The sequence below is a fragment of the Bacillus sp. NH11B genome (assembly GCF_001884205.1).
Classification (GTDB): Bacteria; Bacillota; Bacilli; order Bacillales; family Bacillaceae_G; genus Bacillus_A; species Bacillus_A proteolyticus.
The window spans coordinates 1-56531 of record NZ_MAOG01000142.1 but is presented as its reverse complement, the minus strand read 5'-3'; the positions used below and the strand labels follow the sequence as shown (position 1 = coordinate 56531).

The window sequence follows — 56531 nt, the reverse complement described above, 5'->3', positions numbered from 1 at the left end:
ATATACGAAGAAGCAATCGCTAAAGTTGCTGTATCTTATATACAAGAAGGAGATTCCGTTTTTATTGGTGGGGCTTCAATTCATTGTGCTATGTTAAAATTTTTACCCGAAACATCATTTACAGTTATAACGAATTCTATAGAGATAGCTAGTTCGTTACGAGAATATAAGAACATAGAAGTGTATTTAATTGGTGGTAAGGTAAAACCTTCAGGAAATATGACAGATACACTTGCCTCTGAATTGATAAGTAGATTATCTATTGATCTTTATTTCTCTACAGGTGGAGGCATTTCATTACATGGTATAAGTACTGCAACACCGGAAGTTGCTTATTTTGGAAAAACAGTAAGTAAAATCGCTAGAAGGAATATTTGTTTAGCTCCTCATAATAAACTCGGAATAGACTGCTTTATAAAAGGAGAGTCACTGAAAGAAATTGCCCTTATAATAACAGATGAAGAGGCTAGTAAAGAGGCAATTCAAGAATTTGAGAAACAAGGTAAAGTAATTGTAATAGCGCCAATAGACTGCATTTAAAAGGAGTTTGAAATGATTATAAAAGGACAAGAGTTTCATATAAATGGATTAACTTATACAATTCGATCTGCGGCTGAAACAGACGCTGAGCAGTTATCAAAAATTAGAATTCAGATCGATGGAGAAACTGAAAATATGGATAGAGAAGCTGGAGAGGGACTTATAGATAAGATAGGGTTTCAAAAAATAATAAAAACAGATAGTGAAGAGATTAAGAATCTCTTTTTAGTTGTAGAAGTGCACAATCGAATCGTTGGATTTTCAAGATGTGAAGGATCAAATCTGAAGAGATTATCTCATAAAGTAGAGTTTGGTGTTTGTATTTTAAGAGAGTTTTGGGGATATGGGCTGGGTAAGATTCTATTGCAACAATCTATTCATTGGGCTGATGAAAATGAAGTGAAAAAGATATCATTACAAGTGTTAGAGACAAACGAAAAAGCCATTCATCTTTATAAAAAATTAGGTTTTGAAGTAGAAGGTATACTAAAAAATGATAAAAGGCTATCGGATGGGAAGTATTATAATACGGTAGTAATGGGAAGGTTTATTAATACATTTCATAAAAGAGGTGTAGTGGAATGTTTTACAGAAGAAAGTACTATATAGTAAAAAATGAATTTATTGAAGTATTTAATGCTCATTTTAATAATACTAATTTACCTAATCAGTTAAAGCATGGCTCTAGGCTAATAGGACGCTGGATGAAAGATAATAATGATGGTACAACTGAAGTATTTGCAATATGGGAATATGATAGTTATGAAGATTATGAAGAAATTGAAATGAAAATTAGAAGTGATAAGATGCATGTTAAAAGAATACATGATTGGTATGAAAAACATGGCGGGAAAGAATATGTTTTACGAGAGTACATAATAGAGATGAAAAATGAAGAGTTACTATATACTGTAAAATGATAGGGAGTAAAGCATAATGGGGATTAGAACGAAATTATATACTAGTTTAGCAGCCACTATTTTATTCGCAATAGCGATGGTAGATTTCTTTGTAAATAACAATCCGCAAAAGTGGTTTTGGTTATGTATTTTCTTTGGATCCATTATACAAAATATAGTACTACTAAAAAAGAATAAAGAAGCACATTAAGGCATTCAAATTTTCAACATATTTGTATCGTTTTCTAATTATGTTGAAAACACTATTTCTCCTGTTCGATTCAGCCTTCACATCCATATATGCTTGGTATGTTAACTTCAATTGTCCATACGATTGAACGTAAATGTAGTATTTAAATACATCGAAACCAATTTTTCACAGAATAAATGATCAGGAAATATAAGAGAGTTATTAAAAGTACTAGAGCAGCATATTTACATTTTGTCGCAAGGACGGGAAATATGTGAAAAACAAATATCATTATGATTACAAATAATGATGGGAAATCAACAGCAACTTGAATTACAAGCTGAAAATAGTATGGAACATACATTAAATTTCTTTGAAAAAACACAGTAAAATAGTATGATTGAAGCGCTAGAAAAGACGAACGGAAATGTTTCATTAGCTGCAAAACTATTAGATGTGCCACGCAGTACATTTTATAAACGTATGCAAAAATTTAGGCTATAAAAGTAGATTTTTGTAATCTACTTTTTCTTTGTGGGCTCACGTTCTGTCGGAATGTGCGCTTGCCAGGGAAATAATAGAATTATTAGAAAGAAGATTTCCTGAAGGGGGTTAGCGTGTGAAGTATATTGAAATTGGTATCGGAAATAGGTGGTTCGTTCGAACGGAAACTGAAAATAAAGATGGAACTGAATTTGAGGAACGAGGAATTATAAAACCAATTTATTTTGAGTCTTTATACGTACACATTTGGCTTCGGAAAACGTGTTTTATTTTTGATACGAAAGAGGGCTTTAAGAAAGTAAGAAAAAGTAGAGCTGAGTATAAGTTTATTGTTGGAATGGTGAGTAGGTTAAAACAATAGAATCAAATAGGGGGTGTTTTTATGGTTAGAATTATCACATTCATACTCGCTATTATTATAATGGGCTATTCTATTTACAGTTGGAATGATGACTCGAAGCAAAGTATGCTTATTTTGCAATTATTGTTAGGATTTATGCTTGCTGGTATGGGGATACAAAACGTTAAGAAGGAGGAAAAAGAGAATAAGAATATGGGGTTGTTGTTTTTACTTACATCGCTATTTTGTATCATTGTATCGTTAATAAAATATTTAAAATAAACTGTCACTTAACATGTTGAGTAACAGTTTATTTTTTTGAAGTTGTTTCATTAAAAATATTAGTTGCTGCTTGGTACATTTCTTTATCAATACAAAATCTTTCTGTTATCCAATAAGCAAGTTCAGAAGAGGTAAGGCTATGTTCTCTTTTCTTACCTTGGAAATATCGTTTTAAAACATTATCATTAATAGAAGTTGGAACGCCATCGATATAACCGAAAATCTGAATTTTCTTTAATACAGAAGAATGCCAGTCATTAGACTTTTTAATGAGTTCTTTCATACTTGTTAAATGTATTGGCTCTGTATTTAAGATTTTTGCTGGACCTGGATCTCTAGTAATTTCAATCCTATTATTTGAAACTTCATAAGTAAAAGTCTCTCGTACATTACTTACTTGAAATGATTCATATAGTGGATATGCTTGAAATAAAGGTGCACAGTAACCAACATCAACATAATACGGTTGCTCTAAATTAACACGTAAGCATAAATGTCCGGGATTCATATACAAATAATGAACGTCAAAACCAAGGTTTGATAATAACCAATGGAATCCAATCGAGCACGTCCAACAAGTACCCCCCAGATCTTTTGTTGTAATACGGTTTATGTATGGCTCAATGGAAGGAAAATAATTACTTGTTTCATTACCTTTTTCCCAGTCAATTATTTTAGTAAGAGTTTCCCACTTTACTTTCTCTTGATGAGCTTTAACAAGTTCATTTAAAAAATTTAAACTTACAGGCTTTTTTGTAACGGATAAAAACGATAGAAACTGATTTGTTAGTTTTTCTTGTGACATTTGATCTTCCTTTCTTTATAGAAGCTGATATTAATAATATTATATAATAATCGTCAGAAAATACAGTTACTTATTGTGGAGGGAGAAAATCAAATGCCGATGTCATTATATTATAAAAGACTTCGTGAAAAATTAGGATCTGAACTTATTTTTATGCCGAGTATAGCTGCTGTTATTAAAAACGAGCAGGGGGAAATCTTATTTCAATATCCTGGAGGAGAACACTGGAGTTTGCCAGCAGGGGCAATTGAACCAGGAGAAACACCAGAAGAAGCGGTTGTTAGAGAAGTGTGGGAAGAAACAGGATTAAAAGTAAAAGTGAAAAAAGAAAAAGGGGTATTTGGAGGGAAAGAATTTTGTCATACATATTCGAATGGAGATCAAGTAGAGTATATTGTTGTTGTATTTGAGTGTGGAATTATCGGAGGCGGGTTAAAAGCAGTTGATGGAGAATCTGTAAAACTAAAATATTTCCCTTTATCTGAAAAGCCACCTTTAGCATTACCGTATCCCGATAAAATATTTTTATAGATGAAAAATAGCACACCTTATGAATAAAGGGTGTGCTATTTATATAGACCTGCCGTATACATCACTGTCAATGTATGTACAACTTCTTCTAAATCTAGCTTTTTATCATTTTGCACAATTTCCCAAAGAAACATTTCATTCATCGCGAACCAACCACGTGCTACAATCTCTTTATTTAATTCAGGCTGCGCCAATCCACTTTCTTGAGAGTAAGTAATATCCTGCATAATACTTTTTATAAAGCGTTCACGAATCTCATCCCATTTTTGACTTATCTCTCTTGAAAATCCTATTGCTTCTTCGACAACTTGCAAAATATCTTGTTCTTCTTCCGCTAATTGCAAAAAGGCTCTAACTTGACTTTGGATCATATCACATGCGTCTAACTTTGTTTGAGGTGAAAAAGAGCGATCAGCAATATTATAAAAGCGATTCATAACATCTTCCATCAAAACGACGAGGAGAGCATCTTTGTTTTTAAAATATACATATGCTGTTCCATAACCAGTTTCTGCATGTTTAATAATTTGCGTGATTGTAGTTTTCTGAAATCCGTTTCTTATAAAAATAGTATAACCGGAATGTAATAGTTTCCTTTTTGTTTCTAAGGAGCGGTGTTTTCTTGCTGAAAGAGTAGAATTTTTCAAGGAATCACCTCTTTATACTGAAATATCTGAAAATATAATTGTATTGTAAAAGAAGTTCGTATATAAAGTCAACTGACATAATATCATTGACGTTATATCAATTTAAGTGATATATTTCAATTAGTTAGAATAAAAAGAAAATTAAAAGAAGGTGACACCATGTATAAAGAACCATTTCAACCAACTTATGAGTATGCGCTTGAATGTGATAAACATGATGAACTGAAAGATTTTCAATCTGAATTTTATAAAAAAGAAGGAACAATATATTTAGATGGTAACTCATTAGGGTTACTTTCAAAAAGAGCAGAAAAATCGTTACTTACCTTGCTAGATTCATGGAAAGAGTTTGGAATTGATGGATGGACTGAAGGTGAGCATCCGTGGTTTTTCCTTTCGGAGAAATTGGGTGAATTGACAGCACCTCTTATTGGATCTTTACCGGAAGAAACAATTGTAACCGGCTCCACGACTGCGAATATACATCAAGTTATTGCGACGTTTTATGAGCCAAAAGGAATACGAACAAAAATTCTTGCGGATGAATTAACTTTTCCGTCAGATATTTATGCACTTCAGAGTCAAATTCGTTTAAAAGGCTTAGATCCAGATGAACATTTAGTACGAGTGAAAAGCCGAGATGGAAGAACACTTTCTGAAGATGATATTATTCATGCGATGAACGATGATATCGCTTTAATATTATTGCCTTCTGTACTATATAGGAGTGGACAAATTCTTGATATGAAGCGATTAACAGCTGAAGCTCATAAACGTGGTATTCATATCGGTTTTGACTTATGTCATTCAATCGGCTCCATTCCGCATCATTTTAAAGAGTGGGATGTAGATTTCGCTGTATGGTGTAATTATAAATATTTAAATGCAGGTCCTGGTGGTGTTGCAGGCCTTTATGTGAATAATAAACACTTTAATAGACTCCCAGGATTATCTGGTTGGTTTAGTTCTAGAAAAGATAAGCAATTTGATATGGAGCATTCATTAACTGCGGCTGACCATGCTGGAGCTTATCAAATAGGGACACCTCACGTATTAAGTACTGCACCATTAATCGGTTCTCTTGAAATTTTTAAAGAAGCTGGCATTGAAAAGTTACGTGAAAAATCATTACATATTACGAGATATATGCTTGATTTAATTGAACATGAATTAAAAGGCTTTGAATTTACAATTGGAAATCCAATAGAGGATGAAAAACGAGGCGGGCATATTTATTTAGAACATGCTGAGGCGGCACGTATTTGTAAAGCGTTAAAAGCAAATGGGGTTATTCCGGACTTTAGAGCTCCAAATGGAGTTAGACTTGCGCCTGTTGCTTTATACAATACGTATGAGGAAGTATGGAACTCTGTACAAATTTTAAAGAACATTATGAAAGACGAAGAATATAAAAAGTTTGAAAATAAGAGAGAGGTTGTGGCGTAAGCATGAAAACATCGCAGTGGATTGATATTTCGCAACCGTTAAATAATGATATCGCGACGTGGCCAGGGGATACACCTTTTTCATATGAAGTTTCATGGTCAAAAGAAAACAGTGGTTCAGTAAATGTCGGAAAGTTAACGATGAGCATTCATACAGGTACTCATATTGATGCACCTTTTCATTTTGATAATGACGGTAAGAAGGTATTAGATTTAGATATAGATGTATTTATAGGTACAGCACGAGTTATCGATGTTTCAGGGCTGGAGAGTATCGGTAAAAGAGAATTAGAAAGTTTTAACTTAGAAGGTGTAGAGCGACTATTGTTACGTACATCTTCACATGGAAAAGCGCAAGAGTTTCCAGAAGAAATCCCGTATTTACGTGCTGATATTGCACCATTTCTTTCAAGTAAGGGTATTCGTTTAATTGGAGTAGATGTACCTTCTGTTGACCCTTTAGATGATAAAGAACTAGCAGCACATCATCAATTATTTAAACATGGAATACACATTTTAGAAAATGTCGTACTAGATCATGTAGTAGACGGCGATTACGAACTTATTGCATTACCACTTGCATTAACAGATGCAGATGGGAGTCCAGTTCGCGCTGTTATTAGGCCAATATAAGTAGAAATATATAAAAGGGGCGTTTGACTAATATGAAAGAAAACGAAAAGGTAATTATGGAAAAAGGGATTCATACGGATTTTAAGGAGAATATGACGTACGGAGAGTATTTACAGCTAGATAGCTTATTATCTAGTCAACAAAGATTATCAGACCATCATGATGAAATGTTATTTATCGTCATCCATCAAGCGAGTGAGCTTTGGATGAAATTAATTTTACATGAACTGAATGCGGCAATTGAATCTATTAAACAAGATAAATTACCACCAGCTTTTAAAATGTTAGCACGCGTATCAAAAATTCAGTCACAAATCATTCAATCTTGGGATATTCTTGCGACATTAACGCCATCAGAATATATTGAGTTTCGTGATTCACTTGGTCAAGCTTCAGGCTTCCAATCGTATCAATATAGAATGATTGAGTATGCACTTGGTTATAAAACACCACATGCATTAAAGATTTATGAAAAGGACCCAGAATTACATGCTCGTCTTCATAAAGCACTTCATGCACCAAGTTTGTATGATGTGGCGATACAAGCCCTTGTTAAAGAAGGATTCCCAATTCATAAAGATGTGTTAAATCGTGATGTTACGCAGCCTTACGAAGAGGATGCAACTGTAGAAGCGGCTTGGATAGAAGTATATGCGGACGTGCAAAAATATTGGGATTTATATCAGCTTGCAGAGAAATTAATCGATATTGAAGACTGGCTACAACAATGGCGTTTCCGTCATATGAAAACAGTAGAACGAATTATCGGTCATAAAATGGGAACAGGTGGCTCTTCTGGTGTATCGTATTTAAAACGAGTACTTGATCAACGCTTTTTCCCAGAGCTTTGGAATGTTCGAACGAAATTATAAGAATAAACTTGTCAGCTAATAAAGGCTGGCAAGTTTATTTTTTTGTTTTAAAAACAAATATGATTTAATAGAAAGAACGAGATGAACAACAAATATTACATAATCATTTAGATGGAGGAAAATTTCTTGAATTTCGAGCAATTACAAAATAAATTTGAAAAGAAAAAAGTTAATACATTTCTTGTTTACCAAAAGGGAGAATTAACGACTGAATATTTTAAAACGAGTGACTGTAAAAATGACTTATATAAAATTAATTCGATTACAAAAAGTATCGTATCCATATTAATCGGCATCGCAATTGATAAAGGATGTATAAATGATATACATACACCAATCACAACATGGATTCCCAATGTACCGGAGAAAAAAAGGGAATTAACGCTGTATCATTTATTAACGATGACAACAGGAGAAGATTGGCAAGAATTCGGCAATGGGGTTGTTTTCCCAAATGACTTTGTGGAATCAGACAATTGGGCACAATTCATTTTTGAAAAGCCGTTCATTGAAGAAATGGGTATGAAAATGAATTATAACTCAGGTTCTTCCCACTTACTTAGTTACGTCATTCAAGAAGCAACTGGAATGTCGACGGAGCAGTTCGCGAAAAAGTATTTATTTGATCCATTAAACATTACGGAATATGAATGGCAACAAGATCCGCAAGGTGTATATGTCGGCGGATTCGGTATGAAAATGAAATCTATAGATTTATTAAAGCTAGGAAAATTATGTTTGCAGAATGGATATTGGAAGGGAAATGAAATTATATCATCGAAATGGTTAGAGCAATCAAGTACAGCTCTATTTGAAACGTATGAACATGTCGGGGCATATGGATATCACTGGTGGGTATTAAATAACGAAAGATTTCACATACCGTATTGTATGTATTTTGCTATGGGATACGGAGGGCAATACATTATTATCATTCCGCAGTTAGAGCTCGTAGCTGTAATTAGTAGTCACATGCCTAAACGTGGCCTCGTACCATTAAAGTTATTTATAGAGCATATAAAAGAGAATGCCAATCATAAATAAGAAGAGGGAGGAGGTGTGTTATGAGAAGTGCAAAAATGATAGCAATTTATAGACTATTTTTAAGTCTTCTAGCGTTTAGTGCACTTATTACACAATTTGTTACAAGGGCACAAGTGAAACCGTTCAATCCAGTTAATTTTTTTAGTTACTTCACAATTGAAAGCAACATTTTAGTGGCGGTAATTCTTCTATTAAGTAGTTTGGGGACAGCCCTATTTGGACGTTCCGAGCAGTTTGGAGTTCTTCGCGGCGCAGCTACAGTATACATACTGACAACGGGACTTATTTATTTTTTGTTATTAAGGGGATTAGAAGAGTCACTTCAAACGCCGATACCGTGGGTAAATACTGTGCTCCATTACATCATGCCATTAGCAATGATTTTAGATTGGGTTATAAATCCACCTATGAAGACAATCACGTGGAAACAAGCAACTAGTTGGCTGATTTTCCCGATTTTATATGTTATTTATAGCTTAATACGTGGTCCATTCGTTAATTGGTACCCATATCCGTTTCTCGATCCGAGAATAGGTGGATATGGGAAAGTACTTTTATATAGTATCGGAATAGCGGTTGTAATTGGAGTTATTTGTGGATTGGTGAAAATGCTAGGGAATCGATCTTTAAGTTTAAAACAATAACTTTCATTATTAAATGTGTATGAATAAACCCCTCTGTTTTACTTAAAACAGAGGGGTTTATTTGTTCTATCGACTTGTTTTCTGGAATGACATCTTTAAAAACTTCTCTGTTTTCGTATCAAATTCTACATCAACAAAAACACCATATTCTTTTCCATCCTCACGAAGCCACAATTTAAATTTTTCAACTGTTATTTGAACAGTTTTTGGTTTTCTACCTATATGAAGGTAATCAATAATCTCTGCTTTCGGATATTGTTCTTTCGTTTTTTCAACGGCCAGTTTACCCCATTTTGCATAGGGTGGCTGTGCGTGAACTATAGATGGCCCCGTATATATATTTGAACATGTTGTTATTAAAAAAATTATAAATGCTGTACGTGTAATGAATTGCTTCATAATAAGCTCCTTTTATTCTTTTTGTATATTGTTTACATATTTCTTTAAGCATATAAGTTTGGATTTTTTTGACTTCTTTACATAAAAGCGAGGGTTTTACAAAACATAACCATGAAATCATTTCCGTAATTAAGGAGGGAAATACATGCATCAAAAGACTGTCTTTAAGATAGCGATTTTACTCGTCTTTATCGGGCTATCTTTAATGGTAAGTAGTATACAAATGAAAAATGTAGAAGCCTTTTCGAATCAAGTTATTCAAAGAGGAGCATCTGGTGAAGATGTTATTGAACTGCAATCTCGTTTGAAATATAACGGATTTTATACGGGAAAAGTAGATGGTGTTTTCGGATGGGGTACATACTGGGCACTTCGGAATTTTCAGGAGAAATTTGGACTACCTGTTGATGGTTTAGCGGGTGCTACAACGAAGCAGAAACTTGTTAAGGCAACGAAGTATGATAAGTCGACTGCTAATAAAGGTACTACAACGAATAAAGGGAATAGCGGCGGTACTGCACAAGAAAATAAACCACCACAAAGTAAAGGGACAAATGTTCCAAACGGTTATTCTCAAAATGATATTCAGCTAATGGCAAACGCTGTTTACGGAGAGTCACGTGGTGAGCCATATTTAGGACAAGTAGCAGTGGCTGCGGTTATTTTAAATCGTGTTACAAGCGCATCGTTTCCAAATACTGTTTCAGGTGTAATCTTTGAACCGAGAGCCTTTACAGCAGTAGCGGATGGACAAATCTATTTAACGCCAAATGAAACAGCGAAAAAGGCTGTATTAGATGCGATTAATGGATGGGATCCAACAGGGAATGCACTTTATTATTTCAATCCAGATACTGCGACAAGTAAATGGATTTGGAGTCGTCCACAAATTAAAAAAATCGGTAAACATATTTTCTGTAAATAGAGCGGAGGTGGAAACATGTTACGAGGTATTATCATTGTACTATTAACAGTAGGTGTAGTTGGAACAGGATATTGGGGCTATAAAGAGCATCAAGAGAAGAATGCGGTATTAATTAGAGCGGAAAATAGTTATCAGCGCGCGTTTCATGATTTAGCGTATGAGGTTGACCTATTACACGATAAAATCGGAACAACGCTTGCGATGAATTCACGTTCATCTTTATCACCAGCATTAGCAGATGTTTGGCGTTTAACATCCGAAGCCCGTTCAGATGTAGGGCAACTACCATTAACATTAATGCCGTTTAATAAAACGGAAGAATTTTTAGCGAATATCGGTGATTTTAGTTATCGTGCAGCGGTTCGTGATTTAGAAAAAGAACCGTTAAATGATCAAGAATATAAAACGTTACAAGGTTTATATTCAAATGCAGGAAATATACAAGATGAACTGAGAAAAGTGCAGCATCTGGTGTTGAAAAACAATTTACGCTGGATGGACGTAGAGATGGCACTTGCTTCAAATCGAGATCCAGCAGATAACACAATTATTGATGGATTAAAAACAGTTGAGAAGAATGTAACGTCATACTCTTCTACAAACTTCGGACCGACTTTTACAAGTGCACAAAAGAATAAAAAAGGTGGATTTGAAGCAGAAGGAAAGGCTATTTCAAAAGAGGAAGCGGAAAAAATCGCGAAATCATTTTTAAACTTAAAAGGGAATGAAAAAGTAGAAGTCGAGAAAAGTGGAAAAGGTGCGAAAGAATCATTCTACAGTGTGAAAATTCAAGATCCAGCAACGAACAATGAGTATTATATGGATATTACCGGAAAAGGTGGATATCCAATTTGGGTAATGAATAACCGAGAAATTAAAGAGCAAAAAATTAGTTTAAATGATGCAGGAAGTAAAGGGTTGGCATTTTTAAAGGATCATAAGTTTACAAATATGGAGCTGTTTGATAGCTCTCAATATGATAATATCGGTGTGTTTACGTACGTTGTAAATGAAAATGGAATGCGTATTTATCCAGAAGCAATCCAAATGAAAATTGCTTTAGATGATGGATCGATTGTTGGTTTTTCCGCAAAGGAATATTTAGCATCGCATCAAAAACGAACAATTCCGAGTGCGAAACTAACTGCTGCTGAGGCGAGAAAGAAAATTAACCCCGATGTAAAAGTTATGGAAGAACGTAAAGCTGTAGTAGTAAATGACTTGCATAATGAAGTACTTTGTTATGAATTTATTGGTACTTTAGGGAAAGATACGTACCAAATTTTCATTAACGCAAATAATGGAGCAGAAGAAAAAGTGAAGAAGATGCAAGCTGTTGAAAAAATTTATGATTAAACATCAATGATAAAGTGGTGAAAATAATGAAAATCATTATATATATGTTAATGCTTTGTTTCGTTATTACTGGATGTAGTATTGGGAAAAAAGACAATCCTAATGAAAAGCCAGAACAAAAAAATGTCTCGATGAAAAATGTTACGTATACGAATAAATCAAATAAGCCAAACGAAAAAGCTGCTGATCATTTAGCATCTTTAGCTGCAAGTATACCTGGTGTAAACGATGCGACAGCAGTAGTAGTTGGGAAATATGCTGTTGTAGGTATTGATGTAAAAGCGAAACTTGATCGAACTCGCGTGGAGTCAATTAAGTATTCTGTTGCAGAAAGTTTGAAGAATGATCCCAATGGTGCTAATGCAGTCGTTGTAGCAGATGTTGATACGTATGAAAGATTAAAACAAATAGGAAAGCAAATTAAAAATGGTAAAACTGGTGAAGGTATACTTGATGAATTAGCAGCAATTGTTGGCCGAGTAATGCCACAAGTTCCAAATGATATGATTGAAAATAGAGAAACGAATCCAATTAAAGATAATGATAAACAATTACCAAAAGATGAAGAACAAGAACTACGAAAAGAACAAGAAGATCAGTCAAATAACCATTTGAAAAAATAGTGAAAATCCCGTACTAAATTGTACGGGATTTTCCTTTAAGATTAAATATTCAGTTTATTTTTAAGGGAATATATGGTTTAATAATGAGGGGAGGGACAACCGTTATGATGAAAAAAAGCGTACTCATATTAGGTAGTTTATGCATATGTTTCAGTATGACAGCGTGTGATCAAAAGAAAGAAGTGAAGAAGAAAACGGCTACGTCTTCTACAATAACGGAAAATAAAAAGCAAGAGTCTATTAATATAAATCATTTCTCAAATATTAATGAAGGAATGACTTATTTAGAAGTGAAAGAATTAATCGGTTTTGAAGGGGATTTACTCATAGAAGAAGGGGTAGAACATTCTACACAAATTAAACAAATTTTTGCTTGGAAAGGAAGCGATCCAAAATCATTTGCTGAAATAACATTTTTGGATGGAAAAGTGCAGTCTAAAGCGCAGCAAGGTTTAAGTTAATAAGTTAAAAATGGGAGAGTTAAGCATGAACATACATACAGGGGAAATACAATTAGTTCCGTATAAGGAGCAGTATAAAGAGAGAATAGAATCATTTAGTTTACCAAGTGAACAAGTGCGATTCACAGCGAATCCAGGTGAATTACTGGAGAAAGCGAAAAATGATCGAACTAAAAATGTAGTTGTTATTTTGGACTTTAGCGGAGTACCTGTCGGTGTTTTTGCATTACAAACGGGTGACAGAGTACAGGAGTTTACAGAAAATAAAGATGCCATACTTTTAACCTCTTTTTCTATTAATCACAATAAACAAAGGAAAGGATATGCTAAAAAATCATTGACTTTATTACCAGAATTTGTAAAATATTATTACCCAATAAAAAATGAAGTGATTCTTGCTGTAAATGAAAAAAATATTCCGGCACAAAAGTTATATGAGAAAGTTGGATTTCAAGATAAAGGGTTTAGACGAATGGGACCAATCGGACAACAATTCATATTACATTTACCTATAACCAAATAATGAGATAACAAAGCTTACTCTTGAAGAAAATCATGTAGTAAGTTTTTTTATTACATGATATGTTAGAAAAATCAATGTAAATATCCGAGGAATATGAAGATGTAAATATATCTGATTTTTAGGACTGTTAAAATATGAGGTGCGTTGTTATGACAATTTATATTGCACTACTACGAGGAATTAATGTAGGTGGACATAAAGTAATCAAAATGTTGGATTTGAAAAAAGTCTTTGAATCAATAGGGTTAAAAAAAGTGAAAACATATATTCAAAGTGGAAATGTAGTGTTTGAGTCAAAAGAAGGGATAAGTTTTTTAAAGGAACGAATTGAATGTGAAATTAAGAATGTTTTTGATTTCGATGTTCCAGTCATGTTAAGAACAAAAGATGAATTTATAAATATTATAAAAACGTGTCCTTATGAAGCCGGTTTATTGTTAGAAGGAGAAAGCATACATGTTGCCTTTTTAGCCAATGTACTTTCTGAAGAAGACAGTAATCAGTTGTTTACGATTAAAAGTGAAATAGAAGATTGCCATATTGAAGGGAAAGTAGTGTATTTGTTTTTCAAAAAAAGTATCCGGAATTCTAAATTAATGAACCAGTTTCAAAAATTACATACACCAGCTACAGTAAGGAATTGGCGGACTGTAAATAAGTTAAAAGCAATAGCGGAAGATATGTATTAAAAAAGTGGTTTTCTATTTACAGAAAACCACTTTTTTTATTTATATTGTTTTGCGACAATGAGTTCAATGATAGGATAAATAATGAAGGAAGAACAAAGTGCTATAAATAGAGGAAGGTTCTTTATTTCATCGAGTAATAGGGATGAAAATCCTTCTGAAAATATTAAAATAAGAAACATCATACACATAAGTACAAAATAAGAAATTTTAAAGCTTTTATATGTAATTTGTTGTCCCATCTCATCTTGACTTTCTTCCGATACTCCGTTTGGATCTCCCCATGTAATATGATTAATTAAATTACCAAGTATTAAAGAACCAGCGAAAATCGTCCCGCCCAAAATTGAACCTTCAGTTATGTATTTGTATGTGCCATGTACAAGTATAGCGATTAAAGAAAAAATTATGATTACAAAAATAGTTTTTTTAGTATTCAATATATAATTGCACCTCCACTTTTGTAAAAAACTCTTTACATCCATAGTATAAAATTGGAAAGGTTTCGTGTCCAATACTTTTTACACAAAAGGTGAAGGTATATAGTATTTTGTTTTAAAGATAAATAAAAAATTACATTACATTTGAATGTAAAAGAATAGGCTCGCATATATTTGGAAGGGATGTCAGATTAATTTAGGGGGTAGTTATGTCTATACTTTTAAAAGCTGGTGCAGATGCAGGAAATAATGGTTTGAAGTTAATGGTGAAAGGGCAGGACCCTATTTTTATCCCGAGTATTTATTCTTTATATATAGGAGAGCCTACAGGACTGTTAGATGAGGGAGATGTATCATTATCAGAATTAGAGAATCACATTGATGTGACCATTAGTTCTCCATCGCTAATGTTAAATAATGTACGATACATCGTTGGAGAAAAAGTGATTCAAGATCAATTAAAAGGTACTGAGGTGGAGAAGAAATCAAATAAGTCTACTGATGAATTAATGGTTATTACAATCCTTTCTGGTTTAGCGATAAGTGCTATGCGTCAAAGTCCAACTTCAAGTCATATTAATATTCGTTATGATTTATCGGTCGCTCTTCCTATGCAGCTTATTACACAGGAAATCGCTGCTGAAAATGCAAAACGTTATATGGGAAATCATAAGGTTGTTTTCCATTATCCGAACGGACGGGATGTTACGATTAATGTTTCTATTGAGTTTTGTAAATGCCTACCTGAAGGCGCTTCTGGGACGTGGGGCATTGTATATGATGAAGAAGGAAATGTTGTGAAACATAAAATAGAATGTGAACAAAATCAAGTTTCAGAAATTGATTTTGTTGATAAAACATTATTATCTTTTGATATTGGCGCGGGGACAACCGAAGAAGTTGTTTCGTTAGGGGTAAATTTCCGTCCGCAATTAAGTAAAGGGTTATCGTACGGTGTAAAAGAAACGTTACTACAAATTATTACAAGATGGAATCGGAAATATCCTACGAAAACAATTGATAGCATTACAGAATTTAACCAAATTTATTTAAATGAAAAACACCCGAGAAATGCATTGTTAGTTGAGGAATCGCAACCAGCGTTTTTAGGTTTAGCTGCACGTGTCGCAACAGATATTATTAACAAAATTGATGATATGAAAGACGATCCATATGTATTTATTTATGGTGGGGGCGCAGTTATTATTAAAAATAGCTTGAAAATGATTTTAAAACAAAAAGGACGCTTGAAAAATGTGATTTTTGTAGATAACCCGTTATTTACAAATGCTCGTGGGTTATTAGTATACACATGCTCGCCAAAATACAGAGAGCATAAACAAAAAGAGTTAGGGTTTACAAACTTAACGATAAGTTAGTTGGTGGAAGTATGCGATCTAGGCGATATAAACGTGGTGATCGAGTGAAAATTAATATTAATAAATCAGTATCGCCTGAAATGATTGCTTGGCTTAATAAACAATCTAATCCAACTAATTTCTTTTTCTTTGCAGCCCAGCAATTATTTAAACAAGTAGGAGATATTGATGTATCAAAAACCTTGCCAAGTAGCCATGTTTTTTCTTTATATGTAGAACCTTCATCTCTATTAAAAGTTGAAATGAATCCATTTAAAAACGTACCATTAGAAACTAGTAAATCCACCGAAAATGTAAAAAAAAAATCGTGGGAATCTGTTGATCAATTAGATTGTCCATTTTTTTAAACATAGAAAAAATAGGTAGAGCCCATCACTATACATAGGAATGCAGTGATGGGTTTTTGTTATTGTATCGTAATATCTATAAAGTGAAACTATAATCAGTGGGGGGGTGTTCATCCCCACTGATTATTAGCCCTCACGAATTGGGTGTTTATGGGCAGCGGGGCTTCCACCTAACTTCTTTGTTTCAGCCGAATTTTGAGGTGGGAGTTTTACTGCCCACAAATAGCGGGATAAATAGAAGGGGACAAAACAATTTGTGCCCCTTCTAAAAGTTATCCTTATCTTATATAGGATATATGTTCTGAAACTGCTTCAATAATTTTATCCCAGTCATCGGGATGATTCTCATGTCCTGTACCTTCAAGGGTTAATAGCTTTGAGTTCGGAATTTCTTCAATAAGTGCGAGTCCATGTTCAAGTGGAAGAGCTCTATCGTCCGTACCATGAATTACTAAAGTTGGTACCAGAATTGATTTAAGTATACCCTCATAAGAATCATCGCCTGTTAGGAGGGCGTGATTAAACATACTTAATAGATTGTTAGCACGTTCTATTTCTTGTTTTACTTGTTTCAAAGTTCTTGCTTCATTAAATATACGCTTTGATCCACAGAGTAGACGTGATCCTGTAACTAAATATTTCGCTATAACATCTTTATTTGTCCAATCTAAATTCACACCATTAGCATGATGTGTCAAAATTCTTTCATCCATTGGAGGCAAATCACGAGTATTGTTATCAGATCCAATAACGCTTGTTGCTAGTAATGTTAAGGTTAATATTCTTCCTGGGTGTTTTATTGCAGCAATTTGAGCAATCATACCTCCTAATGACATGCCTAGAAGGTGTGCCTTGTCAATATGATACGCATCGAGCACCCCGATTGCATCTTCAGCCATGTCTGCTACAGTGTAATTGGAAGTCCCAGGCTCATATGTAATAGAGCGCCCAACATCACGGTTATCATAGCGAATGACAAATCTCCCTGTGCTAGCTAACCTTTCACAAAATTCTTCATCCCAATAAACCATTGAACACGTAGCTCCCATAATTAATAATATTGCTGGGTTATTAGGGTTGCCAAAGCTTTCTGTACATAAATCAATACCGTTTACTTTGAAAACTTGTTCATTCATAGTACACTCTCCGTTTCATTAAAAATTAAAGAAAATATAACTTTTGTTGTTTCTTATCCGGAAACTAAATTGTATTAAAGTTAGGTACATGCTTTTTGCACTCATAATACTTAATTAGTAGAGATAAATATCACCTCCAAACATATTTATTATCATTTGAGACGAAAAATTTTGAAAAATAATTGTTAGTTATTAAAATTAACAGAAAGGAGGAGAGGAAATGAAAGCAATTATTATTGATCAATATGGTAGTGTTGAAAAATTACAAGAAAGACAAGTTCCAAAGCCGGTTATTAAGTGTAATGAAGTATTAATACGCATACACGCAACATCTGTCAATCCTGTTGATTGGAAAATAAGAAAGGGAGAATTACAAGAGAAACTGCTATTTTCATTTCCAATAATATTAGGTTTAGATGTTGCTGGAGTAATTGAAGAAGTTGGAGAAGATGTGGACCATTTCAAAATAGGAGATAAAGTGTTTACGAAACCAGAAAATATAGGGAAAGGCTCCTATGCTGAATACATTACAGTAAAATCAGATTTAGTAGCTTACATGCCAAATAATATTAGTTTTGAAGAAGCTGCGTCTATACCTCTTGCAGGACTAACAGCTTGGCAAAGTCTTGTTGATTACGCACTAATAAAAGAAAATGATCGAGTATTAATTCATGCTGGAGCTGGTGGAGTAGGTAGTTTTGCAATTCAAATCGCGAAATCATTTGGGGCTTTTGTCGCTACAACTGCAAGTAGTAAAAATGAAGAGTTTTTAAAGTCTTTAGGTGCTGACCTCATCATTGATTATAAAAAAGATAAATTTGAAGAGCTACTATCGGATTATGATATTGTGTTAGATACAATCGGCGGAGAAGTACAAGAGAAAAGTTTTCAAATTATTAAGCCTAGTGGTGTTCTAGTTTCTATCGTTCATGAACCGGTACATGAAGTACAAGGAATAAAATCAGGATTTTTATGGTTAAAACCAAGCGGAAAGCAATTATACGAATTATCAGGTTTGATTCAAGCTGAAAAAATTAAACCAATCATTAGTAAGGTTGTTCCGTTTAATGAAAAAGGAATTAGAGAAGCTCATATTTTGAGTGAAAGTCAGCATACTAGAGGGAAAATTGTAATTACAATGGAATGATGTTTACATAAATATACGAGTGGTGACTTAAAAAGAAAATTGTCACCACTCATATAAACTACAATTTTTGCATGACAAAAGTAATCGCATTCGTATTTAATTGAATGTGTGTACCGTTTCGTAGAATATCATACGCTAAACTTTTTATTTCAACTTTTACTTTTTGCCATTCGGTATAAGCGCCTTTTAGTGTACGTATCATTTCTTCCGTAGGAAGGTTAATTTCAATTAAAGCATCTAATTCTTGATTCGTTTCCAAGTCAATTTCTTGAATGCTAGAGTTAACTATTAAACAATTGATACCACCACTCTTTGTCCCATTTTTCATAGAGTGAAGCACTTTTTTAAAATCGTCTATTGATCTGACATGTTCTAAACTTGATACTGCAACGATGTAGTCATAAGTATTAGGAACAATATAGTAGTTTTCAATTGCTGCTTGTTTCGTTTTTATGTATTCAAATACACCATATTCTTTGCTATAAACTTGTAACTTCGTTAAAGCCGAATCGAGTAGATCAACACAAGTAACAGTGCCGCCACTATTCGTGATTTTTTGTGCAATCGGAATACTGTTTCTACCGACACCAGAGCCAAGGTCAAGTATTTGTAGGTCTTTCTGTCCTTCAAAATAGTTCAGCATGTCCAAAACTGTTTTAACGGGTTTATAAAGCCAAGATCCAGCTTCGAATAATTTATATTGATCATAGCAAAGATCGTGATAGTTTTTCTCTTCTTGTCTTATGTAATCGATTCTGTTCATAGTGTTTCAGCTCCAATAGTTTCATGGCGAAATGAATAGGTTGGACAACCTTTGACATTCATTTGAATTCGAAATATACCACCAGCATGTGGGTACTGTTTTAATTCCGCATCCGTCATTCTTGTTCGGGCTGTTGTGATATATAAATCGGTCAAATTAGGTCCTCCAAAAGTACACGACGTAACATATAAAGCAGGAATCGGAATACTTAAAATCTGTTTTCCAGTAAAGGGATTCCATCTAGTAATCTTCGAGCCTCCCCAATGTGCAATCCATAAACAACCTTCTACATCAATTGTCATGCCATCGGGTATACCTTCATTTTCAGGGAAGATGATAACATCTGTTGGATTGCTAATTACACCAGTATGTATATCATAATGAAAACGGACTACTTTTTTTGTAGGTGTATCAATGAAATAAAGAAATGTATGATCAGGGGACCAAGCTATACCATTTGACGTATTTACATGTGCAACTTTTTTATCTACGTTGAAATTATTGTTTAAACAATACAAGGAACCAGCAGCATTAATACCGTATAAGTCTGTAGTGCCCGCCCAAAAGCGGCCAGCTGGATCGCATTTTCCATCGTTAAAGCGATTTTCTAATAAATCTGGTTCAGGGTCATAAATATGTGTAAGTATTTTTGTGTCAAGATTAAGAGAATAAAAGCCTTGTTCCATTGCTACTAAAACTTCATCGTTCGTATATGGAACAACACAACCGATTTGTTGGTCGAGAGTGATTGCTCGGTTTGTTTTTTTAACAGGATTATAAAGACATAATTTTTTCTCGATAATATCAACCCAGTATAATAATTGTTTCTTCTCATCCCAGCAAGGACCTTCCCCTAAATTCGCCTTAGCATCAACGACTAATTCTATATTTCTGAGCAATATGTTTCACCTCTATTCATTAAAGCTATATATAAAGTTCGATAAGACGAGAGGTAAACCTTTCACTGAAATGAAATTAAGATTTCCAGTGTAAGAAAAGAGGGCCTTATCACGTAATTCGAAAATAGCGTATAGCCATGGGGAGGGAAATGCATATGATGTTTTATGAAATTGTCTGTTTTTCATGTAAAAATGTATTTCGCGTATACGAAGGAAGCGGAAAATATAGGGAATTCAAGAGAAATCCGGAGGGGAAATATTGTTGTAATGAATGTAGTCATAAAATTCAACTGGAAGCGATAAAACATTTTTTTAGATAGTTATATGCTATTTGTTTTCGTTCAGAAAAATTTGACAATGTATTCGTTATAAATTATCATATGTAAAAACTAATATTCAAAATGGCATTGAAGAGAAGAGTAGTTAAGAATGAATACATACAGAGAGCTCTGGTAGCTGAGAAAGAGCGGTTAAACATCTTAACGAAAAAAGACTTGGAGCTGCGCAAGGAACTAATTTGTTTAGGAATGGTGCGACGGGTTCTCCCGTTATAGAGATAGGGTATAAGCATATTTTGCCGTACCTGAAAAGGTTAATATGGTGACGTATTAACAAACTGAGGTGGTACCGCGAAGCTAATAACTCTCGTCCTCAAGATTAATAATCTTGGGGGTGGGAGTTTTTTTATTGTATAAAACTGAAAATGTGAAAACAAAAATACAATTGAGGTGAGTATATGCATTGGGCGTATGAAGTGGCACATAAATTAATTAGAAAACATCCCAACAAAGAAACTTTTGTTTGCGCATCTGGAATTAGTCCATCTGGTTCGGTTCATATTGGTAACTTTCGTGAAATAGTAACGACTTATTTTGTTGTAAGGTCGCTTCAAGATTTAGGGAAAAAGACTCGTTTTATATTTTCATGGGATGATTATGACAGGTTTAGAAAAGTTCCCAAAAATATTGATCCTTCTTTTGCAAAATATATTGGTATGCCATACTGTGATATTCCTGATCCGTATGGGTGTCATAATTCGTACGCAGAGCATTTTGAAAAAGAGTTTGAGGAATCGCTTCAAGCATTTGGAATTGAAGTAGAATTTATTTATCAACATGCTGAATATAGAAGCGGAAGGTATAACGAAAACATAATAGAGTCTTTGTATAAAAGAAAAGAAATATATGATATTTTAATGGGTTTTAAAACAGGAATACACCGAGAAGAGGATAGAGAAAACTTTTATCCCGTTACGTTATATTGTGAGAGCTGCGGGAAAGATGCAACAACTATTACACATTTTGATGAAGTACTAAAAACAGTTCGATATGACTGTGAATGTGGAAATCAAAATAAATTATCCGTATTAAATACAAATCAAATGAAACTGAATTGGAAAATCGATTGGCCGATGAGATGGATGATAGAGGATGTAATTTTCGAACCGGGTGGGAGAGATCATTCATCGGAAACAGGTAGTTATAATGTATCAAAAGAAATTGCAAGGAAAATATTCAGTTGTGAAGCCCCTCAATACGTTGCTTATGATTTCATTGGAATTAAAGGGCATCATGAAAAAATGTCCAGTTCTTCAGGGAATAGTATTACACCTAGCGACTTATTAAAAGTGTATGTACCAGAAGTAATTCTGTTTATGTTTGCAAAATATAAGCCTGATGCAGCTTTTCATATTGGACTTGATGAAGATGTGATTCGCAATTATACAGAGTATGAGAGATTGAGGGACAGTTATGAAAATAAAACAATCAAAAATGAAGATTTATTTGATGCAATTAAACTTTCTAGACTTGATAGCCGATTTAAAGAGTATCCAAAGTTTAATCAAGTAGCAGGAACTTTACCGTTATTAAATTTTGATTCGTCTATTTTACAAGATATATTAGAGAAAATAGATAGGTGCTATGGATTACCTGAAATGATAGCGATAAGTAATCGTGCAGAGTATTGGATAAGAAACTTTCAATCTAAAAAAATAATTGCGGTAAATAAAGAGAAAAATACGGAGTTTTATAACACATTAGATGAAAGGCAGAAAAAATGGCTAGTAGAAGTTTGTAAAATACTTCGTTATAATAACGATCATTCTAAACTAATGGAGCAATTGTATACGATTTGTCATCATGAAAATAAAAAAATAATGAAAGAAAATCAAAAACAATTATTTACCGTTATATATAGGCTCATTATGAATCAATCAAGTGGTCCACGTATACCGTTATTAATACATGTAGTAGGCGCCAGAAAATTCGTCACATTATTAGATTTCTAAAAGATAGTTAAAAGCAACGCAAGTACTCAATAGAATAAGTACTTGCGTTGCTTAATTTTTACTATCTTGAATACATTTTTGGACATTCATCACCACTTGGTTCGTAAAAGCAATGACTTTTAAATTGTCCTGCAAACGGCTGATTATACCACTCGGATGGACAAGCTCCAACTGGACGAAAATACCAAAGAGCCCATCGTGCTGGCCAGCGCCATTCACCTTGTAAAACTTTTCTTGCGATTTCTTTTTCTGATTCACGGGCACGTTGATAAAAGTATCCGTATTGAACCGCTTCGAATCCGCCAGGGCTTTGATATACTGCATCACGCACAGATCGAAGCTCTTTAAAATCTAAACAATCACAAAACACACGATTTACGACAACACATCCAACAAGTTGTTCACCTTGTCGTCCTTCGCCCTCAGCTTCAGCACGAATTAATCGAGCGAGTAAATCAACGTCGCTTTCGTTGTATGGAATAAGGGGCATTGTAATACCACCTTTCTTTACCTGTTATAGTAAAGAGTGTATGTTTCAAAATGAGCTAAGTGCATTTTTCTTTAAAATAACTACTAATTTTAAAAAGGAGCTTATACAGATAAAAGCTAATTATTATATAGAAGATAAAAACGAAAAAGGAGAGGTACTATGCATCGTATTCATAAAGAACATATCATTTACGCAATGTCACCAGAAAATAAGCCCTGTATGGAAGTGGAAATTGGGAGCCGTCTTGTATTTGAAACATATGATTGCTTTGAAAATCAAATTGATTCTGAAGATGTTGTGTTTCAAGAATTAGATTGGAACCGAATTAATCCAGCGACTGGACCTGTATATATTAAAGGTGCAGAATCTGGTGATATATTAGCCGTAACGATTGAAAAGATTAAAATTGCAGAGCAGGGTGTTTTAACTACAGGTGCGAACCTCGGTGTAATGGGGGATGAGCTAAATGAAAATACAGTGAAAATTGTCCCAATACATAATGAACATGTTATATTTTCCAATGAAATACATATTGCAATTAACCCCATGATTGGTGTAATTGGTACGGCCCCGAAAGAGGAGAGTATTTCCTGTGGAACACCGCATGACCACGGCGGAAATATGGATTGTAAAGAGATAAAAGAAGGCACTACATTATTATTACCTGTAAATGTTCCTGGCGCTCTTTTGGCATTAGGAGATTTACACGCTGCAATGGGTGATGGTGAAATTGGTGTTAGTGGGGTGGAAGTTGCTGGAGAGGTAACTGTAACTGTTCAAATTATAAAAGAAAAAAAATGGCCATTACCAATGGCTATCCAAAAAGAAAAAATAATGACGATTGCTTCAGAGAAATTGTTAGACGATGCAGCGAATCGTGCTGTACGTAATATGGTGACATTTTTACATGAAGAATTAGAAATGTCTAAAGCAGATGCAACTCTTTTATTATCAGCAGCGGGTAATTTGAAAATTTGTCAAGTTGTGGATCCACTAAAAACGACGCGGATGGAACTAGGAATGGAATATGTGGAGAAGCTGGGTTTTAATTGTAGTAAATTTAATATTAAATAAGAATAATAGAAGAAGGATGCTGTTTTTTTTAGTATCCTTTTATAATTTACGGATTAAATAAAAAGAGGTAGTATTTATTTTGTATAAGTATATTTGAGATTGTGAATTAAAAGGAGTTTAAGAATGGTCAAAATTATGATTGTTGAAGATGATATGAAAATTGCGGAGCTATTATCAACTTATGTTGCGAAATACGGTTACCAAGGGATTGTTATATCGGATTTTCAAAATGTGTTAGACATATTTTTAGAAGAACAGCCAGAGTTAGTTTTATTAGATATTAATTTACCAAGCTTTGACGGTTACTATTGGTGTCGTCAAATTCGCGGAGTTTCCACATGTCCAATTTTATTTATCTCGGCCCGTGAAGGTACGATGGATCAAGTTATGGCGTTAGAAAATGGTGGCGATGATTTTATTCCGAAGCCTTTTCATTATGAAGTTGTAATGGCGAAAATTCGTAGTCATTTAAGACGTGCTTATGGAGACTATGCACCGAAAATAGAAGAACGAATGGTTGAGCAACAAGGTCTTTGTTTATATCCTGAAAGACTTGTTTTGAAGTTGCGGAACCAAGAGATTGATATAACGAGAAATGAAGCCATTTTATTAGAAATGTTAATGAAAAACTATCCGCGTGTTGTGAGTAGGGAAGTATTATTAAATAAATTATGGGATAGTGAATCTTATGTTGATGATAATACATTAAGTGTAAATACAACACGTGTGCGTAAAAAGTTAAAAACGTTACAAATTGAAGGAGCAATTGAAACAATTCGTAGTGTTGGGTATAGATTACATATTACTTGGGATAATGGTATGGAAAAATGATAAGGTTGTTTATACGTGATCATATACCACTTATTTGTTTTACTGCGATCCAACTACTAGCCATATTCTTAGTTTATTGGTTTGATGGACATAATCATATTACAACAGCATTATATGCAATGTTTTTAGGTGCTTTTTTTATGGTAAGCTACTTAGTATTTCGTTATTTTACACATCGTTCTTTTTATGAGCGCTTAGCAAATCCATTGCAATCTTTGGATGAATCCGTTCAAAAATCTGATTTTGCAGTTTTATCTACCGCTCTCCAAGATTTGCTTGATGCACAATATCGTCATTATCAAAATCAGCTGCAATTACAAGAGAGAAAAAATAATGATCATTTAACCTTTATGAATCAGTGGATTCATCAAATGAAAACACCTCTTTCTGTAATAGAATTAATTACACAGGATGAAGTGGATTCGCGTTTTGAAAGTATTAACGAGGAAACAGATCGATTGAAAAAGGGATTAGAGATGGCATTATATGTCGCACGTTTAGAAGCATTCACACAAGATTTTTATGTAGAAAGAGTACAACTACATAAAATAGTGAATGATTCTGTGCATGAACATAAACGCTTCTTTATCCGAAATTTTGTATATCCAGAGCTTGAAATTGATAAAGGTATTACGGTAGAAAGTGATGCGAAATGGTTGCAATTTTTAATTGGACAAGTTATATCGAATGCGATTAAATATTCATCAGGTAGTAGAGAAAAGATTAAAGTGAAAGCATATAAGGAAGGTAATACAGTTGTACTTGAAATTATCGATAGTGGCGTAGGGATACCGAAGCAAGATTTACCAAGAGTATTTAAACCTTTCTTTACCGGAGAAAATGGTAGAGATTTTAAAGAATCAACGGGAATGGGGCTATATCTTGTATATGAAATTACGAAACAATTGGGACATAATGTAGAGATCCATTCAGAGGTTGGTAAAGGTACCGTTGTACGAATAATATTTTTTAATGTGTAACAAGTGATCAAGGCTAAAGAACTTTGAAGATAAGTTTTTTAGCCTTGTTTTGTACCACTTGGGAATAAAGAATTATTTACCTAAGAGAATTAAAAGCGAATTGTTTATTATTCGTTTATGGTAGGGGGATTGTAATGGATATTCGGAAAATGAGATATTTCATAACAGTGGCAGAAGAATTAAACTTTAGTCGTGCAGCAGAGCGTCTTATGATGGCACAACCTCCTTTAAGTCAAGAAATTCGTAAATTAGAAGAAGAGTTAGGAGTTCAACTTTTTCATCGAACAAAAAGAATGGTTGAACTTACGGATGCTGGAAAAATATTTTTAGAAGGTGCGCGGCAAACATTACTTCAAGTAGATAGAACCATTAAAGAAACACAGCTTGCGGATGAAGGGAAGATAGGCCATTTAATAATCGGTTTTGTCGATTCTACAGAAACTGTAATAGAGATATTAAAAAAATTTCGAGAACGTTTTCCTAGAATACAGCTTATATTACGCGAGATGACAACAGACCAGCAAATAAAAGCGCTATATGAAAAACAAATTCATATTGGATTTATTCGTTCCAAGCAGAATAATGAAATATTAGCTTCCGAAGTTTGTTCTGAAGAATGTTTAAAATTAGTTTTGTATGAAGAGCACCCTTTCGTTTCGTTACCTAACATTTCAATCAAATCATTAGTAGATGAACCATTTATTTTATTTCCACGTCATTTTGGTACAAACTTTTATGATTTAATTATTAGTTACTTTTGGGAACATGGAGTAAGTTTAAATATTGTTCAAGAAGCAATTCAGATGCAAACGATTGTGAATTTAGTTGCAGCAGGAATGGGGATTTCTGTCGTTCCATCATCAGTGGAAAGTTATAAAAAATCAGGAGTCATATATAAAGAAATTCAAGAAAATACACCGAAAATAAATTTATATGCTGGATGGAGACTAGATGAAAAATCTGTTGTGTTAGAGAACTTTTTAACAGTTGTTAGAGAGGTTTATACGATCTCACAATGTGAATGTAAAAGATAAAAACCCATCTTTATAGGATGGGCAGTGTGGATTTGGAAAGGAAAGCTTCTTTATAGGGAGAATTCACTGATGTTTTAACCTGTTTTGCTCGGATCGTACTCAATGAAACCTTTTAGCACACCATCAATTTGATCCATAATTTCAGGTTGCAATTTAACACTAGAGGCAATTACGTTTTCTCTTATTTGCTCCGGATTTGATGCGCCAATAATTGCAGAGGAAACAGCTGGATTTTGTAATACCCAAGCAACTGCGAGTTGAGGTAGGGTAAGGCTAGTTTCTTGCGCGATGGGATTGAGTTTCTGAATTGCAGTAAGTACATCATCACTCATCCAACGTTGCACGAGTTTTTGGAAAAATGGTTTACCAGCATCTGAATTAGCACGTGATTGAGTGGGTATTGATTTACCAGGTTGATATTTTCCAGTGAGAATACCTTGTGCAAGGGGGGACCATACGATTTGGCCAAGTCCCTCACGTTGACATGTTCGTATCACATCGGTTTCAATAACTCGCCACAACATCGAATATTGAGGTTGGCTAGCGATAAGTGGGATGTTCAATTCTCGAGCAAGTGCTGCACCGCGGGTGATTTGTTCTGATGTCCACTCGCTTACGCCTAAATAAAGGACTTTACCTTGTCGTACAAGATTAGCAAAAGCTAACATCGTTTCCTCAAGGGGAGTGGTTGTATCATATCTATGTGCATAATAGACATCGATGTAGTCTGTCTGCAATCGACGTAAAGATGCATTACAATTTTCTAAAATATGCTTTCGTGATAAGCCACGATCATTTTTTCCGGGGCCAGTCGGATGGCAAACTTTTGTACAGAGTTCTATACTTTCTCGGCGTATACCGTTTAAAGATCGGCCAAGTACTTCTTCGGCTATAGTGTCTGAATAAACATCAGCAGTATCGAACGTTGTAATTCCGACATCTAGTGCTGCTTTCACACAATCATTTGCAGTATCCTCATCTACTTTTCCACCATGGTTTATCCAGTTCCCATATGCAATCTTGCTAACTGTTAATCCACTGTTTCCTAGTCTGCTAAATTCCATTATAGTGTCCCCCTTTAAAATGATACCTTTATTATAAGAACTGAAATTTAATATGTATAATATATAATTGATCATAAATTTATATAAAAATTATATAAGGAGGAGTATATAGAAGTTTATAGATAGGGAAATCTAAAGTAAGAAGAACATGAAAATGTAGTTTGTGTTTTATTGATATGAAGTGCAAAGAGGGAAAATAAACTTTTTTACGTACAAACAATGATATTTACGCATACAATACCACTATGGTACAATATGGTTACTAACGACGGAAAGGAATGATGGGTGGACGATGATTAACTAATCTTATTTTTAAACGTTGAAATTCAATAAATTTCAATTTATAAAAAATAGGATTAGTCTGCCCAATTCCATTCAACGGTATTGCTATTTAATTTGCGTAATAGCTTATTTGGGTATAAATGATGTAATGACTAATCCTGCCAAAATTACTTTGGGAGGATTTTTTGTTCTCCCTTTATGAAAGGGATCGGTAATATGAAAGAGCTTTTAAAATTAAATGATGTGTATGTTGAAATAAAGGAAAATACTTTGTTAGAAAAAATGAATGTAGTAGTAAAACAAGGAGATGTTATCGGATTAATTGGTAAAAATGGTGCTGGTAAATCAACGTTGCTTCAATTAATAAATGGGAAGATTGAACCATCAAAAGGTACTGTTGAATGGCAGCAAATAAATATGACAACCGCATATGTTGAACAAGAAATAGAATCTTTTATTAGTAATGATGTGATTGCAAAAGAAGCAGAGCTTCTTGCAAAATGGGGCGTGCCAACGAACGATTTTCATACTTTAAGTGGTGGTGAAAAGCTGAAAGTTCGGTTAGCGAAAGGATTTGCTGGAAATCCTAATGTCTTAATATTAGACGAACCGACAAATCATTTAGATGAGATGAGTACGGAATTTCTCATTAAACAAATAAAAAATATGAAAGGTACAGTTATCGTTGTATCACATGATCGATATTTTTTAGATGTTGTCGCAACAAAAATATGGTCAATTGAGGATAAAAAATTAATTGAGCATAGCGGTAATTATACGAGTTATATGAAAGCGCGTGAGCAAAGAAGATTGACGCAGCAACGTGAATATGAAAAGCAGCAAAAAAAGATAGAACAAGTAGAAACACATATAAAAGAATTAAGTTCATGGTCACAAAAGGCACACGCACAGTCTACAAAACAAGAAGGAGTTAAAGAGTTTTATCGTGTAAAAGCGAAGCGAATGGATGCGCAAGTGAAGTCAAAACGAAAACGTCTCGAAAAAGAGCTGGAGAAAACGAAAGTAGAACGTGTGAAAGAAGAGTATTCAGTCGAGTTTTCTATTCAAGCGAATAAAAAAGTAGGAAAACGCTTCTTAGAAGTGAAACAATTGAGGAAAGAATTTAATAGACAAATATTATTTGAAAACGTTAATTTTACAATTCAGCACGGTGAGAAGGTTGCAATTGTTGGACCAAACGGTAGCGGGAAAACAACACTACTGAAGATGATTATGGGAACGGAAACTGTACAAGGAGAAGTATGGATTTCACCATCTGCAAACATCGGTTATTTAACACAAGAAGTATTTGATTTACCACTGGATAAAACACCAGAAGATTTATTTTTTAAAGAGACATTTGAAGAAAGAGGAAAAGTCCAAAATTTAATGAAACATTTAGGATTCCAAGCTTCTCAATGGAAAGAGCCGATTGAACATATGAGCATGGGAGAACGAGTGAAATGTAAGTTAATGGCTTATATTTTAGATGAAAAAGATGTACTTATTCTAGATGAACCGACGAATCACCTTGACCTCCCTTCACGTGAACAGCTGGAAAATACATTAGCGGAGTATAATAGAACACTAGTTATCGTTTCTCACGATCGATATTTTATAGAGAAAACAACTAATACGAAACTTGTGTTTTCAAATAATACGATACAAAAGCAGCTAGAAGAACCTACTAAAACAAGAGATGATATTGAAGAGCTACGTTTAACGTTAGAAACAGAGAGACAAGAAGTATTAGGTAAATTAAGCTTTTTAACTTCTAACGATAAAGAATATAAAGAACTTGATGAACGATTTATAGAACTTACGAAGCAAATTAAGGCGCTTTAATGTAATTAAGGGGGATTAACATGGGAGAAGAGAGTTCGACTAATTTATTTAGAATAGACTGTGGAGATATATACTTGCAAGAGTTTACTATGAAAGATGCGGAGAGCATTTATAAAATATCAAATCAACCGGAAATAGAAAAGTTTTTACCGGACTGGAAATCAACGAAAGAACAGAGGGTTAATTGGGTTACAAATTATGAGGTACCAGAAAATAAAGCATTTTTTGATGCCGTGAAACTTACATCAAACGTTGAAGAGTATTCTTTAAAGTTAGGGGTATTTATTACAAGTACAAATGAGTTTATTGGTTGGTGTTGTACGGGTATTAAAGAAGAACTCCCTTCACCAAATAGAGAAATTATGTATGCTATTTCAAGTGAGTATCAACATAAAGGTTATGCAACTCAAGCGACAAAAGGCTTGATCGGCTATTTGTTTGAAAATACAAATGTTGATGCCCTTAACGCAATTGCATTAATTAACAACGTACCATCAAATAAAGTAATTGAAAAATGCGGGTTTACTTATATGAGACAACAGACGATAGAAAATCAACTATATAATCATTATCAATTGAGTAAATCCGAATGGATAAAAAATATTGCCCTGTAAAAGGAATTAAAACGAAATCGTTAAAAAACTTAGAGCTAAAACTCTAAGTTTTTTTACATTCACTTTATATCTGTTAACATGTGAAAGGTGCAATTCGGATGACTTCTTGATGGAATTGCTTTTCACCAAAGCAGGAGCATCAAGCTGTACATGTGATAACCATTTTAAAAAATCATTTACGAAAAGGGATTTGGAAGATTTTGTCGAATGTATGTATCTATGAAAACGCAAGTTTCTTACTCAAATCAACCTACAAATGAATTACTTTAAGCTCAAGTAGAAGAATGCACGGGAAAAGTGGGATAAGAGTTTGGTCTTAGTCAACAAAAAGTGTTGGTAAGTCTAGTGAGGGGGTACATATAAAACTTACGGTTGAGTGCTAGTGGATTAAATGTTTAAGTTATGAAATAGTTTAAATAAGGGAGGGGAACACATATCATAATTTGGTTTCGTCACTTGCCACAAATAAGTATGGATTTTTCAGAATGGACTCCTTTTATACAGAATAATTGGTATCGAAAACATTATATGGAGTTTGTATATCTACTTCAGATAATCATTTTTCTAATACCCTATTTCTTTGAAATAGGTTTCACTCATATTAATATATTTTATCTTATCCTAATTGGTATTTTTGTCTTTATTATTCACGAATGTCTACACATTTTGGTCTTAAATAAAAAAGGTGATATTAGCTTAACATGTAGTGGAATATTTTTTTGGCTAAATACAAATGCAATACTATCCAAAGCGAGATTTTGGGTCTTTATGAGCTTGCCTATTATTGTATTATCAATAGTTCCTGCTGTTATGTCGTTTTATGTATCAGGAAATATGAAATCAATCATGTTATTTATATGTTGGATAAACACATTTATCTCTGCCTCAGATATCTACAATTCATTTTTTATTGCAATTAAACCGAAAAACTCAGTTTTTTGCAGGGGGTATTATCAAGTGAAATAGTATTAATAGGTTACTCAAATATATTTTAACTAAAAGCATTAGTTAAAATATGATACTTGAAAGTAAAAGACCGATAAAGCAATCGGTCTTTTTTCTTATATTAATAAAAATTAGAAATAAACAGCATTGTATTTCATACCACAATGCAAATATTATAAGATGGATATACATTAATTATAGATTGAAAATAGGTTTGTTATCAGTTTTTTTAGAAATCTTACAAGCGTGTAAGATAAATGAAAGATGAATCAATATGTGCTATAAGACAATTCATTTACACTTTATAGTGAGCAGTGGAAATGAAGGGAGAATATAAATGGAAATTTTACATGCAAAAAGTATTAGTAAAGTATATAAAGGGAAAATACCTTTTAAAGCATTGGTAGATATTGATTTATCAATTCAAGAAGGTGAATTTGTAGGAATTATGGGACCATCAGGTAGCGGGAAAACAACATTATTAAATATGGTATCTACTATCGATTCTCCATCATCAGGAGAAATATTAATAAATGGTACAAATCCTTTCCAGTTATCATCAGACAGTTTAGCTTTATTTCGTAGGAAACAATTAGGATTTGTTTTTCAATCATTTAATTTACTTAGCACACTTACAGTAAAGGAAAATATCGTATTGCCGATGACATTAGATGGTGTATCTGTACAAGAAATGAACAAACGAGTGGAAGAAATTGCAGAGAAATTAAATATTGCAGATATATTGAGTAAAAGAACGTTTGAAATATCAGGGGGGCAAGCTCAAAGAACTGCAATCGCTCGTGCAATCGTTCATAAACCACAATTATTACTTGCCGATGAACCAACTGGGAATTTAGACTCTAAATCTTCAAATGATGTAATGGAGATGCTAGATACTCTTAATAAAGAAGAAAAAGCCACGATGATGTTAGTTACACATGATCCTTATGCAGCGAGTTTTTGCAGCAGAGTTATATTTATTAAAGATGGTCAATTATATAACGAAATTTATTGTGGTGAAAGTAGGCAAGCCTTTTATCAAAAGATTATGGATGTCCTTTCTTTGTTAGGAGGAAAAAGGCATGACTTTTCGTCAGTTCGCATTTAATAATATTTTTCGTAATAAGCGTACATACGCTGCCCATTTTTTAAGTTGTGCATTTTCTATTATGATTTTCTTTACGTATGCCCTATTATTATTTCATCCTGATTTACAAGGGGAGTTAAAATCGACAAGTGCAACAATAAGTGCATTTGGTACGTTAGGATTTACCGTTTCGCAAGGATTAATTTTTGTATTTTCATTTTTCTTCATTCTATATTCAGTCAGTTCATTTTTAAAAACGCGTAAGAAAGAATTTGGCATATTAATGATGCAAGGTATGTCAATGCGACAGCTTAAGAAATTATTATTAATTGAAAATATGTTAATTGGATTTGGTTCAATTTGTATAGGGATTCTCATTGGACTCGTATTCTCTAAGCTAGTGTTATTGATAAGCGCAAGTGTATTAATGATTAACAATGGCCTACCTTTTTATATACCAGTGCAGGCGGTATTATTAACAGTCATCACGTTTCTTTTCTTATTTTTAATTGTTTCGCTTATTACTTTTAAAATGGTAAAAGTAACAGAACTTGTAGAACTCATTCAAGCAGAAGAAAAACCAAAACCTGAACCGAAATCTTCAATTTTATTATCGCTACTTTCTTTAATTAGTATAGGATGTGGGTATTTATCAGTATTTCATTTTATTTCAAATCATAGTTTTATTACGCTCGGAACGGGTGTACTTTTAGTAATTATAGGAACGTACTTTTTATATACGCAATGTAGCGTTTATATATTGTATCTGGCAAAAAGAAGTGAATCTTTCTTTTTAAAGAGAACGAATATATTAACATTCTCAGAATTGATTTATCGTATGAAAGATAATGCAACCATGTTTTTTATAGTATCTATTATTTCAGCAGTTGCATTTACAGCAATTGGTACGACAGCTGCTCTCGGTAATAGGGATTTAGTAAGAATGACAAATCCGTATACATTTCTGTATGTAAGTTTTGAAACAGACAAAGAGGTAGATAAAAATCTCTCTACTATAAAAAAACATCTTGATGATGCTAATATTCCTTATCGAATGGCTTCGTCTTCAAATAAATATACAGAAAGTAACGTATATGTAATAAAGTTAAGTGAATATAACGAACTTGCGAGAGCACTCGGGTATCAACAAGAAACGATTGAAAAAGAAGATGAAATTTTACTAATCCCTGGAATGGTATCCCAAAAACAAGAATTTAGAAATGGTGACTATAAAAAGAATATTGAAGTCATTCAAGGAGATTGGACAAAGACATTTCGTGTGAAAAAAGCTGTAGAAAATTTAGTTTTACCGCATGATACTAGAAGTATTTATATTGCTGTTCAAGATCATGTGTATGATGGAATTCCTGTTTCTCCTGACCAAGATGATATAGGTGATCAAAATCGTACTTACGGATTTGTTGTAGATGATTGGATGAAAACGAAAGAGATTTCAAACCAATTAAATAGTATATTTGAAAAAGATGTTAGCAAAGATAATTTCTACTTTCAAGCTTTAACATTAGATTTGTTAAGTGCAAAGCAAACGAATGGATTATTACTTATGGCAAGTGTTTTAGTCGGAATCGTCTTCTTCACATTCGCTGCTAGTTTTATCTATTTTCGATTATATACTGATTTGGATCGCGATCAACAGCAATATAAAATGATTTCGAAAATGGGATTAAGTAAACGAGAGTTAAAAAAAGTTGTAACGAGACAGTTAGTATTAATGTTCTTCTTACCGATTGTCGTTGCAGTAATTCATACTGTAGTCGCTTATACGGCATTACAACAATTAGTCGATTTTTCTATTTTAAATAGCTCTATCGTTATTTTAATTTCATTTATATGTATACAAGTTTTATATTTCTTTATAACTCGTTGGCGGTACCTACAAAAGCTGTATAAAACTATGGAACAATAGAGGATATCAACTATTAAGATTACAGGAAATCATGTGAAAAACAAATTGAATTATGAAAGGAACCGTGATGAAAAGAACACTAACTATCTTCATGTTAACTATAATAATTTTAATAAGCTTAAGCGCATGTTCTAAAAATGAAGACTTATTCCCAGCTAACGGTGTACTAATAATTGGAGATGAGAATAATGCTTCACCAATTATTAATCGTTATAAGGAAAATACGAAAGAAAATGAAGTTTATTCAGTGAAAACAGGTGAATTTGGAAAAGGGAAGGTACTAATATTAAATGAATCTACTGCGCAAGCGATGATTAAAGAAAAGATTTTTTGTAAACGGGATAATGTATCCAGTTCGATGCCTATAGACACATTACCGAATTTTCCAAAAGAAGGCTCATTATTATTTACACATGAAGACGAAAAGACTATACAAAGTATTGAAATAGAAGGAAGAGAGATTCCTGTTAAATATGATAGTAATGCTTGGATTGGTAACACTCGTAATTATGGGTTTCAATGGTATGTGATTGTAGCGAAAAATAGTGTATATAAAGAAATAAAAGCAAATGAAACGAAAATGCAACTTCTTCATCTGAAAAAATCTTTAGGTGACGAAAAACCTAAAATGTCGACAGATAATACATTGATTAATGAAAATGTAAAAGTAAGAAAGCTAATTAAAGGTTTAGAAGGAGAAGTATCTTTTCAGTTTGTAACGATTGGAGAAAAATCTTAAAAAAGAGTTCGAGGTTGATAGAAACTTTATCGATCTTGAACTCTTTTTATGTATAGATCATTTAGAGAACATAAACTACATTACTTCATTTAATCGAGTCTCGTTCGTTTCTTCAATCGAATTTGGATTTTGAGCCGAACTATTTTGAGCTTCTTTTTCTTTACGGACTTTTTGTAGCATTTCAAGGATGATCCATAATGGAACACCTTTATCTTTCAACATCTTCCATAAATCTAATTCGTTAAATTTATGCTTAGGCTGTTTCATTTCTTTTTCAGATGAACAAATATCGAACTTGATAGGATCATTCGCTTTCTTACCTTCAAGTTTAGTAGAAGAGATAGTATTATGCTCAAGATTAGATGGAGTTATTTTAGTAGGTTGAGATAATGTATGAATGTTTGATCCGATTTGCATGCTTTTTCCTTCTTTTCAAGCAGCGAAATTAGTTTTCTTATGATCTTTTAATCCGTTGAACATGAGGAAACTATAGCTAATATTGTAAAAAATAAATATTAACTTGAATTAATATTTATCAACATTTATATATGTTTTCTATATATACAACGTATATAAAATACTTTACATTATGTTTAAGTTAAAAACTGATTGTGTCAATCTTTTTCACAGAAAAATGAAAGCGTTTAATTAGGGGGAGAAAGTATGGGGAAGTTATTTTTAAAAGTATGTTTTTTCACATTAGTAACTGTTTGTTCATTCGCAGCGAAAACAACTTACGCTGAAGAGAGACAACAAAATAATTATCCTATCATTTTAGTGAATGGATTTGCTGGATGGGGTAGGGAAGAAATGTTAGAGGTAAAATATTGGGGTGGTGTTCATGATATACAGGAAGATTTAAAAAGAAATGGTTACACAGTACATACTGCTGCTGTTGGCCCTGTTTCTAGTAATTGGGACCGTGCATGTGAATTATACGCGCAAATTAACGGTGGAACAGTAGATTATGGTGCGGCACACGCTGAGAAACATGGACATAATCGTTTTGGTAGAACATATAGTGGTTTTGCAACGAATTGGAGTGAAACAAATAAAGTTCATTTAGTTGGGCATAGTATGGGAGGACAAACGACGAGAACATTAGTACAGCTATTAAAAGAAGGAAGTTATGAAGAAAAAAATTATGTGAAAAATCATCCGAACACAAAGATATCACCACTATTTGAAGGTGGTAAATCGTATGTTCATAGTGTTACAACTTTAGCAACTCCTCACAACGGGACAACACTTGCGGATGGTAGTCTATTGCTTCCGTTTGTTAAAGATTTACTCATTACAGCTGCGAGTTTAGGAGGAAACAATAATTTATCGTTATATGATTTTAAATTGGATCAATGGGGTATAAAAAAGAATGCAGGAGAGTCCTTTTTCCAATATACTGATCGTATTTTAAATAGTTCAATTTGGAGAAATACAAAAGATATTAGTCAATGGGATTTAAGTACTGATGGAGCAAAGGAGTTAAATAGTTGGGTAAAGACACAATCGGATGTATATTACTTATCGTATAGTGGACATGCATCACAAGCAGCACCTATAACAGGTTTACAACTACCTCATATTACGATGAACAAAGTGTTAATGGGGAATGCATTTTTCTTAGGTTCCTATGCAAGATTTGAAGAAAATCGCCCATTAATTGATACATCTTGGTGGCAAAATGACGGTGTAGTAAATACAAATTCTATGATTGCGCCTTCGTCTAATATTGCTGTAAATAATAATGAGTTTTTACAGGCTGGAAAATGGAATCATATTGAAACGAAAGTAAATTGGGATCATCTCGATATGGTAGGATTAAGTGTTTCAGACACGTTAGGTTTTTCTAATATTCAAGAGTTTTATAGAACAATTGCAGAAAAGTTATCACGGCTACCGCAATAGTTAATAATAAAGCGCTCTCGATGGAATTCGGGGGCGCTTTATATTATATTGAAAGAGGGATATGGAAGAAAAATATGGGGGGATATTATGAAAATACAAGTTGTTTTATCAGGATACGGGACAGTAGGAAGAGAGTTTATAAAATTAGTAAACGAAAAATATTTATATATATACGAAACATATGGAATCCATTTAGTTGTAAGTGGCGTATTAGGTAGAAATATTGCAATACATAATGAGGAAGGTTTGTCTATTCATCATTTATTAATGTATGGTGGCGGTACTGCTGCGATTGAAAAATATATAGAACATCATCCAGGGGAACGTGCAACAAGTGGGATAAGTGGTACTGTATTGGTAGAATCAACTGTTACAAATCTTAAAGATGGAAATCCAGGAAAACAATATATAAAACAAGCGATGGAGAAACATATGGATATTGTAGCAATTTCGAAAGGTGCACTTGTTACTCACTGGAGAGAAATGAAGGAAGCAGCAAAAGAAGCGAATGTACGAATTCGATATAGTGGCGCAACTGCCGCAGCACTACCGACATTAGATATTGGACAATTTAGTTTAGCTGGCTGCAATATTGAAAAAATAGAAGGAATATTAAACGGGACAACTAATTATATACTTACAAAAATGTATGAAGAAGATGTTACTTTTGAAGAAGCACTGAAAGAAGCGCAAAATAAAGGAATTGCTGAGACGAACCCAATACTAGATGTAAGTGGTTCAGATAGTGCGTGTAAATTGTTACTTTTGGCAAACAGCTTGATGGGTGTTGAGAATACGCTTACAGATATACATATAAAAGGAATCGAAAATGTTACAAAACAACAAATTCGAAATGCTAAGGAGCAAAACAAATATATTAAATTAATAGCTTCAGCATATAAGGATAAGGATGGTAAAGTGAATCTTAATGTAGAACCGCTTGAAATAGAAAAAGACCATTCACTAGCAAAAGTAAATGGAACTGAAAAAGGAATAACATTCTTTACAGATACAATGGGACAAGTTACTACAATTGGTGGAGCTTCTAATCCACGCGGGGCCGCAGCAGCTGCTTTAAAAGATGTAATTAACTTATATCGTAGAGATTTATAGCAGTAAAACTTATACCTTCAAAATTCGAATGGAGCAAAAAAGTTAGGTGGGATCCTTATTGCCCATATATATCCGATTGATGCGGGCTAATAATCGGTGGGGGATGAACAAAATCCCCACTGATTAAAGTTTCACTTTATAAGACCGTACCGCTATTAATAAAAAATACATATGTAGTGGACCTTTTGAAAATGAAATAAATATGCAAAAATGATTGCAGGGGGTAAGGATTTGTTTAAAGATTTTAAAGTTGTGAAAGATCGTCCTGTTTATATTCAACTGAAAGATTATTTAAAAAAGATGATTATGAAAGGACATTTGTTAGGGAACCAAAAGATCCCATCAACAAGGGAACTGAGTGAATTACTATCTGTGAGCAGAAATACAGTACTCGCTGCTTATGCGGATTTAGAGCAAGAAGGACTCATTTATGCAGTTAAAGGAAAAGGAAATTTTGTTGCGAAGGTTGATATTTCTAACACTTCGTCTGTTGAAATAGATTGGAAAAATAAACTCAATACAGTTACCGCATTAGCGGATGAATTAGATTTAATGAAACATGGTGTTCGCTGGGAAAAAGGAATGATTGTTTTTAATAGTATAGCACCGGATGAAAAGCTATTTGATGTTGAAAATTTCAAAAGAGCTTTTCTTACTCGCATGTCCATTGAAGGGGATATCGTACTGAACTACGGATATGCAAAAGGTTATAGACCGTTAATGAATTATTTACTCTATTACATGGAAATGAAAGGTGTAGATATTTCGAACAAAGATATTTTAATTACAAATGGATTTACAGAAGGATTAGATATTGTATTATCTTCTTTATCAAAAAAATCAGGGCGTGTTATTTGTGAAAACCCAACTCACCATGCTGCATTGAAACTTTTTCGTTTACATGGACTTGAAGTTCATGGGATTAATATGAATGATGATGGTATTGATACGAATGAAGTAGAAAAAAGTTTGCGTGAAAAGGATTTTGATTTCGCGTATTTAATCCCTTCTTATCATAATCCAACTGGTATTGTTACGAGTTCGGAGAAAAGAACGGAATTGATGAGATTATTTTCAAAATATAAGATTCCTATTATAGAGGATGGATTTAATGAGGAATTACGTTATTCAGGTTCACATTTAGCGCCATTATTAACTTTTGCTGGGGCTGGTAATAATGTGATTTATATTAGTAGCTTTTCAAAGGTACTTTTCCCTGGTTTACGTGTAGGTTGGATCATCGCAGATAAAGAACTCATTCATTATTTAGAAAGTGTAAAAAGAGCAAGAACCATTCACACATCAACGTTAGATCAAGCTGTTTTGTTTCAATATTTACATGAAGGATATTTTGAAAAATATTTAAAAAAAGCAAGATCTGTTTATAAGAAAAAATATGAGTTAACTGTTGGGGCGTGTAATCAGTACATTCCGTTTAAAAGAATGACTGGAGATGGTGGACTTCATTTATTTATAGAGTTGGAAGAAAAAATTCAAGCCCGCGCACTTTTACAAAAGTGTTATGAGAAAGGAGTTACGTTTTCTCCTGGAGATGTTTTTTACTCTGATGGAGGAGGAGAGAACACATTCCGCTTAGGCTTTTCACGATTGAAGGAAAAAGAAATAGTTAGTGGGATTCAAATAATTGGTGAAACTTTAAAAAATGAAACTTGGAGTTGAGAAAATGAGAATTGGCGTTATTATGGGAGGAGTATCCTCTGAAAAACAAGTATCAATTATGACTGGGAATGAAATGATTGCACATTTAGATAAAAATAAGTATGAAATCGTTCCAATTACGTTAAATGAAAAAATGGATTTAATTGAAAAAGCGAAAGACATTGATTTTGCATTGCTAGCATTACACGGAAAATACGGAGAAGATGGTACAGTTCAAGGAACACTTGAGAGTTTAGGTATTCCATATAGCGGTAGCAATATGTTATCTAGCGGTATATGTATGGACAAAAATATTTCGAAAAAGATTTTGCGTTATGAAGGAGTAGAAACACCAGATTGGATTGAACTTACAAAAATGGAGGATCTAAAGCTTGATGATTTAGATAAGTTAGGATTTCCGTTAGTGGTAAAACCAAACTCTGGCGGCTCGAGTGTTGGCGTAAAGATCGTCAATGATAAAAATGAATTAATCTCAATGCTGGAAACTGTATTCGAATGGGATTCTGAAGTAGTAATTGAGAAGTATATAAAAGGTGACGAGATTACATGTTCAATTTTTGATGGTAAACAGTTACCTATCGTTTCAATTCGACATGCAGCTGAGTTTTTTGACTACAATGCAAAATACGATGATGTTAGTACAATTGAAGAAGTTATAGAACTTCCAGCTGAAGTACAGGAACGTGTAAATAAAGCGTCATTGGCATGTTATAAAGCATTAAAATGTAGTGTTTATGCAAGGGTTGATATGATGGTGAAGGATGGAATTCCATATGTAATGGAGGTTAATACATTACCAGGGATGACACAATCAAGTTTACTACCAAAAAGTGCAGATGCGGCTGGAATTAATTATAGTAAACTATTAGATATGATAATTGAAACTTCATTAAAAGTAAGGAAAGAAGAAGGTTTTTAAGATATTTGTACAATTAAAACTTTTGATAGTTCTACGAAGTATGCTATGATAATTGCAATACGACAACCAAATATTTATCCACTAGGGGGGCCTTTATAGGCTGAGATCAAATGGGAATTTGAGACTCTTAGTACCTGATCTGGTTAATACCAGCGTAGGGAAGTGGGAAGACAATCATAATTAACGAATAAATAAACATTGTCTATTTCACTTTCTTTACGCCTGTAAAGAAAGTTTTTTTATTTTACAGCTATAATAATTGTGGGTAAACACGTATGGTTTATAAATTATTGGAGGGATATAAATGACTTTTTCACAATCATTACGTAAAGAAGTAGATTCAATTTGGGAAGCTAGTTTTAATCATCCTTTTGTAAAAAAACTTGGCGAAGGAACGTTAGATTTAGCTAGTTTTCGCTATTATGTGCTTCAAGATTCATATTATTTAAGTCATTTTGCTAGAGTACAAACTTTAGGAGCGGCAAAGGCACTGGAATTAGAAACGACAGCTCGTATGGCACACCATGCTCAAAATACATACGAGGCAGAATTATCATTACATGAGAATTTTGCTAAGAAATTAGGGATTACAAAAGAAGAAAAAGATAATTTTATCCCTGCGCCAACTGCATATGCATATACATCTCATATGTATCGTGCAGCTTATGAAGGGCATTTAGGAGATATTATTGCAGCTATTTTACCTTGCTACTGGTTATATTATGAAATTGGTGAGCGTTTAAAAGAGTGTCAGCCAGAAGAACCAATTTATAACGAATGGATTTCTGCTTATGGATCTGATTGGTTCCGTACATTAGTTGAAGAGCAAATTACACGGTTAGATACTATCGCTGAACAAGTGACAGAGTCTGACCGCAAGCGTATGAAACAGCATTTCATTATTAGTAGTCAATATGAATATTCATTTTGGGAAATGGCTTATACTTTAGAAAAGTGGCCAGTGGATACAGATGTAAAAGATGTAATAAGATAAAGAAAAGAGGTATTGCTAATACGTATGTATGGACAATACTTTTTTTAGGTTTTTGTAAATCATAAATACAACACAAGCGCTTGGTATGGCGCTCAAGGCAGGCTTGTAGGTGGATGGTATGAAACTGACAAAAGAAGAACGCAAAGAGCTCACATACCAAATTGGCGATATTATCGAACAGAAATGTAGACGTTGTTATTATAACCGTACATCTAACGAATGTTTCAGTATCAATGAATGTAAGGAGTGCCCGACTGGTGAAGAATTACGCCAGTTGGGTAGATACCTTGATACACAGCCGAGAAATCGTGGTGGAAAACGAAAAGATATACCCATTGGGCTTACTCCGGAGCGTGTACGCGAATTGAATTAACAAGGCATCCCAGATAAAGATATTAGCATTATGTATAATCGTAGCCCCTCTTATGTAGAGAAAATGAAACAACAATGGAAGCAAGCTGGTGTTTGGAAAGGACTAACTATTTATAGTTTAAACAAGCATTAATTAATTATACAAACAAAAAAAGAGCACTTTGTATAGGTGACATGATAGGGTGTGCGTAATGATCGAGATAATTACTTCCCGCATATTTATATGTTTTAAATAAAGGCCCTTTTCGTATAGATTGTTGTTTTTTTTGCGATGAAAATAAGACCTTAGATTAAATCCAGGTCTTAAGTATTTATGAAAGCTTTCTTCGTATGGCGATATTAATCTTCAACACGATTTCCAAGTCCAAACAATCACCTAAATAAATGCACAAGGTAGAATCCGAAAATCAGCTTTATAAATATTTACTAAAATTCTATTTTTTGTGCACATTACCATTTAGAATATTCTTGCATTTTCTAATATTTCGTTTGATTTGCTGATTTTCAAAAAAATAAACCTCTGTACCTGCCCAAATAAAAACCCAACACACAATGCTTAATACTCCTGCAACATAGGCATGAGTGCTTGAAAGTTTCAAGAATATTAACCCAACAATAATACCAAGCACAAACAAAACAATAGCCTTTTTGACATTTCTCGAATATGTATATTCCTCTTCGTTCAAGAGGTTAGAAAAAGTGTTAAATGTGGCAGTCTTCAATGACTTTTCGTCAAAATCATTCTGACTTAAAAAAAATATTTCTACTTCTTTTCTTTTGCCACTGTGCAGTTTTGACAAAATAAAATCTTCAAGGTCAGAGCTTAGGTGAACATCATCTGAGCTATAATATCTTGAAAACGGAGTATCAGTTTCATCTAAATAGATATTTATACTTAATTCATCTTTCATGTTAACCCTCCTTTAAATCCAATTTACTAGTTGAAAGTCAACCTTTTATCAGTATGGTCAAGATAGCAACAATTCTTACGAAAACAGCGTAAATAAAAAAATAGAACAGAATCCTTATTTAAACATAAAAGAGCGCTTTCCAATGCGTTCTCTGACCAAAATTTATATTGAAAAAGAATACCACATGTTATCGTATGTATGCTTCTTAGGGGTTTGTGGATTTAATACAAAATCTTTATTTGAGAAGGAAGAGAACTAAATGGAAAAATTGATCTATGATTTTGAGTTAATGATACAAGATGGTGATTCTGGTGTTCCCAGTGGGTCCGACGGATAGAAGGGATATATCATCAATAAATACATCTGAACTTCCAAATTCGGGGAACTTAGCGATAACTATTGATGCTGTATTAGCTGTAGCCGGCACTGGAGAAGCAGTCTCATAAACTTCTAACCAATCTTTTTCGTTGTTATCGGGGATACGATTGAAAAGTATAAAAGTAACTCAGCCGTCTTCCAAAAAAGTATTTTCATTATAATATTGAACATTGATAGCTATCAAAGGGCTAGGAAATGGTCCGGTTTTAGTAAGGGACACAAAAAGTTCGAACGTTTCATTTTGGGATACTGGAACTGCTTGAGCAATAATAGCGTTAGTTAAACCTCCAGATAATTTAGCGCTGTAAACACTAGAATGGCTATTCAATAAAATCCACTCTAGTAAATAAAAACGCTATTTTAGTAGAAAGGAGGGTGAAGATGGAAGATAACATAAAGCTTTTGGCTGATGAAGGAATGTTAGGGATGGAGTACAAGGAAAGAAAAATTCGTGTATATAACACGGAAGGTAATGTGATGGAATTACTTTCAACAAAAGAACAGGTTCAAGAGGCTATCGATTATTTAAAAGAATGCCAAAAAGAAATGAAGTAATGTCCTAAAGAGTAATCAGATCGAACGGAGGGGAACCGTACCGTATGAATCAACCTTCTAGGCATGTAATAGAGGTAATGTTAAAAAGGGGAATTGTAATACATGGGTTTATATTGTATAATTTGAATGTAACGTATTAATGGTGTGAGAGGTGTGATGTATGTGCTACGTTTAATAAAATATAGATAATAAGTAAATATTACTTTCATTAGTGTTTCATTTTAATTGTATTATTCAAATTGATAAATGTAATTTGAGGAATTTGTTTAAATTGATTAGATTAAGTAATTGTTTTTCTAGTTTTTGATGATCAAGATAAATGAAGAAAGGAAGTACTCATTTCATGGAAAAATTACGGTTATTAACATTTGAAAATATAGTGGAACCCCTTTTAAACGAAAGTGTATCATTCATATATTTTCCTATTGAATGGCTGGATATTGTAGAGATACATTATAAGACGTTTTTATTAACAAGTAAGTTGAAACGCTTGAATGAAAGATTGTATGATATGTTTTCTGATATATTGTTTATTCAGCATAATCCGTATGTATTAAATGAAAATACACCATGGATTATATCAAAAGAACCGATTAGGCAAGAACAGCTTGATTATATTTTCCAAAGTGGGTATAAGGTTATTCATGATTGGAAACCAAATCAATTACTAGAACCACCCAAATATGAATGGCATAACGAATTAATTTCTAATTTGCCAGTATTACATGATAATGAAACGTATTCTAAGTGGATCCCCGCTTTAATTTCGCATGTTTTTTGTGAACAACCTGTAAAAATGAACGATAAAATTGAAGAAGAAATCTATTTTTCCCCACTACGTTCACAAAATATTTGTGAGTCCATGTCAGAACCAATTAAAGATGAAAAAACACAAGATTTTTTCGCTTATGTATATCGGTTTGAATGCATAACTCGCGCAGGAGGGAATATCCCATTATTAAATGTTTCAGTAGGAATTCGAAGGTTCTATCAAGAATATAAGATGATAGGTTAAACAAACCTTGATATAACAACGTTTGTTTGACCTATTTTTATGAATTGCAAACATTTTGCAAACATAAGTTATCCAAAGATGCTTTTACCAAAGTTTTTAACGGCTTCTTCTTGCATGTTCGGTAAAACATGAGAATAAACACTCAATGTCATTGAAATGTCTGTATGACCTAATCTTTCACTGATAATTTTAGGATTAACTCCTTGTTTCAATAGTATGGTTGCGTGTGTATGTCTTAAATCGTGGAATTTAATTTCTTTTATGCCTGCGTTGTGTGTCGCTCTAATGAAATTTTTTCTGAAATTTGCTTTTTTTATAATCATTCCAAACTCATTACAATTAATTAAATCAAAATCTTGATAAGCAGAACCAAGCCTTAATTTCTCTTGATTAATTAAAACCTTATGCTTTTTTAAGGATTCTATAGTTTCTTTAGGTACAGGAATAGTGCGCTTTGACGAATGTGTTTTTGCTGTTTTTTTGATTTTATTGTCATGGCCAGATGTTTGGTTTATTGTAACGGTATGTTTTTCAAAATCAACGTCCTCCCATCGTAAGCCCAGAACTTCTCCCATACGCATACCAGTAGTTATTGCAAGTAGATACCCAATGTGATATCGTGATTCTTGTGAATGCAAAAGAAATTTTTTTACGTCTTCCTCTGTCCAAGTCTGGATAGAGGTTCTTTCTTTTTTTGGTATCTCAGCAAAAGCAGCCGGATTTCGAGAGATAATATTTTGTTTTACAGCTAGATTTAAAGCGCTCTTTAAAATTCTATGCAAAAGCAGAATAGAATTGTTTGCAATACCTTTATCTATCGCAGTTTTATAGCATTTTTGAATGTGCATAACATTTAATTTATGGAGTGCAACCATTCCTATACTAGGTATAACATGTTGGTTGATAAATGCCCTATAGCCGACAAAGGTACTTCTTTCTATACTCATACTTTTAATTTCTAGCCAATGATTTAGGTAGTCCTTTAAGGTAACTTTAGACGGCTCTATAAAAGTCCCTTCATTTAACTCTGTAATCTTCTTTGCAACATCAGCCTGTGCTTCTTTTTTTGTCTTATATCCAGAAAACCATTTTTGTCTTCTTTTTCCTGTCTCTGGATCAGGTCCGATATCAATAACAATACAATACTTATTTCCTCTTTTTCGAATATGTCCTTTCACTTAAAACACTCCTTCATTTGTTTTGAATCATGTTGTATAAGTCTAGTTGTAATTTTGCTGCTATGAAAATTACATGTTTGGACATATCAGCGATGGATATATTTTACCATATAAAAATAAATTCAGTTATAGGGCAGAGGTTTCATTTGTTGTTAAACAGTAATGAAATATCTATATCGGTTATCACATGCAATATTGCATAATTTATTCGGGTGTCTAAGAAACTAGGTATAGCTTAATATCTTCAACTTTCTCAAGTATTTTCAGAATATGAGAGAATGGATGTTTGGATTATTTGTGATAGAATATTCTTAATAAAATAATTTGACGGAACGAAAAAGACCCATAGCGTGTGTAATTGTGCTGGGAACACTTTTACACCGTTTACCCTAATTGCGCTAGGGAAACATTTACCATGAGTCTTACATAGTATAACACACCTTTTAGAGATAGTTCATGACAATGACGCGTTTGCTGATGAATTTTAAAGTAGGGAATGTGTCTTTTGTTCCAGAAGGGGGACAAAAGTGGAAAAGGTTTTAAGTCAACTTATTGATGAGATTGATTTTAAAAGATTAAAACAAGGTGAATTAGCAAAAGTTTTAGGCATTAGTGGTGGGAGTTTTTCAAAAAATTTATCAGGGAAGCGTCAATTTGATTTTTGGAATGTAGTAAAGTTATTAAATATTTTATGTGAAGACGATATTATGAAAAAAAAAGATTTAATTCATAGGTTTAGTTTAGCAACAACGAGTAAAAAAAATTCTCGAATTGCTATGGAGTATGCAAATGCAATAGGTGATTTAGAATTACTAGAATTAATGATAGAAAAAGAAAAGAAATCTTCTCTAGCAATTAATAGAGAATGGGCTTATGTATATGAACTAGTTTGGAAACGAGGGAAAGGAATCTTAACTGGAACATCTTTCTTAGAAGAATTAGAATATCGAAAAAATAGTCGGAAAATTAAAACTAAGGAGATGCAAATTTTATTAGGTATACTAACTTTCTATACAATGTATGATCTTGAACGATTTAATTCCTTATTTGATTATGCAGAAGTATTACAGCCGGAAGTTAATAACATAGAAGATGACTTCATTAGAATTGCATATACAATGCGTATTAAAGAGGGCTTAGCATATGCATATTTAACAGCAGAAAAGATTGAAGAATGCCGGTCATTGTGTCATGAAATTATTAATACAAATGATGAAAATAGTTGTTTATCTATTCTACAAGCATCTGCATTTGTATATTTAGGGGAATCTTATATGTTGGAAGATTACTCACAATCCGAATGGCATATAAAGAAGGCGTTAAGTGTACTGGGAGATTGTTCGTTTGAAAGAATGGCTAAAAGAAGGGAAAATGTCTTGAATACGTATGCTTTTCTAAAATTAATATATGGAAAGCAAGTAGATTTTATAGACGAGTGTGGTGAGGCTGAAAAGGCCTTTGATGAAATAGTAAATGGTAATAAAGAAGTGGCAAAAAAGATATTGAATGATTTAAAAATAAAAAATGTTGAATTATCCGCGATGCAAACTTGTATATTAGGAATAGCGAATGGTGATAATGAGTTAGTTAATAAGGCGATTAAAATGTATGAATGTGCTGGAAATGTATTTTACAGTAAATTCGCAAAAATATTATTGGTAGATATTAATAGATATGGTACAATTTATAAAGGTGATGTTAAATGAAAAAAATAATGACGCTTGTAACAAGTTTGGCTTTAATTGGAGTACTATTCTTAACTCCATCGAAGGAACAGAAAGAGCAACCTAAACACGAAGCTCCAGTAATATTACACATGGTTGATCCTGGAGGCGGAATGGGTTAATACCGTTTTATTACAAATTAAAATTACATAATAGTTTAAATGCGATTGTCTAAAACTAGGCAATCGCATTCGTCATTTTTAGGAACATTTCCTAAATATTAAATTTGATATATAGGAAATGTTTGTGATAATTTCACAAACTGAATGTTACACAACGGGAGAGATGAATATGGGGAATACGCTTGCAATTACACTATGGAAAATGTTAAAAGTAGAAGTTTTAACAAACGATGAAAAGAAAAAAGGAGAGATTAAAAACATTAAAAATATAGTGAAAACAGAAAAAAATGATTGTTAGCTCGTATGCTGACAATCATTTTTTATTATGGCCTACAGCAGCCTTCATCATATCTAATAACATGTCTTGTTTTTCTTTTGGCATCTTTTCTAACGCATCAATTAATTCATTAAATTCTTTTCTTAATTTTGTATATTGAACTGCGTTTAGTTCTGGATCGTCAGATCGACCAAGTAAATAATCAACAGATACCTTTAATGTATCTGAAATTACTACTAACATTTCGTTTGAAGGAGAGCTATACCCAGTTTCATAATTAGAAATAGTAGTTTTTGTTACTTTAGTTTCTGTATCCATATTTTCTTTGATTTTTAATGCTAAGTCTCCTTGGGTAAGACCACGTTTCTTTCTAGAGTCTTTAATTCTCTGGCCTAAAATAGTCACAAAATCACCCCGTTAATATATTCACCAAATTACAAATAATGATTTGCAAAATAAAAGTACAATTAAATTGTACTTTGTTTGTAGGGGTTTTGCATTAGTTTTTTAGTTTTTTTGTTAAAAGTCCAAAAAACTCATCTTTTTTAATTGACAGTCCAAAATAATTGTATGTATAATGAATACAAGAAGTCCAAAAAAATTGGATTTTAGGAGGTGCCATCGTGAGAAAGAAACGTCATAATTTAATTAGCGCTCGAAAACGAAAAAATTATACTCAAGAACAATTAGGAGCGTTGATAAATAAGGGGAAAACTGTAATAAGTAATTGGGAAACTGGTTATTCAACACCTGCATTGGATGACGCATTACAAGTAGCACAAATATTAGAAGAAGATGTTTATAACCTTTTTTCAGATGTTTAAGTCCAAGTTATTCATACTTAGTAGGTTTTAGTTCAAATCATTAAATTTCACATTATTTTTGAAAGGAGCAAAACAAAATGGGAATAGATCAAATTATTAAAGAGTCAATTCGTGAAATTGTAAGAGAGGAAATCAGATCAGCATTAGTTGATTTACAACAACAATCTCAACCGAACAAAGTAATGCGAGTGAAAGAAGCGGCAGCTTACCTTAACATTGCTGTTTGTAGAATGTATGAATTAGCAAATCATCCCAAGTTTCCGGTAATTAGAGAAGGACGCAAGTTGCTATTCTTACAAAAAGATTTGGAGGCGTGGTTGGAAGCACAAAGAGAGGTGATTTAGTGGAAGATACAACATCGTTAGTTATATTCGCAATGGTAATTGCTTGCGGATCATGGCTGTTTTACAGAACTTACAAACCAATAAAAACATGGGCTTGGAGTGATGTAATAGAAAATAAAAAGACCCATGGCAGTGGGTCCCTTTGAAAAAACACTTCTTATTAGTATATCACGGAAAGTAGGGAAATAGTACATGGATTTAATTGAATACCAAGTGCTATTACCTAAGGAATTCTGGGACTTAGCAAAAAGAAAAGATGAATTGAAACAAATGATTGAACAGTATTTCAAAGTTGGTTATCCGCATTATGAAATTCAACGAATTATCAAAAGTGGACAAGCATATGTGGCAGTTTGTATGAGGAGGTAAATGAACATGTTGAACGTTGTATATGAAATTGGAGGAATAAATTTAAAAGGTAATGTTGTAGATCATGAATGGTTTAATTACGTCACTTTTAGTAATGGTAAACCACATATTGTAGCAATTATGGTTTTGAGTGAAATTGTTTACTGGTATCGACCAACAGTTTTCCGAGATGAAATAGATGGGAAAGTAATTTACAAGAAAAAATTTAAAGCGGACAAATTACAAAAAAATTATCAACAGTTAGCTGATACTTTTGGATTTACAAAATTACAAGTGAAAAGGGCATGTGATTTATTAACGGATATGCTACTTATAAAAATTGAGTTCAGGACTATTAATGTCGACGGGAAGGTTTTAAATAACGTAATGTTTGTGGAACCTGTTTCAACAGAAATTAAGAAAATCTCTAGCATGTATCAACAAATAAAAGAAGACCCTGGTTATTTAGAAGTAAATAGGGTGGAAACTTCTAAGTTAACACCCTCCTCACTTACAAGTAAGGAGTCACCTAACTTTAAAGTAAAGACAAATACAGAGATTACTACAAAGAATACTACAGAGAATGTAAGTAGTAGTAGTAGCATCTTCTCTTTCTACGAAAATAATTTTGGGATTTTAAATTCTTTCATAGCTGAAAGTATTTCACAATGGGTAAACGATACAAACGAAGAACTTGTACAAGCAGCTATGGAACGTGCTTTGAAACAGCAAAAGAAATGGAATTATGCTGAGGGCATTTTAAAACAGTGGGTTAATAAAAATATCCGTACATTAGCTGATGTTAATGCAGCTGAAATAGAGTTTAAAAACAAAGGTAAAAAAGGAGAGAAACATAATGCAAGCGTTAGGAAAAACAGTAGCTTCATCGAAAAATACGATTTTGAGTAAATTCGCTCAAAGTTATGTGTTGTCTCCTAATAGATGTACAAATATTTTCTTAGTTGGGAAAGACAAAATTAAAGATGTTTGTAACAAACGCTTACTTATAGATACCAAAACAAATGATGAGTTTTGCCCGCAATGTAGATCGGTAGAGCAAGAGGACCAGCAACTTGCAAAAGAAACACTGGCTATCAAGAAGAAAAACGAAATTATTCATTTATACGATTCGTTTTCAGATAAAAGCCTTATTAATCCTAAGTTAAAAAAAGCAACATTTGATAGTTACGTACCACCTACACAAGAATTAGCAAATGCTAAAGAAGTAATGATGGATTTTGCTAGAAAATTTGATCCTAATAATTCAGAAAGCATTGTAATTACAGGTGACTACAGAGTCGGAAAGAGTCATTTATGTGTAGCGGCTACAAAAGAAATTATGAGAAAAGGCTACAGTGCAATGTTTATAGAAATGAACACACTCTTTACAAAAATAACATCTACGTGGAATAAAAATAGCGAGTTAACAGAGGACAAGCTAATGTCTATTCTAGCAAATGTGGATGTACTTGTATTAGATGACTTTGGAGCCGAGTTCACGGAAAAAGATGCTGAGGGCGTTACTTGGAAGAAAACGAAAACAAAGGATATTCTCGAGCGCAGGCTAGGAAGAACAAACTTATTCACAACAAACTTTGACGTTATGGAGTTAGCTGGAATGTATGGAGAGCGTGAGTTTAGTCGGATTATGGAAGATACTCAAGTCTTGAAGATGTACGGTGAAAATTACAGTTTACGGAACTTCAAAAAGGAGGAATAAGCATGTGTGTATTATGCCGTAATACAGGAATTATTCGTAAAGAAACGTATCCAGGTGTAATTCTAACGGAAAGTTGTAATTGTGAAGTAGCAAAGCAACGGCAAGAAGAAAATGATAAGCGCTGGGAAGCATGGTTAATAAAATTCGAGTCAATGAAGCAAGATTTACAACGAAATCAACAGCAAAAAGTTAGCTAACAAGGAGGAGTAAAGATGAAAAACACAGGTGTTGCAAGAAAAGTGGACGAGTTAGGGCGTGTAGTAATTCCAGTTGATTTGCGCAGAACTTTAGGGATTGCTGAAGGAACAGCACTAGATTTTCATGTTGATGGAGAAAACATCTTTTTAAGAAAACATGAAAAGTCATGCTTTGTAACGAGTGAAGTTGCCGAATCAAACATGGAATTACTTGGTGGTCGAATGTTTTTGAGCAAGGAAGGGGCAAATGAGTTACTGGACCTTATTCAGAAGAGTGGGATGGCACATGCCTAAGCAATTAAACATTTTCGATGTAGAGCCAGCAATTTGTGAGTTTGATGTAATGAAAGCTAATGTTAAGAAAGGAACTGGACGCGTTACATATGCTGATGTACGTGTCCAAGTTCCAAGAAATGCAAAGGGAACGGATGAATTACCACGTACAACTAAACAAGATGATCGCTATGACATCTTTGAACAATATACAATGGCAATTTGGAGATTTCAAAGAGCTGTAGATAAGCTTTTTAATTGGGATACAGCTGAAGAATTATGTAAGGCGGCAAGGGATAAAAAAGAAGCAATTCCAGTACGGGTTTATTTAGGAAGTGGCTTTAAACCTGATGTTGTCGAGTACATGCGGTAGTAAAAAGGAGATGGACATATGAAAAAAATAGAAATTGATGTTAGTAGTAACAAGCTTTATGTAGTTAAGGATGGGAATATTATAGCATTCAATCCACCGGAAAGTGGGTTCGGTGAGCAGGTTGCAGTTTGGATTAATGGGAAAGTTGATCGTGTGGATACTAAGTTTACTGAAAAGATAAAATAATTATTTTTAGAAAGTAGGTTCGCTTATGAGTGTAGCAAAAAATCATGAAGCGATGAAGGAATCAAGATTAAAAGTATACATCGCTTTAGAGGAAGCTAACTTCATTTGGGATGAAAGGGATGTAATTCGTTTTCGTGAAATGTGGCGTCAAGGTATGAGTTTGCCGAAGATGGCAAAAGCGTTAAGGAGACACCAAGCAGAGGTAGCACTCCTTGTAATAGATCAAGCTGATAAGTATTTAATTGAAAATCGTCCGATAGGATTAGGAATTTGCTAAATAGGAAGGGGAGAACAAAATGAAAACAATGGAAAACGGTGTATTGGAAGTAACTAAATTAATTAGTAAAACAAGAAATGAGGATCAGGTTTTAGAAGAAGCCACAGTGTTACAGGTTGCAAGTATCTTATCGATTGATGAATTAAATGATTATCAAGAAGCGACTTTACGTACTTGGAATAACAAAACTGATTTTGGAGGACGTGTTTCAAATGCGGCTTTAGGACTTACAGGAGAAGCTGGTGAAGTTGCTGATATTGTTAAAAAAGCAATTTATCACGGTCAGGGTTTTCAACCATCGCATTGCCCGGGAGAAGAGGACGGAAATACTTATAAATTAGCCTTAGAACTAGGGGACATTATGTATTATGTATCGATTATGGCGCATGAACTGGGATATACGTTACAAGATATTGCAGAAATGAATATCGCGAAACTAGCTAAAAGATATCCGGATGGATTTAGTCGAGAAGCAAGTCAAGCACGTGTCGATGTAAAGTAAGACCAAATTTGAATTTTATTAAAAAATTGGACCAAAAGCATTAATAATGAGATGGGAAAAAGAGCATCATCACTGAAATAAAAAAGCCCTGCACACAGGGCGTATAAAAAGATACCTTAGCAATAACGACGATTAGGGGGACGTATTAGCTAAGGTATCTGTATAGGTGATTGCATACTAAGTATGCAATCAGGAGCATTGTTGAATGTATTGGGTTATTCAACAAGTTCAGAATAACACGAAATTTCTGCTAACTCACCCGGTAAATTTATCCTAAAAATGTTCGGTAGGATTTTCAGGTTTAAAATATGTTCATAAATTATAACAAAAACGTTATTTTGTCGAAAAGTAATGCGGAGATAAATAAGACCGCTCCTTTTATCGGAACGGCCGTACAAATAACCTGTGCTGGAGGTCGCATTAAATGGCTTAAGATGTTTTCTCTAAACAGTTTGGACAAGGATTTTTACGGTTATACGTAAAAACGGCAGGTAATTGACTAAGTTACCTGCCATGCTCTAAAACAATACGGAGGAGTGAGCTCCGATTTGAAAGAGTGACGCCGTGGGAAGTCGGCTTGCAGGTAGTATGTGCAATACAAAAAAGATTATTCGTAATCAGAAAACTAAACAAAATAGTTATTGTATGATAAATAAAAGAATCCGTTAGTAATAAACGGATTCTTCCCATAAGGTGTGCAAGAAATTCAAGGAAACTGGACCAGAGCAACCTGTGGAATTCCTTGTGATAATAATGTATGCGAAGGAATCAAAAAGATACATGAGAATAATACAAAATCCTTATTTTGTAGTCGGAAATATAGGAGTGCTTGACCAAAGCACTCCATGACGATAATAACAACGCCTATAAGAGTGTATGCTTCTTTTTTGCTAGACATGTTTTTGTATTGGAAATTAATACAAAACAGTTGATTGAAACGAACATGCACAAAAAAGAGTGCTGTATAAGTACCCTTTATTTGGGAGATTTTGAGAGTATTGAATGAATTAAATAATAGTATATTTCTGTTTTATTTTGGAGTAAAGAAACTTAGCAAAGTTTTATTTAATAGAGAGTGTTTACAAAAAAGGCCACTGTTCAACAGTGTCAATTGGAACTAAGAATTGGATGGGAGTACCCTAAGCACTTGGAACCCTAGAGCTCTAAATAATTTATGTGATTAATATTAAGAAAATGCTATTCCACATGAAAAGAGCACCTTCGAAAGTGCTCTTAAGAGGAGTGAACAGCATATAGAGTTTTAGTGAGCTTTAATGAATAAATTTTGAAATTTTTCAACGGGTTATGAATAAGTAGGATCTCAAATTAAATCTATGTGCTAATTAATAAAAAGTGTATGTACATAGAAAAGCAGCTAGCAAAAGCTAACTGCTTTGTTGTCCAACAAGAACATCACCACAATGTTTTGTAACTTAGAAGTTACAGTTATAGTATGAATAAAATTGAAAATGTTATGCGGGGAAAGCTTAATATATATTTTATTTTGTAGAAAAAAGAAACTAGAAAAGAGCACCATGCACAAGTGCTCTTTAAGAAAGGAGGTAACCCAGTGGACGAAAGGTTTGGATTAGAATTATATGTTGAAAAAAAGAAAAAAGAACAATGTTTTATTATCGTGTCAATACAAAAGAGCAGCTAGCAAAAGCTAACTGCCCCGTTTTAAAGGAGAAATCAATTGTTACAAATTGGCGTATTTAAAGTATGGGCATAATTTGAAGATTTATTCAGAAAAAATTAAAAAGAGCACCTTTAAGCAGTGCTCTTAGTAGGTAAGGTCCCTCAGAGAGTAGTGTGGCACAACAAAGCAGCTAGCTCAATAAACTAACTACTTGTTGTACAAAGGAAATTAGGCCCTACAAGTAATGATGTGTAACCTTAAGTTACAGTTGTAGTGTAAACAAGATTGGAAAAGTTATACGGAAGTGAATTTAATAAAGAGTTCATTTTGTAGAAAAAAGTAAAAAGAGCACTATCAATTAGTGTCCTTTGTAAAAATAGCGTAAGCGGCCAGCTCACGTTATAAAGAAAGGTAGAATTTAATATAATCAAACCCTGCTTAAATGATGAAAATAAAAGAGCAGCTAGCAAAAGCTAACCGCCCCATTGCAACTTGTTAACAAAAGAAAAAGGTCGCTTTATTAGGTCTAAGGCTGAAATAAGGGTTTTAGATGTTAAGACCTAAGACCTAAATATAGTATGAATCTCACTTCAGAAATTATGCATATACTTGTATTCCTAAAAAATGGTTAAAAAGCAAAGCAGCTAGCTCAATTAGCTAACTGCTCGGTATCTCCAAGGGAGAACAAGGAGAAAATCTAATGTCATATACAGTATTGACGGGATGTTTATTAAATAATCATTCACTTACGGTTGGTCCCAAAAAAGTGACATAACAACAAAATATAAAATTATTAAAAGGACAATTGCTATGAGGATAACCAGAGAAAAAGTTTTCCATGATTTTTTCATCACTAGACCTCCTTTATGAAGAACTTTAACATCTATCTAAAATTCGAACAAAATCGTTATTTGAAAGGAGAAATAACGATAAAAAAGATGTTTGTGAATTAATTTTCAACATTTTATACAATGTATCATCTAATAAATATTAGAGGGAAGGAGGTATTGATGTGGACCGATTTAGAAGAATATTTGATACTC

At 33.3% G+C, this 56531-nt stretch carries 69 protein-coding genes, 2 pseudogenes, 1 riboswitch and 1 other annotated feature (1 of these 73 running past the window's edge); of the genes and pseudogenes, 57 read left to right on the top strand and 14 right to left on the bottom strand.

Annotated features, from left to right (window positions below; translation table 11 throughout):
• The 7 genes and pseudogenes from BAU27_RS28130 to BAU27_RS28105 form a co-directional block, all read left to right on the top strand.
• Nucleotides 1–540, top strand: partial view of a DeoR/GlpR family DNA-binding transcription regulator gene (locus BAU27_RS28130; RefSeq protein WP_071746141.1) — the 3' portion only. Its footprint begins 231 nt before the window's first position; the window shows 540 of its 771 coding nt (coding positions 232–771); its start codon lies off the left edge, out of view; the stop codon is at nt 538–540.
• Between the two features lie 12 nt (nt 541–552).
• Nucleotides 553–1149 carry a GNAT family N-acetyltransferase gene (locus BAU27_RS28125; RefSeq protein WP_071746140.1) on the top strand — a complete coding sequence of 199 codons (597 nt, stop codon included), beginning with the start codon at nt 553–555 and terminating at the stop codon, nt 1147–1149.
• A complete protein-coding gene (locus tag BAU27_RS28120; protein WP_071772726.1) occupies nt 1122–1460 on the top strand; it encodes an NIPSNAP family protein in 339 nt (112 codons plus the stop codon). The genes BAU27_RS28125 and BAU27_RS28120 overlap by 28 nt, the downstream gene beginning before the upstream one ends.
• A 16-nt stretch (nt 1461–1476) precedes the next feature.
• Complete coding sequence (locus BAU27_RS32565) at nt 1477–1650, top strand: hypothetical protein (protein ID WP_175546575.1); 174 nt, start codon at nt 1477–1479, stop codon at nt 1648–1650.
• Nucleotides 1651–1770: 120 nt separating this feature from the next.
• Nucleotides 1771–2133, top strand: a pseudogene (locus tag BAU27_RS33090) (helix-turn-helix domain-containing protein); the annotation flags it as partial.
• Between the two features lie 115 nt (nt 2134–2248).
• Nucleotides 2249–2494, top strand: coding sequence for a DUF3977 family protein (locus tag BAU27_RS28110; protein WP_071772725.1), 246 nt, complete (start codon nt 2249–2251; stop codon nt 2492–2494).
• Between the two features lie 21 nt (nt 2495–2515).
• Nucleotides 2516–2755, top strand: coding sequence for a YczI family protein (locus BAU27_RS28105; RefSeq protein WP_071772724.1), 240 nt, complete (start codon nt 2516–2518; stop codon nt 2753–2755).
• A gap of 28 nt (nt 2756–2783) precedes the next feature.
• Here BAU27_RS28105 and BAU27_RS28100 read toward each other — a convergent pair whose 3' ends face one another.
• Complete coding sequence (locus BAU27_RS28100; protein ID WP_071772723.1) at nt 2784–3560, bottom strand: arylamine N-acetyltransferase family protein; 777 nt, start codon at nt 3558–3560, stop codon at nt 2784–2786.
• A gap of 93 nt (nt 3561–3653) precedes the next feature.
• Here BAU27_RS28100 and BAU27_RS28095 point away from each other — a divergent pair, with 93 nt between their 5' ends.
• A complete protein-coding gene (locus BAU27_RS28095) occupies nt 3654–4091 on the top strand; it encodes an NUDIX domain-containing protein (protein WP_071772722.1) in 438 nt (145 codons plus the stop codon).
• Between the two features lie 35 nt (nt 4092–4126).
• Here the strand turns inward: BAU27_RS28095 and BAU27_RS28090 are convergent, their stop codons facing one another.
• Nucleotides 4127–4738: a TetR/AcrR family transcriptional regulator gene (locus tag BAU27_RS28090; protein WP_071772721.1), complete on the bottom strand. Its 612-nt coding sequence runs from the start codon at nt 4736–4738 to the stop codon at nt 4127–4129.
• A gap of 159 nt (nt 4739–4897) precedes the next feature.
• Between BAU27_RS28090 and kynU the strand changes: the two genes are divergently transcribed.
• The 5 genes from kynU (at nt 4898) to BAU27_RS28065 (ending at nt 9376) form a co-directional block, all read left to right on the top strand.
• Entirely contained in the window at nt 4898–6184 is a 1287-nt protein-coding gene (gene kynU / locus BAU27_RS28085) for a kynureninase (RefSeq protein ID WP_071772720.1), read from the top strand.
• Nucleotides 6185–6186: 2 nt separating this feature from the next.
• A complete protein-coding gene (gene kynB, locus BAU27_RS28080; protein ID WP_071772719.1) occupies nt 6187–6816 on the top strand; it encodes an arylformamidase in 630 nt (209 codons plus the stop codon).
• A gap of 32 nt (nt 6817–6848) precedes the next feature.
• Complete coding sequence (kynA, locus tag BAU27_RS28075; RefSeq protein ID WP_071746132.1) at nt 6849–7688, top strand: tryptophan 2,3-dioxygenase; 840 nt, start codon at nt 6849–6851, stop codon at nt 7686–7688.
• 126 nt (nt 7689–7814) lie between these two features.
• Nucleotides 7815–8732 carry a serine hydrolase domain-containing protein gene (locus BAU27_RS28070; RefSeq protein ID WP_071772718.1) on the top strand — a complete coding sequence of 306 codons (918 nt, stop codon included), beginning with the start codon at nt 7815–7817 and terminating at the stop codon, nt 8730–8732.
• 20 nt (nt 8733–8752) lie between these two features.
• A complete protein-coding gene (locus BAU27_RS28065; RefSeq protein ID WP_071772717.1) occupies nt 8753–9376 on the top strand; it encodes a Pr6Pr family membrane protein in 624 nt (207 codons plus the stop codon).
• 66 nt (nt 9377–9442) lie between these two features.
• On the opposite strand, the gene BAU27_RS28060 is transcribed toward BAU27_RS28065, so the two are convergent.
• Nucleotides 9443–9775 (bottom strand): DUF3889 domain-containing protein, encoded by a 333-nt coding sequence (locus BAU27_RS28060; protein WP_002119887.1) that lies wholly within the window; start codon nt 9773–9775, stop codon nt 9443–9445.
• 145 nt (nt 9776–9920) lie between these two features.
• On the opposite strand from BAU27_RS28060, the gene sleB reads away from it, so the two are divergent.
• The 6 genes from sleB (at nt 9921) to BAU27_RS28030 (ending at nt 14352) form a co-directional block, all read left to right on the top strand.
• Nucleotides 9921–10700 (top strand): spore cortex-lytic enzyme, encoded by a 780-nt coding sequence (gene sleB / locus BAU27_RS28055; RefSeq protein ID WP_071746129.1) that lies wholly within the window; start codon nt 9921–9923, stop codon nt 10698–10700.
• A gap of 15 nt (nt 10701–10715) precedes the next feature.
• Complete coding sequence (ypeB, locus tag BAU27_RS28050; protein ID WP_071746128.1) at nt 10716–12056, top strand: germination protein YpeB; 1341 nt, start codon at nt 10716–10718, stop codon at nt 12054–12056.
• A 26-nt stretch (nt 12057–12082) separates the two neighbouring features.
• Nucleotides 12083–12679, top strand: a complete 597-nt coding sequence (locus tag BAU27_RS28045; protein ID WP_071746127.1) for a YhcN/YlaJ family sporulation lipoprotein — start codon at nt 12083–12085, stop codon at nt 12677–12679.
• Nucleotides 12680–12762: 83 nt separating this feature from the next.
• Nucleotides 12763–13140: a hypothetical protein gene (locus BAU27_RS28040; RefSeq protein WP_175546574.1), complete on the top strand. Its 378-nt coding sequence runs from the start codon at nt 12763–12765 to the stop codon at nt 13138–13140.
• A gap of 25 nt (nt 13141–13165) precedes the next feature.
• Nucleotides 13166–13663, top strand: a complete 498-nt coding sequence (locus BAU27_RS28035; RefSeq protein WP_071772715.1) for a GNAT family N-acetyltransferase — start codon at nt 13166–13168, stop codon at nt 13661–13663.
• 149 nt (nt 13664–13812) lie between these two features.
• On the top strand, nt 13813–14352 hold the full coding sequence (locus tag BAU27_RS28030) for a DUF1697 domain-containing protein (RefSeq protein ID WP_071772714.1): 540 nt from the start codon (nt 13813–13815) through the stop codon (nt 14350–14352).
• Between the two features lie 35 nt (nt 14353–14387).
• Here the strand turns inward: BAU27_RS28030 and BAU27_RS28025 are convergent, their stop codons facing one another.
• Nucleotides 14388–14789, bottom strand: coding sequence for a hypothetical protein (locus tag BAU27_RS28025; RefSeq protein ID WP_071772713.1), 402 nt, complete (start codon nt 14787–14789; stop codon nt 14388–14390).
• A gap of 209 nt (nt 14790–14998) precedes the next feature.
• Between BAU27_RS28025 and BAU27_RS28020 the strand changes: the two genes are divergently transcribed.
• A complete protein-coding gene (locus BAU27_RS28020; RefSeq protein ID WP_071746122.1) occupies nt 14999–16168 on the top strand; it encodes a ParM/StbA family protein in 1170 nt (389 codons plus the stop codon).
• An 11-nt stretch (nt 16169–16179) separates the two neighbouring features.
• Nucleotides 16180–16515 carry a hypothetical protein gene (locus BAU27_RS28015; RefSeq protein WP_071746121.1) on the top strand — a complete coding sequence of 112 codons (336 nt, stop codon included), beginning with the start codon at nt 16180–16182 and terminating at the stop codon, nt 16513–16515.
• Between the two features lie 278 nt (nt 16516–16793).
• Here BAU27_RS28015 and mleBCA read toward each other — a convergent pair whose 3' ends face one another.
• Entirely contained in the window at nt 16794–17651 is an 858-nt protein-coding gene (gene mleBCA, locus BAU27_RS28010) for a BCA family alpha/beta fold macrolide esterase (protein WP_071746120.1), read from the bottom strand.
• Nucleotides 17652–17871: 220 nt separating this feature from the next.
• Here mleBCA and BAU27_RS28005 point away from each other — a divergent pair, with 220 nt between their 5' ends.
• Nucleotides 17872–18798 carry an NADP-dependent oxidoreductase gene (locus BAU27_RS28005; protein WP_071772712.1) on the top strand — a complete coding sequence of 309 codons (927 nt, stop codon included), beginning with the start codon at nt 17872–17874 and terminating at the stop codon, nt 18796–18798.
• A gap of 58 nt (nt 18799–18856) precedes the next feature.
• Here BAU27_RS28005 and BAU27_RS28000 read toward each other — a convergent pair whose 3' ends face one another.
• Together BAU27_RS28000 and BAU27_RS27995 are read right to left on the bottom strand one after the other, a co-directional pair.
• Entirely contained in the window at nt 18857–19561 is a 705-nt protein-coding gene (locus tag BAU27_RS28000; protein ID WP_071772711.1) for a class I SAM-dependent methyltransferase, read from the bottom strand.
• Nucleotides 19558–20460, bottom strand: coding sequence for an SMP-30/gluconolactonase/LRE family protein (locus tag BAU27_RS27995; protein WP_071746117.1), 903 nt, complete (start codon nt 20458–20460; stop codon nt 19558–19560). The genes BAU27_RS28000 and BAU27_RS27995 overlap by 4 nt, the downstream gene beginning before the upstream one ends.
• 149 nt (nt 20461–20609) lie before the next feature.
• On the opposite strand from BAU27_RS27995, the gene BAU27_RS27990 reads away from it, so the two are divergent.
• Both BAU27_RS27990 and lysS read left to right on the top strand, forming a co-directional pair.
• Nucleotides 20610–20780, top strand: a complete 171-nt coding sequence (locus BAU27_RS27990; protein WP_071746116.1) for a DUF2197 domain-containing protein — start codon at nt 20610–20612, stop codon at nt 20778–20780.
• Between the two features lie 78 nt (nt 20781–20858).
• Nucleotides 20859–21116: a binding site (T-box leader), on the top strand.
• 80 nt (nt 21117–21196) lie between these two features.
• Entirely contained in the window at nt 21197–22750 is a 1554-nt protein-coding gene (gene lysS, locus BAU27_RS27985; RefSeq protein WP_071772710.1) for a lysine--tRNA ligase, read from the top strand.
• Between the two features lie 61 nt (nt 22751–22811).
• On the opposite strand, the gene BAU27_RS27980 is transcribed toward lysS, so the two are convergent.
• Nucleotides 22812–23240 (bottom strand): cell wall hydrolase, encoded by a 429-nt coding sequence (locus tag BAU27_RS27980; RefSeq protein ID WP_071746114.1) that lies wholly within the window; start codon nt 23238–23240, stop codon nt 22812–22814.
• Between the two features lie 159 nt (nt 23241–23399).
• Here BAU27_RS27980 and BAU27_RS27975 point away from each other — a divergent pair, with 159 nt between their 5' ends.
• The 4 genes from BAU27_RS27975 to BAU27_RS27960 all read left to right on the top strand — a co-directional run bounded on the left by BAU27_RS27975 (nt 23400) and on the right by BAU27_RS27960 (nt 27159).
• Complete coding sequence (locus tag BAU27_RS27975; RefSeq protein ID WP_071772709.1) at nt 23400–24314, top strand: acetamidase/formamidase family protein; 915 nt, start codon at nt 23400–23402, stop codon at nt 24312–24314.
• 123 nt (nt 24315–24437) lie between these two features.
• Entirely contained in the window at nt 24438–25145 is a 708-nt protein-coding gene (locus tag BAU27_RS27970; RefSeq protein ID WP_071746112.1) for a response regulator transcription factor, read from the top strand.
• A complete protein-coding gene (locus BAU27_RS27965) occupies nt 25142–26125 on the top strand; it encodes a sensor histidine kinase (protein WP_071746111.1) in 984 nt (327 codons plus the stop codon). Before BAU27_RS27970 ends, BAU27_RS27965 begins: the two co-directional genes overlap by 4 nt.
• Before the next feature lie 134 nt (nt 26126–26259).
• Entirely contained in the window at nt 26260–27159 is a 900-nt protein-coding gene (locus BAU27_RS27960; protein ID WP_071772708.1) for a LysR substrate-binding domain-containing protein, read from the top strand.
• A gap of 74 nt (nt 27160–27233) precedes the next feature.
• Here the strand turns inward: BAU27_RS27960 and BAU27_RS27955 are convergent, their stop codons facing one another.
• Nucleotides 27234–28223, bottom strand: coding sequence for an aldo/keto reductase family protein (locus BAU27_RS27955; RefSeq protein WP_071772707.1), 990 nt, complete (start codon nt 28221–28223; stop codon nt 27234–27236).
• 498 nt (nt 28224–28721) lie between these two features.
• Here BAU27_RS27955 and abc-f point away from each other — a divergent pair, with 498 nt between their 5' ends.
• From abc-f to BAU27_RS27925, 6 genes are all read left to right on the top strand, one after another.
• Nucleotides 28722–30350 (top strand): ribosomal protection-like ABC-F family protein, encoded by a 1629-nt coding sequence (gene abc-f, locus BAU27_RS27950; RefSeq protein ID WP_071772835.1) that lies wholly within the window; start codon nt 28722–28724, stop codon nt 30348–30350.
• 20 nt (nt 30351–30370) lie between these two features.
• A complete protein-coding gene (locus tag BAU27_RS27945; RefSeq protein WP_071772706.1) occupies nt 30371–30964 on the top strand; it encodes a GNAT family N-acetyltransferase in 594 nt (197 codons plus the stop codon).
• 471 nt (nt 30965–31435) lie between these two features.
• The gene (locus tag BAU27_RS27940; protein WP_071772834.1) at nt 31436–31930 is read left to right on the top strand and encodes a DUF3267 domain-containing protein; all 495 of its coding nucleotides are present in this window, start codon (nt 31436–31438) and stop codon (nt 31928–31930) included.
• 316 nt (nt 31931–32246) lie between these two features.
• Entirely contained in the window at nt 32247–33017 is a 771-nt protein-coding gene (locus BAU27_RS27935) for an ABC transporter ATP-binding protein (RefSeq protein ID WP_000404262.1), read from the top strand.
• On the top strand, nt 32992–34923 hold the full coding sequence (locus BAU27_RS27930) for an ABC transporter permease (RefSeq protein WP_071772705.1): 1932 nt from the start codon (nt 32992–32994) through the stop codon (nt 34921–34923). Before BAU27_RS27935 ends, BAU27_RS27930 begins: the two co-directional genes overlap by 26 nt.
• A gap of 52 nt (nt 34924–34975) precedes the next feature.
• Nucleotides 34976–35662 carry a lipoprotein BA_5634 family protein gene (locus BAU27_RS27925; RefSeq protein WP_083596208.1) on the top strand — a complete coding sequence of 229 codons (687 nt, stop codon included), beginning with the start codon at nt 34976–34978 and terminating at the stop codon, nt 35660–35662.
• A 75-nt stretch (nt 35663–35737) separates the two neighbouring features.
• On the opposite strand, the gene BAU27_RS27920 is transcribed toward BAU27_RS27925, so the two are convergent.
• A complete protein-coding gene (locus BAU27_RS27920) occupies nt 35738–36079 on the bottom strand; it encodes a DUF3914 domain-containing protein (RefSeq protein ID WP_071746104.1) in 342 nt (113 codons plus the stop codon).
• Nucleotides 36080–36325: 246 nt separating this feature from the next.
• Here BAU27_RS27920 and BAU27_RS27915 point away from each other — a divergent pair, with 246 nt between their 5' ends.
• From BAU27_RS27915 to BAU27_RS27890, 6 genes and pseudogenes are all read left to right on the top strand, one after another.
• Nucleotides 36326–37567, top strand: coding sequence for an esterase/lipase family protein (locus BAU27_RS27915; protein ID WP_071772704.1), 1242 nt, complete (start codon nt 36326–36328; stop codon nt 37565–37567).
• 87 nt (nt 37568–37654) lie between these two features.
• Nucleotides 37655–38680: a homoserine dehydrogenase gene (locus BAU27_RS27910; RefSeq protein ID WP_071772703.1), complete on the top strand. Its 1026-nt coding sequence runs from the start codon at nt 37655–37657 to the stop codon at nt 38678–38680.
• Between the two features lie 231 nt (nt 38681–38911).
• On the top strand, nt 38912–40360 hold the full coding sequence (pdxR, locus tag BAU27_RS27905) for a MocR-like pyridoxine biosynthesis transcription factor PdxR (protein ID WP_071772702.1): 1449 nt from the start codon (nt 38912–38914) through the stop codon (nt 40358–40360).
• A gap of 4 nt (nt 40361–40364) precedes the next feature.
• Nucleotides 40365–41279, top strand: coding sequence for a D-alanine--D-alanine ligase (gene ddlB / locus BAU27_RS27900; RefSeq protein WP_071746276.1), 915 nt, complete (start codon nt 40365–40367; stop codon nt 41277–41279).
• 73 nt (nt 41280–41352) lie between these two features.
• Nucleotides 41353–41457, top strand: a riboswitch (TPP riboswitch).
• Between the two features lie 126 nt (nt 41458–41583).
• Complete coding sequence (tenA, locus tag BAU27_RS27895) at nt 41584–42273, top strand: thiaminase II (protein WP_071746101.1); 690 nt, start codon at nt 41584–41586, stop codon at nt 42271–42273.
• A 118-nt stretch (nt 42274–42391) separates the two neighbouring features.
• A pseudogene (locus BAU27_RS27890) lies at nt 42392–42778 on the top strand (hypothetical protein).
• 301 nt (nt 42779–43079) lie between these two features.
• Here BAU27_RS27890 and BAU27_RS27885 read toward each other — a convergent pair.
• Nucleotides 43080–43556, bottom strand: coding sequence for a hypothetical protein (locus tag BAU27_RS27885; protein ID WP_071746100.1), 477 nt, complete (start codon nt 43554–43556; stop codon nt 43080–43082).
• Between the two features lie 311 nt (nt 43557–43867).
• Here BAU27_RS27885 and BAU27_RS33285 point away from each other — a divergent pair, with 311 nt between their 5' ends.
• Nucleotides 43868–44002 (top strand): hypothetical protein, encoded by a 135-nt coding sequence (locus tag BAU27_RS33285; protein ID WP_257208431.1) that lies wholly within the window; start codon nt 43868–43870, stop codon nt 44000–44002.
• Nucleotides 44003–44061: 59 nt separating this feature from the next.
• Here the strand turns inward: BAU27_RS33285 and BAU27_RS33455 are convergent, their stop codons facing one another.
• Entirely contained in the window at nt 44062–44262 is a 201-nt protein-coding gene (locus tag BAU27_RS33455) for an NTTRR-F1 domain (protein ID WP_071746099.1), read from the bottom strand.
• A 53-nt stretch (nt 44263–44315) separates the two neighbouring features.
• Between BAU27_RS33455 and BAU27_RS32555 the strand changes: the two genes are divergently transcribed.
• Nucleotides 44316–44489 carry a hypothetical protein gene (locus BAU27_RS32555; protein WP_165616051.1) on the top strand — a complete coding sequence of 58 codons (174 nt, stop codon included), beginning with the start codon at nt 44316–44318 and terminating at the stop codon, nt 44487–44489.
• A gap of 343 nt (nt 44490–44832) precedes the next feature.
• Nucleotides 44833–45504 carry a pPIWI_RE module domain-containing protein gene (locus tag BAU27_RS27875; RefSeq protein ID WP_071772701.1) on the top strand — a complete coding sequence of 224 codons (672 nt, stop codon included), beginning with the start codon at nt 44833–44835 and terminating at the stop codon, nt 45502–45504.
• Between the two features lie 68 nt (nt 45505–45572).
• Here the strand turns inward: BAU27_RS27875 and BAU27_RS27870 are convergent, their stop codons facing one another.
• Nucleotides 45573–46682 carry a site-specific integrase gene (locus BAU27_RS27870; RefSeq protein ID WP_071772700.1) on the bottom strand — a complete coding sequence of 370 codons (1110 nt, stop codon included), beginning with the start codon at nt 46680–46682 and terminating at the stop codon, nt 45573–45575.
• A 527-nt stretch (nt 46683–47209) separates the two neighbouring features.
• On the opposite strand from BAU27_RS27870, the gene BAU27_RS27860 reads away from it, so the two are divergent.
• From BAU27_RS27860 to BAU27_RS33280, 3 genes are all read left to right on the top strand, one after another.
• A complete protein-coding gene (locus tag BAU27_RS27860) occupies nt 47210–48388 on the top strand; it encodes an AimR family lysis-lysogeny pheromone receptor (RefSeq protein ID WP_071772698.1) in 1179 nt (392 codons plus the stop codon).
• The gene (locus BAU27_RS32550) at nt 48385–48528 is read left to right on the top strand and encodes a hypothetical protein (RefSeq protein ID WP_175546573.1); all 144 of its coding nucleotides are present in this window, start codon (nt 48385–48387) and stop codon (nt 48526–48528) included. The genes BAU27_RS27860 and BAU27_RS32550 overlap by 4 nt, the downstream gene beginning before the upstream one ends.
• Before the next feature lie 169 nt (nt 48529–48697).
• A complete protein-coding gene (locus BAU27_RS33280) occupies nt 48698–48826 on the top strand; it encodes a hypothetical protein (RefSeq protein WP_302848843.1) in 129 nt (42 codons plus the stop codon).
• A 15-nt stretch (nt 48827–48841) separates the two neighbouring features.
• Here the strand turns inward: BAU27_RS33280 and BAU27_RS27855 are convergent, their stop codons facing one another.
• Nucleotides 48842–49210: a helix-turn-helix domain-containing protein gene (locus BAU27_RS27855; RefSeq protein WP_071772697.1), complete on the bottom strand. Its 369-nt coding sequence runs from the start codon at nt 49208–49210 to the stop codon at nt 48842–48844.
• A 218-nt stretch (nt 49211–49428) separates the two neighbouring features.
• Here BAU27_RS27855 and BAU27_RS27850 point away from each other — a divergent pair, with 218 nt between their 5' ends.
• From BAU27_RS27850 to BAU27_RS27805, 11 genes are all read left to right on the top strand, one after another.
• Nucleotides 49429–49629 carry a helix-turn-helix transcriptional regulator gene (locus BAU27_RS27850; RefSeq protein ID WP_071772696.1) on the top strand — a complete coding sequence of 67 codons (201 nt, stop codon included), beginning with the start codon at nt 49429–49431 and terminating at the stop codon, nt 49627–49629.
• 77 nt (nt 49630–49706) lie between these two features.
• Entirely contained in the window at nt 49707–49973 is a 267-nt protein-coding gene (locus tag BAU27_RS27845) for a helix-turn-helix domain-containing protein (RefSeq protein ID WP_071772695.1), read from the top strand.
• A 192-nt stretch (nt 49974–50165) separates the two neighbouring features.
• Nucleotides 50166–50342 carry a hypothetical protein gene (locus tag BAU27_RS32545; RefSeq protein ID WP_083596206.1) on the top strand — a complete coding sequence of 59 codons (177 nt, stop codon included), beginning with the start codon at nt 50166–50168 and terminating at the stop codon, nt 50340–50342.
• Between the two features lie 6 nt (nt 50343–50348).
• Entirely contained in the window at nt 50349–51230 is an 882-nt protein-coding gene (locus tag BAU27_RS27840) for a DnaD domain-containing protein (protein ID WP_071772694.1), read from the top strand.
• Nucleotides 51178–52041: an ATP-binding protein gene (locus BAU27_RS27835; RefSeq protein ID WP_071772693.1), complete on the top strand. Its 864-nt coding sequence runs from the start codon at nt 51178–51180 to the stop codon at nt 52039–52041. The genes BAU27_RS27840 and BAU27_RS27835 overlap by 53 nt, the downstream gene beginning before the upstream one ends.
• A 2-nt stretch (nt 52042–52043) precedes the next feature.
• Nucleotides 52044–52238 carry a hypothetical protein gene (locus BAU27_RS27830; protein ID WP_071772692.1) on the top strand — a complete coding sequence of 65 codons (195 nt, stop codon included), beginning with the start codon at nt 52044–52046 and terminating at the stop codon, nt 52236–52238.
• Nucleotides 52239–52253: 15 nt separating this feature from the next.
• The gene (locus tag BAU27_RS27825; RefSeq protein WP_071772691.1) at nt 52254–52532 is read left to right on the top strand and encodes an AbrB/MazE/SpoVT family DNA-binding domain-containing protein; all 279 of its coding nucleotides are present in this window, start codon (nt 52254–52256) and stop codon (nt 52530–52532) included.
• Nucleotides 52525–52884 (top strand): cell division protein SepF, encoded by a 360-nt coding sequence (locus tag BAU27_RS27820; protein ID WP_071772690.1) that lies wholly within the window; start codon nt 52525–52527, stop codon nt 52882–52884. The genes BAU27_RS27825 and BAU27_RS27820 overlap by 8 nt, the downstream gene beginning before the upstream one ends.
• An 18-nt stretch (nt 52885–52902) precedes the next feature.
• Nucleotides 52903–53070 carry a DUF3954 domain-containing protein gene (locus BAU27_RS27815; RefSeq protein ID WP_071772689.1) on the top strand — a complete coding sequence of 56 codons (168 nt, stop codon included), beginning with the start codon at nt 52903–52905 and terminating at the stop codon, nt 53068–53070.
• Nucleotides 53071–53095: 25 nt separating this feature from the next.
• Entirely contained in the window at nt 53096–53347 is a 252-nt protein-coding gene (locus BAU27_RS27810; protein ID WP_071772688.1) for a helix-turn-helix domain containing protein, read from the top strand.
• A 19-nt stretch (nt 53348–53366) separates the two neighbouring features.
• Nucleotides 53367–53849, top strand: coding sequence for a nucleoside triphosphate pyrophosphohydrolase family protein (locus BAU27_RS27805; RefSeq protein WP_071772687.1), 483 nt, complete (start codon nt 53367–53369; stop codon nt 53847–53849).
• Nucleotides 53850–56531 lie beyond the last annotated feature (2682 nt).

Coding starts and splice junctions, on each gene's coding strand:
- BAU27_RS28125 (WP_071746140.1), top strand. CDS start 553: ATGATTATAAAAGGACAAGAGTTTCATATAAATGGATTAACTTATACA.
- BAU27_RS28120 (WP_071772726.1), top strand. CDS start 1,122: ATGTTTTACAGAAGAAAGTACTATATAGTAAAAAATGAATTTATTGAA.
- BAU27_RS32565 (WP_175546575.1), top strand. CDS start 1,477: ATGGGGATTAGAACGAAATTATATACTAGTTTAGCAGCCACTATTTTA.
- BAU27_RS28105 (WP_071772724.1), top strand. CDS start 2,516: ATGGTTAGAATTATCACATTCATACTCGCTATTATTATAATGGGCTAT.
- BAU27_RS28100 (WP_071772723.1), bottom strand. CDS start 3,560: ATGTCACAAGAAAAACTAACAAATCAGTTTCTATCGTTTTTATCCGTT.
- BAU27_RS28095 (WP_071772722.1), top strand. CDS start 3,654: ATGCCGATGTCATTATATTATAAAAGACTTCGTGAAAAATTAGGATCT.
- kynU (WP_071772720.1), top strand. CDS start 4,898: ATGTATAAAGAACCATTTCAACCAACTTATGAGTATGCGCTTGAATGT.
- kynB (WP_071772719.1), top strand. CDS start 6,187: ATGAAAACATCGCAGTGGATTGATATTTCGCAACCGTTAAATAATGAT.
- kynA (WP_071746132.1), top strand. CDS start 6,849: ATGAAAGAAAACGAAAAGGTAATTATGGAAAAAGGGATTCATACGGAT.
- BAU27_RS28065 (WP_071772717.1), top strand. CDS start 8,753: ATGAGAAGTGCAAAAATGATAGCAATTTATAGACTATTTTTAAGTCTT.
- BAU27_RS28060 (WP_002119887.1), bottom strand. CDS start 9,775: ATGAAGCAATTCATTACACGTACAGCATTTATAATTTTTTTAATAACA.
- sleB (WP_071746129.1), top strand. CDS start 9,921: ATGCATCAAAAGACTGTCTTTAAGATAGCGATTTTACTCGTCTTTATC.
- ypeB (WP_071746128.1), top strand. CDS start 10,716: ATGTTACGAGGTATTATCATTGTACTATTAACAGTAGGTGTAGTTGGA.
- BAU27_RS28045 (WP_071746127.1), top strand. CDS start 12,083: ATGAAAATCATTATATATATGTTAATGCTTTGTTTCGTTATTACTGGA.
- BAU27_RS28040 (WP_175546574.1), top strand. CDS start 12,763: ATGAGGGGAGGGACAACCGTTATGATGAAAAAAAGCGTACTCATATTA.
- BAU27_RS28035 (WP_071772715.1), top strand. CDS start 13,166: ATGAACATACATACAGGGGAAATACAATTAGTTCCGTATAAGGAGCAG.
- BAU27_RS28030 (WP_071772714.1), top strand. CDS start 13,813: ATGACAATTTATATTGCACTACTACGAGGAATTAATGTAGGTGGACAT.
- BAU27_RS28020 (WP_071746122.1), top strand. CDS start 14,999: ATGTCTATACTTTTAAAAGCTGGTGCAGATGCAGGAAATAATGGTTTG.
- BAU27_RS28015 (WP_071746121.1), top strand. CDS start 16,180: ATGCGATCTAGGCGATATAAACGTGGTGATCGAGTGAAAATTAATATT.
- mleBCA (WP_071746120.1), bottom strand. CDS start 17,651: ATGAATGAACAAGTTTTCAAAGTAAACGGTATTGATTTATGTACAGAA.
- BAU27_RS28005 (WP_071772712.1), top strand. CDS start 17,872: ATGAAAGCAATTATTATTGATCAATATGGTAGTGTTGAAAAATTACAA.
- BAU27_RS28000 (WP_071772711.1), bottom strand. CDS start 19,561: ATGAACAGAATCGATTACATAAGACAAGAAGAGAAAAACTATCACGAT.
- BAU27_RS27990 (WP_071746116.1), top strand. CDS start 20,610: ATGCATATGATGTTTTATGAAATTGTCTGTTTTTCATGTAAAAATGTA.
- lysS (WP_071772710.1), top strand. CDS start 21,197: ATGCATTGGGCGTATGAAGTGGCACATAAATTAATTAGAAAACATCCC.
- BAU27_RS27980 (WP_071746114.1), bottom strand. CDS start 23,240: ATGCCCCTTATTCCATACAACGAAAGCGACGTTGATTTACTCGCTCGA.
- BAU27_RS27975 (WP_071772709.1), top strand. CDS start 23,400: ATGCATCGTATTCATAAAGAACATATCATTTACGCAATGTCACCAGAA.
- BAU27_RS27970 (WP_071746112.1), top strand. CDS start 24,438: ATGGTCAAAATTATGATTGTTGAAGATGATATGAAAATTGCGGAGCTA.
- BAU27_RS27965 (WP_071746111.1), top strand. CDS start 25,142: ATGATAAGGTTGTTTATACGTGATCATATACCACTTATTTGTTTTACT.
- BAU27_RS27960 (WP_071772708.1), top strand. CDS start 26,260: ATGGATATTCGGAAAATGAGATATTTCATAACAGTGGCAGAAGAATTA.
- BAU27_RS27955 (WP_071772707.1), bottom strand. CDS start 28,223: ATGGAATTTAGCAGACTAGGAAACAGTGGATTAACAGTTAGCAAGATT.
- abc-f (WP_071772835.1), top strand. CDS start 28,722: ATGAAAGAGCTTTTAAAATTAAATGATGTGTATGTTGAAATAAAGGAA.
- BAU27_RS27945 (WP_071772706.1), top strand. CDS start 30,371: ATGGGAGAAGAGAGTTCGACTAATTTATTTAGAATAGACTGTGGAGAT.
- BAU27_RS27940 (WP_071772834.1), top strand. CDS start 31,436: ATGGATTTTTCAGAATGGACTCCTTTTATACAGAATAATTGGTATCGA.
- BAU27_RS27935 (WP_000404262.1), top strand. CDS start 32,247: ATGGAAATTTTACATGCAAAAAGTATTAGTAAAGTATATAAAGGGAAA.
- BAU27_RS27930 (WP_071772705.1), top strand. CDS start 32,992: ATGACTTTTCGTCAGTTCGCATTTAATAATATTTTTCGTAATAAGCGT.
- BAU27_RS27925 (WP_083596208.1), top strand. CDS start 34,976: ATGAAAGGAACCGTGATGAAAAGAACACTAACTATCTTCATGTTAACT.
- BAU27_RS27920 (WP_071746104.1), bottom strand. CDS start 36,079: ATGCAAATCGGATCAAACATTCATACATTATCTCAACCTACTAAAATA.
- BAU27_RS27915 (WP_071772704.1), top strand. CDS start 36,326: ATGGGGAAGTTATTTTTAAAAGTATGTTTTTTCACATTAGTAACTGTT.
- BAU27_RS27910 (WP_071772703.1), top strand. CDS start 37,655: ATGAAAATACAAGTTGTTTTATCAGGATACGGGACAGTAGGAAGAGAG.
- ddlB (WP_071746276.1), top strand. CDS start 40,365: ATGAGAATTGGCGTTATTATGGGAGGAGTATCCTCTGAAAAACAAGTA.
- tenA (WP_071746101.1), top strand. CDS start 41,584: ATGACTTTTTCACAATCATTACGTAAAGAAGTAGATTCAATTTGGGAA.
- BAU27_RS27885 (WP_071746100.1), bottom strand. CDS start 43,556: ATGAAAGATGAATTAAGTATAAATATCTATTTAGATGAAACTGATACT.
- BAU27_RS32555 (WP_165616051.1), top strand. CDS start 44,316: ATGGAAGATAACATAAAGCTTTTGGCTGATGAAGGAATGTTAGGGATG.
- BAU27_RS27875 (WP_071772701.1), top strand. CDS start 44,833: ATGGAAAAATTACGGTTATTAACATTTGAAAATATAGTGGAACCCCTT.
- BAU27_RS32550 (WP_175546573.1), top strand. CDS start 48,385: ATGAAAAAAATAATGACGCTTGTAACAAGTTTGGCTTTAATTGGAGTA.
- BAU27_RS33280 (WP_302848843.1), top strand. CDS start 48,698: ATGGGGAATACGCTTGCAATTACACTATGGAAAATGTTAAAAGTAGAA.
- BAU27_RS27845 (WP_071772695.1), top strand. CDS start 49,707: ATGGGAATAGATCAAATTATTAAAGAGTCAATTCGTGAAATTGTAAGA.
- BAU27_RS32545 (WP_083596206.1), top strand. CDS start 50,166: ATGGATTTAATTGAATACCAAGTGCTATTACCTAAGGAATTCTGGGAC.
- BAU27_RS27840 (WP_071772694.1), top strand. CDS start 50,349: ATGTTGAACGTTGTATATGAAATTGGAGGAATAAATTTAAAAGGTAAT.
- BAU27_RS27835 (WP_071772693.1), top strand. CDS start 51,178: ATGCAAGCGTTAGGAAAAACAGTAGCTTCATCGAAAAATACGATTTTG.
- BAU27_RS27830 (WP_071772692.1), top strand. CDS start 52,044: ATGTGTGTATTATGCCGTAATACAGGAATTATTCGTAAAGAAACGTAT.
- BAU27_RS27825 (WP_071772691.1), top strand. CDS start 52,254: ATGAAAAACACAGGTGTTGCAAGAAAAGTGGACGAGTTAGGGCGTGTA.
- BAU27_RS27820 (WP_071772690.1), top strand. CDS start 52,525: ATGCCTAAGCAATTAAACATTTTCGATGTAGAGCCAGCAATTTGTGAG.
- BAU27_RS27815 (WP_071772689.1), top strand. CDS start 52,903: ATGAAAAAAATAGAAATTGATGTTAGTAGTAACAAGCTTTATGTAGTT.
- BAU27_RS27810 (WP_071772688.1), top strand. CDS start 53,096: ATGAGTGTAGCAAAAAATCATGAAGCGATGAAGGAATCAAGATTAAAA.
- BAU27_RS27805 (WP_071772687.1), top strand. CDS start 53,367: ATGAAAACAATGGAAAACGGTGTATTGGAAGTAACTAAATTAATTAGT.